The organism is Collinsella aerofaciens, from assembly GCF_019131995.1.
Lineage (GTDB): Bacteria > Actinomycetota > Coriobacteriia > Coriobacteriales > Coriobacteriaceae > Collinsella > Collinsella aerofaciens_S.
This window is the reverse complement of record NZ_JAHONA010000019.1, coordinates 1-42,806: the sequence shown is the minus strand read 5'-3', so window position 1 is coordinate 42,806 and position 42,806 is coordinate 1. Positions and strand designations below refer to the sequence as shown.

Here is a 42,806-nt window from a genome sequence, read left to right as displayed (position 1 = left end):
GGCCGCGCGGCAAGGAGATATATTGCCAGACCGGAGGGGCGCCGTGGGCGGGAATCTGGGCGTACACATTTCCTACACATCTTGGAATCCGACTAACGTTTGCCAGCCGTTACCTACCGCTCGCCGAGCATCTCTTTATATAAGGCAGTCTCATGGTTAGAGCGGATACGTCCCCCTAGCTAAAGCACAGCCAGCATCGAGCAACTCATCACGTTCTTCCACCGAGAACCCCTCGGCGTAGACGCGCACCACTGGTTCGGTCCCGCTAGGACGGACCAGCAGCCACGTGTCATCCTCGAATGCCAAACGCAAGCCATCCATATGACTAACGTTTTGCGGCACCTTGCCACAAATCGACTTGGGGTTTACGCCCGGCAGCAGGGTTCGTAACGTTTCGGCATCTTCGGCCTCAAGGCGCAAATCCCGTCGACCGTAACTCGTCTTACCAAAACTGTCCTCGAGTTGGTCGACCAGAACGCCCAAAGGCGCGTCCGTCTTAGCCATAAGCTCACACAGAATCAGACAGGCGAGGATTCCATCGCGCTCGGGCATATGCGCGGCGATGCCGATACCACCGGCTTCTTCACCGCCTATGAGGACGCCGCCCTTCTTCATCTCCGCCGCTATATATTTGAAACCGACTGGTTTGACGGTCACGCGGCAGCCAAGCGCCTCGGCAATGCGACGCACGAGCGTCGAGCATGAAAGATTGACGACGACGCGCCCCTCCAAATTACGAAATTGAACCAAGTCGCCCAAAACGAGCGCCATGATCTGATGCGGATGTATATATCTGCCGCGCTCGTCAACCGCACCGATACGGTCGGCGTCGCCGTCGGTCACCAGACCAGCGCAAGCTCCGTCATCGATAACCGTGCGCTCGCAAGCGTCCACCCAAGGCTCAACGGGGTCGGGGCAGATATCTTCTTGGTCAGACGCCTGCCCGGCGTGAATCTCGTGCACCTCAACGCCAAGCTCGCGCAGCAAGTCGGCTAGATAACCCTGGGCTGCGCCGCCCATGGGATCGACAACCACGCGCAGGTGCGCGCCGCGGATGGCTTCGGCATCGACAAACGATGCCACCGCCTGCATATAGTCAGGAATGATATCCGCGGTGCGATATTGCCCCTCGATCCCCATTGGCTCGGGAGCCATGGTCTCTTCGAGCTCTTCGATGACATCCTGGTTGGCGGTCGAGCCGTCACCCATGCGAATCTTGAGGCACAGATAACCCTGCGGATGATGGGACCCCGTCACCATGAGCGCGCCGCACGCCTCACCGTCATAAGCCGCCGCCCACGTAAGGGCAGGGGTCGGAACAGGTCGCGAAGCGAGCACGGCGTCCAGCCCGTGCGCTGCTAGCACGCCCGCCGCAAGCTCAGCGAACTCGCTCGCCAGGGGCCGGGTGTCGAACCCTATATATACCGTTTTGCCCGGATTGGTCTTTTGCCACAACTCGCCGACGGCATCGGCGATACGGGCAACGTTATCGGCAGTGAAGTCCTCATCGACGCGAGCGCGCCAACCGTCAGTTCCAAAATGAATTATCGCGCACACGCGCAGACACCTCACAGTGTTTGGATCATGGTACGCGTGAGGTATACCCGCAACACGCACTCAGCAACCTGCCGGCACCAGCATTCACCATTTGGGCAAATGCTGCCGAGGACATGCAAGCAATAAAAAAACCGCCCCGTATGGAGCGGTTTTGCCCTTTATATATCGAGCGCCTCGGCCATCGCTGCCGTAGTGATTGCCGTGGTTCCACAGCAACTGCCCACCATTGCGGCGCCGGCATGTCTCCATTCGATGCATGCGCGCGCGAAAGCTTCGGGATTCTCGTGCCATACGGGGCCATCCTGAGTCTGGACCGGATCGCCTACGTTGGGACGCACCGTAACGGGAGTAGTCGCCGATGCAACCATCCTGGGCACCGCCGCATTCGCGGCCGCAAGCGAACAGCAATTAACACCAACCGAGTTTGCGCCGTGTTTTTCGGCGTACAAAACGGCTGCCTCGATGTTGAGGCCATCGCCCAGCAGGTCGCCTTTATCGTCAACGACAAAACTCACCAGAACAGGCATGCCGTCGGCGGCATCTCGGGCGCCGGCAAGCATGGGCTGCAGATTACGGATAGACGTCACCGTCTCGATCAGCAGACCGTCAACACCAGCATTGAGCAAGGCGTGCGCCTGTTCGCGCGCAATGCCGCGGATTTCACGATACTCGACAGAGTCCTCGGCAAACCACTCAATACCGATCGGGCCCATCGAGCCCAGCAGTAGCTGAGGGTGCGCCTGGCGGGCATCGTCGACGGCCCCGCGATTGACCTCCGCCACGGACGGCGCAATCTGGTCGTGCTTGAGGGCATAGCTCGATGCCTGAAAGGTATTGGTAATGAGCACCTGCGCGCCGGCGGCAACATACAAGCGATGGATACGAGAAACGGTCTGCGGCTCTGCCAGATTCCAAAACGCCGGTGGAATGTCGGCGGCATCGTACTCACTCAACAAAACACTGCCCATGGGGCCCTGCGCCAACAAGGTCTCGCTCGACAAGCGGCGCGTAAGTTCCTCGGCACCAAAGCGGTTGTAATAACTCGTATCCATATATATCCCGCTATTCCTCGACGCTGATTCCCTGCTTTTCGAGATAGGCGAGCCAGCGGCTCATCGTGTCCTCGGATAGCGCATGCTCCATCATGCAGGCCTCGGAATCGGCTCGCTCAAATTCGACACCGAGCTCCTGAACCAAAAACGTGCGGATGAGGCGATGACGGTACCAGATAGCCGTGCCAACCTCGCGGCCGCGATCGGTCAGGATTACCTTGCCGTAGTGCGATTGCTCGACAAGCTCGGATGCCTTGAGCGCCGAAACCGCTTTATTGACCGATGCCTTGGAGACGCCAAGGCGCTGCGCGATGTCGACCGATCGCACGCCGTTGGTTTCCCCCTCTTCGCTTTCAATGCGAACCATGCACTCCAAGTAGTCTTCGTTCGCCACCGTCAGATGTAGTTCGCGCGAGCTATTTGTCGTATCCATGATCTTCCGTCCCTTCTGCATTCAATGGCTGATTCTACCCCATCCAAGCGTCGCGGTATGCCGTGGCATACCGTGCTAGAGTTCTTGTTGCACACGACGACCAAGATTGGAGCGGTCTTTATGGAAAACACCACCACGAACCCCGATGTCCTCGAGCGCTTTTTGCGCTACGTCCAGATCAACACGCAGTCCGAGGATGCAAACTGCGACCAGGTACCCTCGAGCGCCGTTCAGTTTGACCTTGCCAACGTGCTGGCTGAAGAGCTGCGCGAGCTTGGTGCGGAAGATGCCCACGTGACCGAGCACGCCTATGTCTGCGCGCATATCCCCGCAAGTGCGGGCGCTGAGGACAAGCCCGCCCTGGGCCTGATCGCCCATCTCGACACCACCGAAGTTGCACCGGGTGCCGGCGTGAAACCGCACATCGTACACTACGAAGGCGGCGACCTGGTCTGCGGCACGGTTGACGGTAAGCCCGTTGCCATGAGTACCGCCAAGCTTCCCGCCCTGAACGACCTCGCAGGTGAGGACCTGGTCTGCAGCGATGGCACCACGCTGCTGGGCGCGGACGACAAGGCAGGCGTCGCCGAGATCATGTCGCTTGTCGCGCGTATCGCTCAGGACCCTTCTCTGCCCCATCCCGCACTCGGCATTTGCTTCTGCCCTGACGAGGAGATCGGCCACGGAGCCGAGCTGTTGGATATCGATGCCTTTGGCTGCAAGTACGCCTACACGGTCGACGGCGGCCCCATCGGCGAACTGGAGTGGGAATGCTTTAACGCCGCCGAGGCGACCGTCTGCTTTGAGGGCCAGTCCATCCACCCGGGCGACGCTAAGGGCCGTATGGTCAACGCAGGCAATCTGTTCTGCGACTTCAACGCGTTGCTCCCCTACGTACAGCGCCCGGAGTATACGGAAGGCTACGAGGGCTTTTATCACCTTGAGGGTGTATCTGCGACCGTCGATCACGCCACAGCGCGCTATATCGTCCGCGACCATGACGCCGCCAAGTTCCAGCAGAAACTCGACCTTATTGATGCCGCTGCCTCGATGCTCAACCAGCGTCTGGGTGAGGAGCGCGTGACGGTCGAGATTAAGCAGCAGTATCGAAATATGGCCGAGATCGTTCGTGACTATCCCGAGCTTATTGATGTTGCCAAGGAAGCCTACCTTGCCTGCGGCGTTGAGCCCCAAGTGCTGCCAATTCGTGGCGGCACCGACGGCGCCCAGCTGTCGTTCCGCGGTCTGCCCTGCCCCAACCTTTCCACCGGCGGCTATTGCTACCACGGCGTCAACGAGTTCGTCCCGGTCAGTTCGCTCGTCAAGATGACCGACGTCCTGCAGGAACTCGTCGCCCGCTTTGCATAAGCCTGGCTGCATAAGCCCAAAAGACGAATCGCCCCGTCCTCAACCGAGAACGGGGCGATTTTTTTTGCTGCAACGAGAACAGGTTGACGCACGCCAGCCTCTTAACGCAAGGAGTGTCCCAAACTGCCGGCACATAAGGAACGTCCCCAAGTGCCAAGTGCCGCAAGAGTGTCCCCTTTGACTAGTCATTTAAGAACGTCCCCAACGACTACCACTACACAGCATCGCAGGTTGAGCCAACGTCAGCGAGCGTCGCCCAAGGCGGACAAGTTGGCATGAAAAAGGCAGGGCATTGACCTTCTGGTCATGCCCTGCCTTTTGAATGACAAATTGTCGCCTTGGGCGGTGCGCAGCGTCGGCCGGTCCGCCGTTCGGTAGAACGGCGGAACTAGTAGGAGTAGCCGTTACCGTCGCCGGTGGGCTCTTCGTAGTAGTCCGAATCGCTCGAATCGCCTGAGTCATCGGAATCGTCAGAGCTGACCGATGAAGTTGCGGTACCGTTTGCGTAGTCGTCAGACGTGTTGTTGTTCAGGTCGCCAATCGTAGAGCTGGAACCGTCGGAAAGACCCATGGTGTTGGGACCCTTGGGATCCTTGCCGGCATCGACGCGCTCCATCATTTCCTTGAGCTCGTCCTCGTAGACAAAGACGTAGCTCACACCGTCGATCATGGTGCTGTCGTCGGCGTACGAGGGCAGGTTGGCCGAGTAGATACCGTCGACATCCATACCGCGCATGGCGTTGACCGTAGCCACGATATCCTGAACGCTCATATCGGTTACGAGCATATCGGACAGCGAATTAACCAGGCCAAAAATCTTCGTGGCATCGAAGTTATTGAGAATCTGGTTGGCAAGGGCGCCAAGCACCTGACGCTGGTGGCGCATGCGCGTGTAATCGCCGTCGGCATAGGTGTAGCGGCAGCGGGCATAGGTTAGGGCGGTGGCACCGTCCATATGCTGCTGGCCAGCGGTAATCTTAATATCCAGGTGCTCAGGGTCGTCAACATCATCGGTTGCGTTAATGTCGATACCGCCAACCGAATCAATCAGCGCCTGCATACCGTCGAAGCTGACCTCGGCATAGTGGGAAATCTGAACACCGCACAGCTCGTTGACCGCCTCGACCATGGCCTCGGCGCCGCCAACGGTATGGCAGGCGTTGATCTTCATGGTCTCGCCCTTGTACTCGACCTTAGTGTCGCGCGGAACGGAAATGAGCGTCGCCTGCTTTTGCGTGGGGTCGATGCGTGCCAGGATAATCGAGTCGGCACGATACGTATCCTCGCCCGGACGGCCGTCGGTGCCAAGAAGCAGCACGTAGAACGGATCCTTTGCCTCATCGGTGTCAACCAGAACCCGACGCAGATTATCGGTAATGACATTAGAATCGCCGAGCTTGCCCATAATGGTAGCAAACCACAGGCCGGCAGCGGTAGTGGCACTCAGCAGCACACCAAGCACGACAATGAGCGCGACGTGACGAATCGTGTGGCTACGACGACGTTGACGAGCGCGCTCGGAATAGCGAGCCACGTTATCGCGACTGTAGATCTTGGCCTGCGCACCAGTTGAGGGTCTTCGGGCGGTGGTATCCGCGAGGGGCTTTTTATTAAACATAGGCAACCTGTATTAGTAGATGACGGGATCGGGGACGGAAGCATGCTCGACATGCGCGCCGAGCGCCTGCAGCTTTTCGACAAACTGCTCGTAGCCGCGCTTGATGTGATGGATGGCCGAAACCTCGGTCGTCCCGTCGGCGATCAAGCCCGCTACGACGAGGGCCGCTCCGCCACGCAGATCGGGCGAGGTAACCTGTGCACCCGAGAAGCCCTTGACGCCATGAATCATGGCATGATGGCTCTCGATACGAATGTCGGCACCCATGCGCACCAGCTCAGAGGCAAACATAAAGCGATTCTCGAAGATGTTCTCGGTGATAACGGAGCTACCGTCGGCAAGGGCGGAGAGCACCATAATCTGCGCCTGCATGTCCGTCGGGAAGCCGGGGAACGGAAGCGTCTGGATGTCGACCGGCTTGATACGCTCGGCACGGTTTACATGGACGCCATCCTCGACGCGCTCGCAGTCGATACCCATGAGCTCCATCTTCTTGAGCACCATGCCCAAGTGAATGGGGCAAAAGCCCGTGACATCGACACCGCGATCGTCGGCCATCAACGCACCGGCAACGATAAAGGTACCGGCCTCGATGCGGTCGCCCACTACGCGATGGGTAACAGGATGCAGCTCTTCCACGCCCTCGATGGTCACGACGGGCGTACCCGCGCCGACAATCTTGGCGCCCATCTCGTTGAGCATGTTGGCGAGATCGACGATCTCGGGCTCGCGGGCGGCATTGTCGATAACCGTGGTGCCCTGCGCGCGCACGGATGCCATGATGAGGTTCTCGGTCGCACCGACGCTGGCGAACTCGAGCGTGACGGTGGTACCGCGCAGACCTTGGGGCGCATTAGCGTTGATGTAGCCGTGGGCGGTATCGAACTCAACGCCCAGGGCCTCAAGACCAAGAATGTGCATATCGATCTTGCGAGCACCCAGGTTGCAGCCGCCCGGCATGGCGATCTTGGCGCGATGGAAGCGACCCAGCAGGGGTCCCATCACGGCGGTGGAAGCACGCATCTTGGCAACGAGCTCGTAGGGGGCCTCCCAAGAATCGACCTGAGAGGTATCAATCTCGAGCGTGTGCTCGTCAAGGACATCGATTGTGGCGCCCATACCCTTGAGCACCTTGCCCATCACGTGGACATCGGAAATATCGGGCACGTTCTGCAGCGTCGTCTTGCCCGGCGCCAGAAGCGTTGCCGCCATGAGTTTGAGCGCGGAGTTCTTGGCGCCCGAAACGGGCACAGAGCCTCCGATGGCGTGGCCACCCTCAACGCGGATAATATCCAAGGTCTACCCTTTCAAAAAGCATGCCCGGGATGGCTGGGCCATCCCGGGCATGATGTGTTCGCAAATGGTCGAACGTTAAATCGTTTGACTATTGGGCAAGCTTGAGCTTACACCATGCGATTTCATTATAGAGGTAGGCGCGGCGTGCATCATCCTCCGACAAATTACCCAGCTTCTCTTCAAAACCTTGAATATCAGCTTTAAGCTTGTCGGCATCGACGGTCGCCAAATCGCAAGCGCGCTCGGCGAGAACGGTCACGAGATCGTCCGCAACCTGGGCATAGCCGCCGGCCACGGCAAACGTGTGGTCGACAGTGCCCATGGCCTTATCGGAAACGCGAACGTAACCGCGGTCGATCGTGCAGATCTCGCTGGAGTGAGCAGGCAGAACGCCAAACTCGCCATCCGTGGACGGAATCGACACAAACGCAGCGTCGCCCTCATAGGCGCAGCTCACGGGGCACACGATGCGGATACGCATAACCTACTTCTCCCCCATCTTGCGGGCGCGCTCGCGCACGTCCTCAATCGTGGAAGCATAGCGGAAAGCCTGCTCGGGCAGGTCATCGGCCTTGCCGTCGACAATCTCGGCGAAGGAGCGGACGGTATCCTCAACGCGGACGTAGACACCGGGGTTGCCGGTGAACTTCTCGGCGACGTGGAAGGACTGCGAGAGGAACTGCTGGATCTTACGGGCACGGTTGACCGTAAGGCGCTGCTCCTCGGACAGCTCGTCCATACCCAGGATGGCGATGATGTCCTGAAGGTCGGAGTACTCCTGCAGGAGCTCCTGGACCTTGACGGCGACACGGTAGTGCTCCTCGCCGACGATCGAGGGATCGAGAGCGTCGGAGGAAGACGCGAGCGGGTCGATAGCCGGGAACAGGCCGAGCGACGAAATACTACGCGAAAGAACCGTGGTGGCATCGAGGTGCGTAAACGTCGTGGCAGGCGCCGGGTCGGTCAGGTCGTCTGCGGGGACGTAGACAGCCTGGACGGAGGTAATGGAGCCCGTCTTGGTCGAGGTAATGCGCTCCTGGAGGTCGCCCATCTCGGTTGCCAGCGTGGGCTGGTAACCAACGGCGGACGGCATACGGCCCAGCAGTGCGGAAACCTCGGAACCTGCCTGGGAGAAGCGGAAGATGTTGTCAATGAACAGCAGAACGTCCTGGCCACGATCACGGAAATACTCAGCGGTGGTAAGGCCGGCCAGACCGATGCGCAGACGCGCTCCGGGCGGCTCGTTCATCTGACCATATACCAAGCAGGTCTTGTCGATAACGCCAGACTCGCTCATCTCGAGGAACAGGTCGGTGCCCTCGCGGGTACGCTCGCCGACGCCGGTGAACACCGAGGTGCCGCCGTGCTCCTGGGCGAGGTTGTTGATGAGCTCCTGGATCAGAACGGTCTTGCCGACGCCGGCGCCGCCGAACAGACCTGTCTTGCCGCCGCGGATGTAGGGCTCGAGCAGGTCGACGGCCTTGATGCCGGTCTCGAAGATCTCGGTCTTGGTGGTGAGCTCGTCGAAACGGGGCGCTGCATGGTGGATGGGGTAGAACTCCTCCACCTCGGGCATGGGCTTGCCGTCGACGGGCTTGCCCATGACGTTCCAAATGCGGCCGAGCGTCTTGGGACCAACGGGCATCTTCATGGGCTCACCGGTATCGGTGGCGATGAGGCCGCGCTGCAGGCCGTCGGTCGAGGACATGGCGACCGTGCGGACGACGCCGCCCGGAAGCTGGCTCTCGACCTCGAGGATCGTGCTCAGATGACCGATCGGGGTCTCGGCCTCGACCGTGAGCGCGTTGTAGATCGGGGGCACCGCGCCGTCAAACTTGACGTCGACGACAGGGCCGATGATTCGCACGATGCGACCATCACCGGCAGTCGTCTTCTTGGTGGCTTCCTCGACCGCAAGCTTTACGGTGTTATTAGCCATTACTGTTCCTCCAATGCTGAGGCTCCGCCGACGATCTCGTTAATCTCGGTCGTGATCGAAGCCTGGCGCACGCGACTATACGTGCGGGTAAGGGTCGAGATGATCGCGGTGGCGTTTTCCGTCGCGGAGTGCATGGCCTTGCGGCGTGCACCCTGCTCGGCAGCCGCCGAATCGATCAGGGCCTGGTAGATGACCGTCAGGATATAAGACGGCACAAGCTTGCCGAGAACATGCTCGGGAGAGGGCACGAACTCGAACGTGGACGAGATGCGCTTAGGGGCGTCGGTCTCGTTCTTACGCGGACCGTGGGCCATAGCGATCATCTCGGGGTCGAGCGGCAACAGATGCTCGACGCGAAGCTCCTGATCCACGCGGTTCTTGGCGTGGTGGTAGACAAGCTCGACACGGTCAAGCTCACCGGCACGATACGCATCGCAGATATGAGAGGAGATCATGCGGGCCTGATTGAAATCGGGCTCAGAGGAGTTGCCCTCAAAGTGCATGACGACGTTTGTGCGGTCACGGAAATACGTGGCCGGCTTACGCCCGCACGCGATGATCTCGCACTCGATGCCGTCGTTCGCCCAAGAAGCGGCGAGCTTTTCGGCCGTGCGCTCCACCGTCGTATTGAAACCGCCGGCAAGGCCGCGGTCCGAGGCAATAACGACAATCAGGCCATGCTTGACGCTCTCATGCTTCTGCAGCATGGGATCGGTGCCCGAACAGGAGGCGTCGCCGGCGACCGTCAACATGACGTCGGTCAGCGCCTCCTTATAGGGCTCGGCCTGCTTGGAGCGATCGAGAGCACGACGGATCTTGGCCGTAGAGACCATCTCCATCGTGCGCGTGATCTGCTTGGTCGTGGTAACCGAGGAGATTCGCTTCTTAATGTCGCGAAGGTTGGCCATGGGGCTTAGTTCTCCTCTGATCCAGAAACATCCGAATGGTGCTTGGCCATGAACTGCTGCTTGAAGTCGCCGATGACGCGCAAGAGCTCAGCCTTGGTGTCATCATCGATCTTCTTGGCGCGAACCTTGTCGAGCAGCGAGCCAAAGCCATTGTCCATGTACTCGATGAGCTCGGCACGGAAAGGCAGCACGTCGGCAATCTCCAGGTCATCCAGGAAGCCCTCGTTGCCAGCGAACAGCGTAACGATCTGCTCGCCAACCTCAAACGGCTTGTAGCGCGGCTGCTTCAGGAGCTCGGTCATGCGGGCACCATGGGTCAGCTGCTTCTGAGTAGCCTCGTCAAGGTCGGAGCCAAACTGCGTAAAGCCAGCGAGCTCCTGATAGGAAGCGAGGTCCAGACGGAGGTTGCCGGCGACCTGCTTCATGGCCTTGGTCTGCGCATCGCCACCGACGCGGGACACGGAGATACCCACGTCGACTGCCGGGCGCTGACCCTGGAAGAAGAGCTCGGACTGCAGGTAGATCTGACCATCGGTAATGGAAATGACGTTGGTCGGAATGTAGGCCGAGACGTCGCCGTCCTGGGTCTCGATGATCGGAAGAGCCGTCATGGAGCCGTAACCGTTCTTCTTGGACATCTTGACGGCACGCTCGAGCAGACGAGAGTGCAGGTAGAAGATGTCGCCAGGATAGGCCTCGCGTCCGGGCGGACGATGCAGCGTCAGCGACATCTGACGGTAGGCCACAGCCTGCTTGGACAGGTCATCGTAGATGACGAGCACGTGGCCGCCGGGGTTGGTCTCGCTGGCGGGCTTGCCGTCCTCGCCGTTGTACATAAAGAACTCGCCAATAGCGGCACCGGCCATAGGCGCGATGTACTGCATAGGGGCGGAATCGGCAGCGGTGGCCGAAACGATGATGGTGTAGTCGAGCGCACCGTGCTGAGCGAGGGTCTCGCGGATGTTGGCAACCGTGGAGGCCTTCTGGCCGATGGCGACATAGATGCAGACCATGCCCTTGCCGCGCTGGTTGAGGATAGCGTCGATGGCGATGGCGGTCTTACCGGTCTTACGGTCACCGATGATGAGCTCACGCTGACCGCGGCCAATAGGCACCATGGAGTCGATAGCGAGCAGACCGGTCTGAACCGGCTCGCACACCGGGGTACGATCGATGACGCCGGGAGCCTTGAACTCGATGGGGCGACGGTGCGTAGCGACGATGTCGCCCAGGCCGTCGATGGGCTGGCCGAGCGGATTGACGACGCGGCCGAGCATGGCGCGGCTCACAGGGATATCCATAATGCGGCCAGTGGTGCGGCACTCGTCGCCTTCCTTGATGGAGTCGACGGCACCAAACAGAACGGCGCCGACCTCGTCACGGTCAAGGTTCTGGGCAAGGCCGAAGACGGTCTCACCGGTATCGGAGCTCTTGAACTCCAGAAGCTCGCCTGCCATGGCGCTCTTGAGGCCGGAGACGCGCGCGATGCCGTCGCCTACCTCGTCGACCGTTGAAACCTCATGCGTATCGACCGTCGCGGAGAGGCTCGTGAGCTGCTCCTGCAGTTTCTTGGCGATATCCTGGGCATTGAGGGTTTCGGACATTAGGCTTCACCTCCGTACGAATTAGCAGAGTTTGCGAGGGTCTCCTGCGCGATGCGCAGCTGCGTCTTGACGGAAATGTCACGACGCTCGCCGCGGGCCTCGAGCACCAGGCCGCCCACGATAGACGGGTCGACCTGCTCGATAAGGAATACCTTGCGGCCGAAGTCCTGCTCGCATTTCTTAGTGATGGTTTGACGCAGCTCGTCGTCGAGCGGGATCGCCGTGGTGACGGTCACGCCCACTACATCCTCGTCTTCCTCGGCAACATACTTAAAGGCAGCTGCCACCTTGGGAAGAAGGTCGAGCTGGTCGCGCTTGGACATGGTGTCGAGCACGGCGATGATCTCGGGGCTGGCGCTAGCCAGACGCTCGATCATCTCGAGGTCCTCGAACACATGGTTCTCGGCCTTAGCGGCTTCCAGAAGGGAGCGCGCGTAGGTCTCGAGCACCTTGTCCTGATAGCGGCTAGTCGGCATTCAGGCTACCTGCTTCCTGGATGTAGCGCTCGATGAGCTTCTTCTGCTCGGCATCGTCCTCGAGTGCCTCGCCCACGATCTTGGTGGCGACGGCAACGGACAGGTCGGCGATGGAGCTCGCGGCACCGGCGTAGATGGACTTGCGCTCGTCCTCGACGGTCGTATGAGCCTTGGCGATGATCTCCTCGGCCTCCTTGTGAGCAGCCTCGATAATGCGGGCGCGCTCGGACTCGGCGTCCTTACGGGCCTCGAGAACAATGTCGGCAGCCTGACGACGGGCGTCGGTGACGATCGAGTCGGACTCAGCGCGCTTGGCGATAGCCTCCTGCTTGGTCTTCTCGGCCTCGTCGAGGCTCTCCTCGATCTTCTTGCCGCGCTCCTCCATGGTTTTCATGATGCCCGGCAGGGCGACCTTGGCCAGCACGATCCAGATAATCAGGAAGGCGATAAGCGCCGGGATGAACTCCGCCATCTTAGGGATGAGGATGTCCGCACCGGCAGCGCCGTCCTCAGCGAACGCGGAAACCGGCATGAGCAGCGCGGCCGCGGACGCGGAGAGTGCGATCGCGCTCTTCTGGGATGAAAGATTCATACTTGACGCTCCGTGCTATTTAACGATCAGCGCGACAACGAAGCCGATCAGAGCCAGAGCCTCGCCGAAGGCGGAGCCCATGATGAAGACGGTGAACACGCGGCCCTGGACCTCAGGCTGACGGGCCATAGCACCCGTAGCACCCAGAGCAGACAGGCCGATAGCAAGACCAGCGCCGATAACACCGAGACCGTAACCGATAACTCCCACGATTCCTCCTTTGTCGTGCGTGTCTTATTTCACGCAGGATAACCTTTTTATAACTGCCGGGCTCCATGGGTACGGGCACCGGCGGTTTAACGAATTGCCTTACCTTTAAGGCGCGAACGGAAGACTACTCCTCCTCCGCGACCTCCTCTGCCTCGGAGACATACACGGCGGTAAGGACCGTGAAGACGTAAGCCTGGATGGCGCCGACCACAAGCTCGATCGCATAGATCAGGATGAGGATGGCAAGCCAGGCCAGCGAAGGCAGGGCGCCGACGGCGTGGGCCGCGGAAACCTGCTGAAGCAGCGGCTGCATGAACATGCTCGCCATGATGGCGAACGAGCCCATGACCACGTGTCCTGCAAACATGTTGCAGAACAGACGGACGGCGAGTGTGATGAGGCGCAGGAAGGTCGAGAAGAGCTCGACGACCCACACGAGCACGTTCATCGGGAAGCTCACGCCCTGCGGGGCGAGGCTCTTGATGTAGCCGATCACGCCGTGAGCCTTGCATCCGTAGTAGATGAAGTACACGAAGGCGAAGATGGCGAGCGCGGCGGTGGAGCCGATTGCGCCGGTGCCGGGCTTCATTCCCGGGATCAGGCCGATCATGTTGTTGATCAGAATGAACAGGAAAAGCGAGCACAGGAACGGGAAGTGCTTCTTCCAGTTCTCACCCACGACGCCCTTGCCGATATCGTTCTCGACGTACTCGATGATGTACTCGAAACCGTTGACGAAGAAGCCCTTGGGAACCAGGGTCTGCTTCTTCTTGAACACGGCCAGGACGATCAGGAGCACGATCGTGGAGACGATCAGCCAAAACGAGTACTGCGTGATGCCGCAGCTCAGATCGCCCACGACAGGGGTGGAGCTGAACTCGCTAACCAGATGATTAATCTCATCAGGCAGCTTTTCAAAAATTTCCACGACTTACCTTTCGACCTCATGAGGATCTCGCAGCGCCTTGGCGACGCGAACCGTGCAGGCGGCCATAAAGGCCACGAAGCCGATCGCCTCGCCCAGGAGGAACATGCGAAATGCCTCTCCGAACAACACAAACACAACCAAGGTAAAGACGAGCAGGGCGATTGCCGAGACCGCCAGACTCACCATACCCTTGAGCATGTCCGCATTCTGTTTATCGTCAAGAACCGGCTTGAGCGTAAAGACAAAGGGAAGGAAGGCAATTGCGCCCGCGATGGCGCCTGCAACGATAGCGAGCAGATCGGCTATCTGAAACACTGGCGTCCTCACTTTCCTTTTTAACGCTTCACAGAACAGTTCCCGCCAAACATTGGTGACTATTGTACGAGCCAATCGCTAAAGTACAACCGAAAAAGCATCGGTTAATACGCACCTGTTCGTTTTCTTAAGACCTTCTTTATGCCGCAGGTACGGTAATACGTTTTTCTCGAACCCTGCAGGGCAAAACGTCCGTTAACAGGAGTGCGCGCGGTCGCCTTTTGTTCGTCCGCGCGCACCGTTTCTTCGTATTTGCAGCCGCGGCCGTCTTAGCCCAGCGACTAGAGCGTGCCGTAGATGCGGTCGCCGGCGTCGCCGAGGCCGGGAACGATGTAGGCAGCCTCGTTGAGATGGTCGTCGATGGCGCAGGTATAGATATGCACATCAGGGTCCTTCTCAGTCAGCGACTTGAGGCCCTCGGGGGCCGCGACGATGCACAGCATGCGGATGTCCTTGACACCGCGCTCGCGCAGGTAGCTGATGGCCATCTCGGCCGAACCGCCCGTGGCGAGCATGGGGTCGACGACCAGGCAGATGCGCCGGTCGATATCCTTGGGCATCTTGCAGTAATACTCGTGCGGCTCGTGGGTGACCTCGTCGCGCTCCATGCCGATGTGGCCCACGCGAGCGGAGGGCACCAGGTCGAGGATACCGTCGACCATGCCAAGGCCCGCACGCAGGATGGGCACGATGGCGAGTTTCTTGCCGGCAAGCTGTTTGAACGTGGCGGTAGTGATGGGGGTCTCGACCTCGACGTCTTCCATAGGTAGGTCGCGCATGGCCTCGTAGCCGTCAAAAAGCGCGAGTTCGCGCACGAGCTGACGGAACTGGTTGGTGCCGGTGTTTTTGTCGCGCAGGATCGACAGCTTGTGCTGGACGAGCGGATGATCGACAAGCGTCACACGGGACGCATCGTAGGTGACGGTCATGGGTTGATTGCCCCTTTCGTTGCAGCCGCAAAACGGCCTTGCTGACAAGGCGCGCAGCAATGTTGCCGCCGCACGCCATGCATAAGTTTAGCGGTTTGTTGTATCGGGCCGCCCATCGCAGCCCTACTGTGCGGTACTGAGCGAGCGCTTGACTGCATCACGCCAGCCCGCAAGGTTTTGCTCGCGACGCTCGGCGGACATATGGGGAAGGAAGGTCCTAACGATCTGGGCATTTTGCTCCAGCTCTTCAAGGTCTTCCCAATAGCCGACGGCAAGACCCGCCAAGTACGCGGCACCGATTGCCGTGGTCTCCACCGTCTCGCATTGCAGCACGGGGATATCCAGCAGGTCGGCCTGAAATTGCATGATGAACTCGTTGCGTGAGGCGCCGCCATCGACGGACAGGCGCTCAATCGAAAGTCCCACGTCCTGCTCCATGGCGCGCAGCACGTCATAACTCTGGTAGGCCATGGACTCGCAGGCCGCACGCACAATGGTCGCGCGACTCGAGGCACCGGTCAGGCCGCACACGATACCGCGGGCACGCGGGTCCCACCAGGGAGCGCCCAGGCCAGCGAAGGCGGGGACGAAGTAGCAGCCCTCGTTGTCGTTGATCGAAGCGGCGAGTTGCGCGGACTCGCTCACACTCGAGATGATGCCCATGTTGTTGCGCAGCCAGTTCATGGTTGAGCCGGCGGCAAAGATAGAACCCTCGAGCGCATAGCTGATCTTGCCGTCCGCGGCGATACCGATCGTGGAGACCAGACCGTTCTTGGATTCGACGACCTCGTCGCCGGTGTTCATGAGCATAAAGCAACCCGTGCCATAGGTGTTTTTGGTCTGGCCGGGATGGAAGCAGCAGTGGCCGAACAGCGACGCCTGCTGATCGCCCGCCACGCCCATGATGGGCGGCATGTTGGTCATGATGTCGCTCGCGACGCGGCCGTAGTCGCCCGAGCTCCAACGAACCTCGGGCATCATGGAACGTGGAACGTCAAAGAGCGCCAGCAGGTCGTCGTCCCAATCGAGCGTATGGATATTAAAGAGCGCCGTGCGGCTGGCATTGGTGTAGTCGGTGGCAAAGACCTGGCTGCCGGTAAGGTTGTAGATGAGCCAGGTGTCGATGGTGCCGAACATGAGGTCGCCCGCCGCCGCGCTCTCACGCGCACCGTCGACGTTGTCGAGGATCCACTGCACCTTGGAAGCCGAGAAATACGGATCGAGCGTGAGTCCCGTGCGGGAGCGCACCAGCTCTTCTGCGCCCCGCTCGACCAGCTCGTCGATCAGAGGTGCGGTGCGACGGCATTGCCACACGATGGCGTTATAGATGGGTTGGCCGCTTATGCGGTCCCACACCACCGTGGTCTCGCGCTGGTTGGAGATACCGATGGCGGCGATGCGGTCAGAATGGATGCCGCTCTTAAACTGGACCTCCATCATCACACCGATCTGGCTGGCAAGCACCTCCATGGGGTCTTGCTCTATCCAACCGGGACGCGGGAAGCTGGTTTTGACGCTACGACGTGCCTGCGCGACGATGCAGCCGTACTCGTCGACGATGGTCGCAAGTACCGAGGTGGTGCCGCAGTCGAGCGCCATGATGTAGGAACCGCCAAAGTTAAACGAGGCATCTTCCATGCCCAGGCTGCCCAGATTCAACGACATCGCTTACACCTTTCTATTGCATCGGGTCGGACAGGACCCGTTCGATCTCTGATGCGGGAAGTGCGCCTTGGCGCAGGATCTGGAGCCCGCCGTGCTGGAACGACACGATGGTCGAGGCGTCGCGACACGGGGTCTCACCGGCGTCGACGGCAACATCGACCCCCTCCAGGATGCGACCTTCGACGGCGACAAAGCTTGCCGGCGAGGGCGCGCCGTGTGTGTTGGCGCTCGTGCAGGCGAGGGGACTGCCGCAGGCGCGGATGAGCGCTTGCACCACGGGCGAAGCCGAAGCGCGAAGTGCCACCGTGTCGTCGGCGGCGCGCATAAAGGTCGGCACGCAGGGGGCCGCCTTGACCACGATAGTCAGGGCGCCCGGCCAGCATCGTCGGGCAAGCACGCGGGCCTCTTCCGGGATATCCACGCCATAGCGGTCGAGTGCTTCGACGCCATCGACCAGCCAAGCGACGGTTTGCGTGAGCTCACGTTGCTTGAGAGTGAAGATACGGCGATAGCCGGTGCCGAGCGCAGGAACTGCGGCGCCATTGACGGCAGCCTGCGGATCGCGCGGCCACGATGGGAATTCGCTTGTATCTTGGGGCACGGCGTCCGAGAAGGCGTTGACTGCCACGGCGACACCGTAGACGGTCTCGGTCGGAATCAAGGCCAGGCCGCCGCGGCCGAGCACCTCGGCCGTGCGCTCGACGGCAAGCCGATGCGGCTCGCGCGTTCCCTCGTATACCCGATAGACCGTCTGCATGTGTATGCCAGCCCCTTACGCTCCGGTGCAAGTTTGTTTACTGTGGGGCATTCTCGCACGAAACATTCAACCTATTTGCCCAGAGCGCATGTTGGTTTGGTGAGCGGCTCTAGTAGTCGGTGAAAGTGAGGGGGTTAATTGAAGATTTTTAGCGCGCAAGCGTAACGGTACGATCGGGAAACTCGATGCTTGCAACCAGTTTTCCGCCGAGGCTCTCTGCGTACCTGCTCAGCGTGTCGAGCCTCATCGAACCCAACTCCCCACGCTCGAGCTCGGATACACGTTTTTGAGAAACGCCCATCGACTGGGCGACCGACGCCTGTGTTAGATCTTTTAACCTGCGAATCTGAGCAAGCTTATAGGCTTCGATACGATCGCGAGTCCTCTCCTGCTCGGCGGTAATGGAGTCGCGTGTTATCCCGCGAGATTCCATATACTCATGCAGTTCCATCTCGATCGAGCCTCCTTACGTGGCGACGGTATATTTGCTCGGCCCTTGGAATGTTGATCGCATACCAACCGTTCCATTTTGCCCTTGACGATCCCGCTCGCGACTTATCACCCGCCAATAGCAATACCGCCTGGCGTTTGGGGTCAAAGGCGAAGAGGATGCGAATCACCTGCCCACCACACGACGTCACTCTCAGCTCCTTTAAATGATGAAGCTTCGAGCCCTTTACGCGGTCAACCAGCGGACGACCAAGGCTGGGACCTTCCTTCTCGAGCACCAAAAGGTCTGCATAAATCTGCTTCAGCGTAGCTTCATCCTGCTCATCAAGCCAAGGTTCAATGTAATCAAGCACGATACGGTACCGATGCAGCTGATTTGACATACCTTTCTCCTTCTATAGTAGAAGTTTTACGGTATATTGCAAGGACAAACTTGCGCAAATGTCTATTAATTCAGCTTAAATACGCTGTTTGGGCTCGGTGACGATGGCTCGAACGATGCGGGGACGATCGGTGAGGTCGTGGACGATACGCACGTCCGAAAGGCCTGCCTGGCGACAGAGCTCGGCCGCGGCATCGAGGGCGCCCTCGTAGAGCTCGCAGGCAAACAGGCCGCCGGCGCGCAGCATGTAAGGCGCCGCATTGAGCAGGCGGCGGAAGATGTCCAGGCCGTCGGCGCCGCCCTCGAGCGCCAGGTCGGGCTCAAAGTCCTTGACCTCGTGCGGCAGCGAGCGCATGACGTCGGTCGGGATGTAAGGCGGGTTGGAGACGAGCACATCAAAGGTGCCCCACTCTTCGCGGGGAATGGAACTCACCAGGTTGGTGAGGCTAAAGGCAACCTCATCTGCCGTGAGGCCGAGGGCGTCGCGGTTTTTGGTGGCCAGATCGATGGCGCGCGGCTCGATATCGGTGGCGGTGCAGGTAACGTGGCCGCGGCGCTCCCAGGCAAGGGAGAGCGAAATGCAGCCCGTGCCGCAGCCGACCTCGAGAACGCGGGCAGTGCAGGGCTCGGTTGGGGCAGGCGCAGCGGCATCCTGAGCTGAAGCCGTCTCCTGGCCGGCACCCTCGATGGCGATGCCGTATTCGTCGAGCTCGGACTCGGCGTCTTCCGCGGCTTCGGCTTCTGCTGCCTGCGCGGCGGCTTCCTCGGCCTCGCGGTCGGCCAGTTCCTCGGCATAGGCACGGCTGCCCAGTACGTCGCCGCCTAACGCCGCCTCATCGGCAGCCGTCAGGTTAGCGGCACGGCGCTCGGCAGTCGCGCGCTCGTCGGCCAGCGCCGCCTCGGCTTTGCGGGCCTCTTCGACCTCATCGTTCCAAGGCAGCTCAACACGCTGGCGGGCAGCAGCCTCGGGGCTCAGCACCTCGGCATCCAGATAATTGAGGACTTCCTCGACGAGCATCTCGGTCTCGGGGCGCGGAATGAGCACACCGGGGGCGCACGCGACGTCGATCATGCGAAACTGCGTGCTGCCGGTGATGTATTGCAGCGGCTCGCCCTTAGCGCGGCGGACAACGGCCGCATGCATGGTCTCGAGCTGGGCCGCGTTAAGCGTCTCGTCCATACGCATATATAGGTCAATGCGCGCCAGGCCCGTGGCGGCACACAGCAGCCACTCGGCAGAAAGACGGGGGTGCTCCTCGCCGCGCTCGGCCAGGTACTCCTTGGTCCACTCGAGACAACGCTTGATGGTCCAGATCTCGTTTGCCATGGGGCCCTCCCCTCTTAAGCGCCGGACGGCGCGCGAATGTCGGAGCAGATTGTACGCGAGGCCAGCGCTTGGCAAGGGACGATTGAAGGCGATTATCGAGAATCAGCCCAGATTTTTGCTTGGAACCTGCCTGAAGTGCTCATTCGTCGACGTCAAAATCTGCATTCGTCAAGCTTTTGGCAAGGTTGACCCAAAACTGACCAATATCTAACCAAGAACTTGCCAAATCACTTGACGTGCGACGCATCAAAAAATGCACTGCGACTTCTTGAACGATTTTTTGAGCATTATTTTCAATAGCAGATAAATGCCGCTAATTTCTTTGAGCAGGTAGCCGGCTTCATGGCCATCAAAGCCGATTGAATAACATCTCAAAGCAATGTGCCCAACCTAGTCATTTAAGAACGTCCCCAATGACTACCTCTAAGGCGCCGCAGGTTGAGCATACCGCATCCGGAGCAAGGCAGCGCCGCAGGTAGAGGACGGACAGCGAGCGGGTCGCATTTGAGACAAGGTGACGTGAAACGAAAGGGCGCTGACCTTCTGGTCGCGCCCTTGAAGTTGAACGTCAGATTGTCCAAATGCGGCCCGCGCAGCGTCGGCTGGTCCGCCGTTCGGTAGAACGGCGGAACCTACACAGCCTGTGCCAGCTTCTCGGCTCGCTCGGCGGCGGCGAGTGCCTCGATGACGGTGCCGAGCTGATCGCCCAGAAGGACGCCGTTGTAGGTGGAGTTGAAACCGATGCGGTGATCGGTCACGCGGTCCTGGGGCTGGTTGTAGGTACGGATCTTCTCGGAACGGTTGCCGTGGCCGATCTGGCTCTGGCGCTCGGCACCGAGTTCTGCCTGCTGCTTCTCGAGCTCCATCTCGTACAGACGGGCACGCAGCATCTGCATGCAGACCTCGCGGTTCTGGATCTGGGAACGCTGCTCCTGTGACTGCACCACGGTGTTGGTGGGCAGGTGGGTGATGCGCACGGCGGAGTAGGTAGTGTTAACGCACTGACCGCCAGGGCCGGAGGCGCAGTAGGTGTCGATGCGCAGGTCGGACTGGTTGATCTGGACGTCGATCTCCTCGGCCTCGGGAAGTACGGCGACGGTAGCCGTGGAGGTCTGAATGCGGCCCTGGGACTCAGTCTTGGGAACGCGCTGGACGCGGTGCACGCCGGACTCGAACTTCATGACGGAGTAGACGCGGTCGCCCTCGACCTTGAACTCGATGGACTTAAAGCCACCGGCCTCGCTGGGGCTGGAATCGAGCACGGTAGTCTTCCAGCCGCGCGACTCGCAAAAGCGCTGGTACATCTTGTACAGATCGCCGGCGAAGATGGCCGCCTCGTCGCCACCGGCGGCGGAGCGGATCTCGACGATGGTGTTCTTGTCGTCGTTGGGGTCGCTCGGGATGAGCATGTACTTGATGTCTTCCTCGAGCTGGGGAAGCTTGGCCTCGTTTTCGGAGATGTCCATCTGGAGCATCTCCTTCTCATCGGCATCGGTGGTATCGTGCAGCATTTCCTTGGCAGCCTCGATGTCATCGAGCGCGCCGATGTACTCGCGCGAGGCGGCAATGAGGTCGGACTGGTGCGCGTACTCCTTGTTGAGACGCGTGAACTCCTTGATATCGGAGGCGACGGCCGGGTCGGAAAGCTTCTTCTCGAGCTCCTCGTAGGCCTTGATGATCTTTTCGAGCTTGTCGCGCATGACGGACTCCTTTATATGCGTGAAGGCGAAAATCGGCAGAATTGATGGGGCGCGGGGCGCCGCTGCGGGGGTAAGTCCAGCTAGAGCATGTCGATCTTCAGATACATGCGCATCCCTTCGCGTATGGGGTACATAATTGCGGTCTAACCCATACATGATAGCGTGCGCAGGCAAACCTGCATATAACCCGCACGGAATGAGTGGACGTCCCCAACGGCTAACAAAGGGACTATCGCCTTGTCGCATTCTAGAGCGTTTGGAGCAGGGCGATGAGGAAGCGCACGCCCTGGAGGTAGGCGCGGCGGGTGATGCGCTCGTTGGTGCCGTGGACGCCGCGATCACACTCGTCGTCATCAACCACAAAGGCCGAGAAGCGAATGCACTCAGGGCAAATGTGCTGGTAGTTGGCAGCGTCGGTCGCACCGATCACGGTCGAGGGCACAATTGCCACTGGCTCGAATGATCCGTTTTCCTCCGTCCCCTTTGGATCACGGAAATAGTGGGCGGCGATGGCGCGGACGGCCTCGAGCCCCGGCCCGCCGACGCGCGGAGACGGCGAAGGCTCGGAGCTGCCGGGGCCGAGTTCGACCTCCACGCGCCCGGCAAGGCCCGCCGCGGCAACCGCCTCGCGGCAGCGGGTAACGACCTCGGCCACGCTCGTGCCCTCGAGCATGCGGAAGTTGATATTGGCCCACATATCCTGCGGCATCACGTTGGCGCCGGTGCTGCCGCCCTCGATTTGGGTCGGTGCACAGGTGGTGGTCACGAGCGGATAGAGCTTCTTGCTGGCGAGGCACTCGCGCACGATGACGTCCTTGTTGGCGGCAATCTCATCCGCCGTGTAGAGCCCCAGCTCGACGAGCTGTGCGGCAAGCAGGTCCGTGGCGCGCGTCGGCCACTCGATATCGCAGATTGCGGTGATGGAGCGGCTCAGTACCTCGAGCGATGTGCCGCCGTAGGGGTTGGACGAATGCCCGCCCTCACTCTTCGTCTTGAGCACAATATCGGCGTAGCCCTTCTCGGCAAGGTCGACATGCATAAGCCAGCCCTCGCCCGCGCCGTACTCGGCAGCTGGAACGATGCGGTAGTCACCCTCGTCGATCAGGTACTCAAGCTCAATGCCGCGCTCCTCGAGCGCGCGGCCGATGGCGCCTGCGCCGTACTGCGTAGTCTCCTCGTCCTGGCCAAAGGCCAGGAGCAGCGTGCGCTCGTGCTGCCAACCGTGCGCCAGCGCATACTCAACCGCCTCGAGAATGCCTGCGACCTGGTCTTTCATATCGATGGCGCCGCGACCCCAAATGTAGGTGTCGTCTACATGCCCGCTAAAGGGGGCGTACGTCCAGTCGTCCTCGGTACCCGGCACCACGGGGACCACGTCCATGTGACCCATGAGCACAACGGGCTTGAGTGCGGGGTCGGAGCCGGAAAGCGTCACCAGCAACGAATGATCGATGAGCTCGACCTTCCCCGCTGTAAATACGTGCGGCCAGGCCTGCTGCATATAGGCGCGCAGGTCGTCGAACGGCCGCCAGTCCACTGCCTCGGCATCCATGCTCGAAATGGTCGGAAACGACAGCACACGGCCCAGGCGCTCGCATGCGCCGGCCTCGTCTATACCGGCAAAATCATCCTCATGCGCAAAGAAGCGCCAAACCTCGGCCATGACATCCTTTCGATTGTGATGACGAGGGCCGCCCCACCGGAGCGGCCCTGCCACATAAGCGTTTGCGGTCGTTTACTTGTCCTCGAGATAACGTGAGAGGAACTCGCGGGTACGCTGGTGCTTGGGGTTGCCAAAGAGCTCCGCCGGCGCGGCGTCCTCGAGGACCACGCCCTTGTCCATAAAGACCACGCGGTCGGACACCGTGCGGGCAAAGGCCATCTCGTGCGTGACGACGACCATGGTCATGCCGTCGGCAGCGAGCTTGCGCATGACCTCGAGCACCTCTCCCACGATCTCGGGGTCGAGTGCGGAGGTCGGCTCGTCGAACAGCATGATCTGCGGATTCATACATAGGGCACGAGCGATGGCAACGCGCTGCTTTTGGCCGCCGGACAGGCGACCCACGGCGGCGTGCGCGAACTTCTCGAGCCCCACGCTCGTCAGATGCTCCATCGCGACCTTCTCGGCCTCGGCCTTGCTCATCTTTTTGAGCGTGACGGGCGCGAGCGTGCAGTTGTCGAGCACATCCATGTTGTTGAACAGGTTAAAGCCCTGGAACACCATGCCGATGTCCTCGCGCAGCTTGTTGATGTTGCAGCGCTCGGCCGTGAGGTCCTGGCCGTGGAACCAAATGTGGCCCGCGTCCGGAGTCTCGAGCAGGTTGAGGCAGCGCAGGAAGGTCGACTTGCCCGAACCCGAGGCGCCGATGATGGTGACGACCTCGCCGGGATTGACGGACAGGTCGATGCCCTTGAGTACCTCGAGCGAGCCGAAGCTCTTGCGCAGGCCCTCAACGCGGATGAGCGGCTCATTGGTCTGTGCGGCGGCCGCAACGCCGGTAATGGCGGTATCTGCCATGATAATTCTCCTCGTCTTGAGCCTAGTTGGAGCTGGGCAGCGTGACCGGAGCCTCGGCGCCGAGCTTTTTGCCAAAGGCCTCGAGCAGGCGGCTCGCCACGAGCGTCAGGATCAGGTAGACCACGAGCGCCACGCAGTAGACCTCCATCTGGCGGTAGTACACGCCGGCGACGGTGGTGGTGGCGTACATGAGGTCGAACACGCCGATGACCGAGAGCACCGACGAATCCTTGATGTTGATGATGAGCTCGTTGGTGAGCGCCGGAATCGCGTTTTTAATGCCCTGGGGGAACACGACCTTGCGCATAGCCTGCCACTGCGAAAGGCCCAGCGAGCGCGCCGCCTCGGCCTGGCCGGGATCGATGGACTCGATGCCGCCGCGCAGGACCTCCATCATGTAGGCGGTGGAGTTGAGCGAGATGGTAACGAGGCCGGCGGTGAAGGTGCTCCAAATCTGGTTGGCCTGAGCGGTCTCGAAGCCCATGCCGCGCAAAACGGTGAAGCCCGCGTAATAGATGAGCAGGCCCTGGACCATCATGGGCGTGCCGCGCACGATGGTGGAGTAGATGGTCGCAAAGCCGCGGCCGATACTCTTAAAGAAGCGCACCAGGTCGTTATCCACGCGGTCGAAGGTCTGAATACGCAGGAACACAAAGAGCAGTGCCAGGAAGAATGCGATGACGGTGCCGAAGGTGGCAAGCGCGATGGTGATCTCGATACCGCGAATAAAGAAGTCCCCGCTCTTGTAGGTCATGTAGACCAGGCTCGACAAAAAGTCGCTGGGGTTGGAGTCCGAGACAATACTCACCTGCACCAGGTCGATAAACGACATGACGCAGCGGTCGATAAAGAAAACTGCCGCGATGGCGACCACGACGTAGCTGCCCAGGCGTGCGCCACGACGGCAACGCTCGGATGCGAACGGCGACTTTACGCGATAGTCGCTCCAGTGCATAAGCTTGGTGACCAGCGCCGCCGCCGACACGACGAGCCAGGCCCAAAGGATTGCCCAGAGGCAGTCTTGGAACACGCCCGTAGGCGCCAAGAAACTCATCGGCGTGGGGTTGCGTTGGCTAAACGCCAGGCCGAGCGCCGCGATAACACTCGTGCCCAGGTATACATAACGGTGGTCGGCCTTGAAAAAGGAGGCCAGGCGATTAATGGTTTTCATGCTGCCTCCCTATGCCGGCTGACGGTCGAGGCACGCGTCCCACATTTGGTCGCGCTCCTCTTGGCTAATGCCCTTGAGTGTCTTGTCGATGAGCTTAAGCAGCTTGTCCGAGCCCTTGCGGCAGCCGACGTTTGCCGTGACCTCCTGCTTAAAGCCCTCGCCCTCGGCAAATTGAATCGGCACGATACCCGGGTTTTGGGCCATATAGCCCTTCTCGTTCTCGGTATTGTAGGTCACGGCGTCGCAGGTGCCCTGCAGCAGGTTCGAAAACACCGTGGGGACGGAGTCGACCGGGTTCTTGTGCACAACGCCCGGGATCTCGTCGATGACGGTATCGAGCATGGTGTCCTTTTGGCCGAGTACCGTTGCGCCGCTAAAGTCGCTGAGCTTGGTCGCATTTTGGTAGGGCGAGCCCTCTTTTACGAACAGGCCAAAGTAGCCAATGAAGTACGGATCGGAAAAGCCGACGGACTCCTCGCGCTCGGGCGTGGCGCTCATGCCGGCGATGATGAGGTCGATTTGGCCGTTGTTGAGCGAATCGATAAGACCCGAGAAGCTCTGCTTGACGGCAACGGGCTCGCCACCGAGGGCCTTGCAGACGATCTTGGCGATCTGCACGTCGTAACCATCGGCATAGGCGCCCTTCACGTTGTCGATGGGGATGGTGTACTCGCTGGCTTCGGAGACCTGCCAGTTGTACGGGGCGTAGGCCGCCTCCATGCCGATGCGGATCTTGTCCTTGCCGATCACGGAATCGGACAGGTCGTCGCGACCGCCGCCCGTCGTGGGCTGAACCACCTTGAGCGTGGACGGGCGCTGACAGCCGGCGAGCGCGCCGGCGACGACGGAAGCGCTCGCAGCGAGAGCGCTTCCCAAAAAGATGCGACGGCTGCATACCGGCTGTGGATGCGCGTCGCGTTGATGGGGAGAATGCATAATCTGCCTTCCCTGTTGAATCGTATGCTGACGACTTAACAGGATATACGCCAGCGACCAGCAGCGCAGCACAAGCTCGAAAAATTAATAGACACACGGTAGTCATTGGGGACGTCGATGTTTTGGCAATGCCGGCGAGCGACGTCCAGAGCGAACAAGTGGCATGAAAAAGGCAAGGCATGACCAGAAGGTCTATGCCTTGCCTTATGAATGACAAATTATCGCTCTGGACGGCGCGCAGCGTCGACCGGTCCGCCGTTCGTTAGAACGGCGGAACCTCTAGAGCAAGGTGACGCTAAAGCTGCGGACGTCCGTCTCGCCCGGCGCCAGCGTAATGGTGTTGACCTTGTGCTCAAAAACATCGTCCTCGGTGTCCATGGTGGTATGACCGGTCCAGGGCTCGAGCGCCACAAACGGAGCGTCGTTGGCGGCAGACCACACGCCAATGTACTTAAAGCCCTCAAAGTCGATCTTGACGCCGTGGCCCGACTTGCGGCCGCGCAGTGTGAGCGTGGAGCCCGGAGTATCGGTGAACATGATGGCATCGTTATCGAAGCTGCGGTGCGTGATGGGCAGCACGTCCGAGTTATCGGGAGCCTTGTAGCCACCCTCGAACGTCATAAGACCGTCGGGCGTGATGATGGGAGCCTCGTTGGTCCAAGCCTCGGTAAACGCCAACTCGTAATCCTCGAACGCCTCGTCCTCGGCACCGGGGGCCGGTACGTTAAATGCGGGGTGGCCGCCCACCGAGAACGGCAGGTCCACGTCGCCGGTGTTGGTGACGGCGAAGGTCTGCGTGAGGGTGGCGTCGCCGGTCAAGGCATAGGTCATGTTGAGCTTAAAGTGGAACGGGAACGCCTTGAGCGACTCGGGCGTATCGGTGATCTCGTACGTTACCGAGGAGCCGTCCTCCGAAACCTCGACCAGCTTGTGCTCGACAATGCGCGCGAGTCCGTGGCGCGGCATTTCGCAGGTGCCGGCCGCAGACGTTGCCGTGTTGTTGCGCAGCGAGCCCACAATGGGGAACAGGATGGGCGCGTGCTTGCCCCAAAAGGCGGGGTCGCCCTGCCACAGATACTCGTTGCCGTTGAGGGCAAGGCTCGTGAGCTGGGCGCCCATGGAATCGATGGCCGCGGTGAGGCCGCCGCGCTTGATGGTAGTGACGGTAGACATGCTACTTCCTCCAAAAGTAAACAATAGTGTCGAGGGCTATTGTCCCACTCTTGGCGGCGGGACGGGACGGCAGGCGATTATTGAGTAGCCATAGCGGAATGAGCGGCGAGCGCCTACTGGGTATCTACGTAAAGGTCGAACCCACCCTGCGGTGTGGTGTCGACCGTGTCGGGCGCCTGTGAGTTAAAGTTCACGGGGACCATGCGCTTTGAGGCACGGAAGCGCGTGCCGTCGGTGGCGACGGGCGGTTCATCGACGGTGAGCTCGTAGCCGCCGGGCTTGAGCTCGATGCCGTCACCAGCGGAATTGACGTATTGATACTCGTCAATCGTCTGCCCTTTGAGCGTGCGCCCCACGATGTGGATGAGCATTTGGCTGTCGCCGCGCGCGGTGTCCCACGTCGCGCCGTCCTTGACCTCGACCGACACATGTACCGAGCGCGTACGACCGAGCGATTGCTCGACAGACATCTCGACCTTGGCGGCGTCTTTTCGCTGTTGTTCGACATGGCTCCAGACGTTTCCAATTACCGAGCATGCGATAACGCCGGCCATAAAGGCAATAAGGATGGGGCCGAGCGGCGAGCGACGTCCTGCATCTTCCTCGCGAGACAGATTGGGGCGACGTGTGGGTGCGGGCGCCTGAGCGCCCTGCGAGGGCACGTCGAGAATGCTGAAGGATGCCGTGCTGTCGGGATCGATGGTGTGACGCGGCTGTGGGGTCTTTGCCGGCGAGATGGACATGTCGGCTGGCTCGCCGAGCGTGGCCGTAGCGTCGGCCTTGGCCTCGTCTGCCTCGGCCTGGGCCCAAGCTTGTTCGAAGGTCAGGGGCTCGACGGGGTCGAGGGCGGCGTCCGAATCGGCGGCGACGTCGTTGCCGGTCTCGTCCTCGTCGCTCGACACGTCACGCGGCATGGACTCGTCCCGCTCCTCGTCCGGAGCCTCACCCTCGCTATACCACCATTCAAAGTTATCGATATCCATACGGGGCGCCCCTTAGGCCTCGCAAATAAACACTCGCTAGCCTTATACCCCCAGACGGCACCGAAGCTCACCCGCGCCGAACACGAAAACCGTCACAACATTCGACGCTTTTCCTCGATTTCGAGATTTTCATCGAATGTTGTGATGGTTTGGGCGACTGGCCGGCAGCGCAATGTGACAAAGGGACTGCCCCTTTGTCACATTCTGTTAGAGTTGCAGGGATTGAATCCCGCTTATCAATGCGACATTGGAGTGACAACCTTGATCGCCGCAACCACGCCTAAAAGTAAGTCAACCGCCGCCGCGCTCTCCCCTGCGCGCACCAAGCTCTGCCTGGCGCTGCTCGTGCTGTTGGGATTCTCGCTCGGCTGCTCCGAGTTCGTGGTCATCGGCATCGAAAGCGACCTGGCGACGGAACTCGGCGTATCACTTGCCACTGCGGGCCAGCTCATCAGCGTGTTCGCGCTGGTCTACGCCATCGCGACGCCGGTGCTTGCGCTCAGCACGGGGCGATTCCGCCGCTACCAGCTGCTCGTGTGCTACAGCATCGTCTTTGTGCTTGGCAATTTGTTTATGGCACTGGCGCCCAACTTCCAGGTGCTCTTTATCTCGCGCATTGTCCTGGGCTCTGTCTCGGGTGCGCTGCTCGCCGTGGGCGTAACGTACATCCCTGAGCTTCTGTCCCCGCAGCAAACTTCGCTTGCCATCTCGGTAGTATATGGTGCGTTTTCCGTGGCGATGGTCTTTGTGACCTCGATCGGTAAGTTTGTGGCCGACACGCTCGACTGGCACGTTGCCATGTACGGCGCGCTGACCTTTGCCGTTTTGATCTGCGGAGCGCTCGTGGCGTTTATGCCGCGCGCTGGGCAAACCGACGAGCCCGCCACCTTTCGCGAGCAGGCGAGTCTGCTGCGCGAGCCGAGTATCATCACCGGCATGCTTATCTTTTTGTTTGGCGTGGGCTCGGTCTATGTGTTCTACGGCTACGTGACGCCTTATCTTGAGCAGGTGCTGGGCATGGGCACGGTCGAAGCCAGTACCACGCTTATGGCCTACGGCGTGTTCTGCCTGATCTCGAACATCCTGGGCGGATGGATCGATGCGCGCTTTGGCATGAAGGCGCTGCTTGTGACGTTTGTGCTGCAGGCGGCGGCATTGTTTGGGCTGTTTGCCGCAGGCGCTGCCATGCCGCTCGCACTTGTCTTTGTCTTTAGCCTGGCGATGCTCATGTACCTGTTCTCGGTGTCGTGCATCACGCACTTTATGGACGTGGCTCGCAGCCGCCATCCCAAATCGATGGTGCTCGCGAGCTCGGTAGAACCCATGGCGTTTAATGTCGGCATTTCGTTTGGCACCGCGGTGGGCGGCGCCGTGGTAAGCAGCATTGGTATTGCGTACGTGGGCGCAGTGGGCGCCGCATTCTCGCTTGTGGCCTGGGCACTCACGCTGGTGACGATTAAGTTGGCTCGCTGGGAGCGCAAGCGGACGAGGGCGTAGGCGTAGATGCGATACTCGAGCTCGATGAGGACGATCGAAAGGAAACCGCTCATGCAACGCATTCTTTTTATCTGCTATGGGAACATCTGTCGCTCGACGATGGCTGAGTCCGTGTTTACCGAGCTGGTGCGCCGCGCTGGACGCGAGGCGGAGTTTGCCATTGATTCCGCTGCGACCTCGACCGAGGAGATCGGCAATCCGCCGCATCGTGGCACCGTTGCCAAGCTGCGTGAAGTCGGGATTCCTGTCGTTGCCCACCGTGCGCGCCAGGTGCGTCGCGCGGAGTATGGTGACTGGGACCACATTGTCTATATGGATGCCGAGAACGTGCGCGGTCTGCGTCGCATTTTTGGCAGCAATCCCGATAGCAAGATCTCGCGCCTGCTCGATTGGACCGATCGTCCCGGCGACGTGGCCGATCCCTGGTACACCGGCAACTTCGATGCCACCTACCGCGATGTGCTCGCCGGCTGCACGGCCATGCTCGAGCAGTTATAGGCAAGCGAGCACGCGGACGCACGTGCCACGCCATCGGCATAAAACGAGCGTGGATGATCTCCCACTTTGAGCGTTCAAGCGCGCTCTAAACGGGAGAAAATCCACGCTCGTTATCTTTGAGGGAGAAAAACCTCGCTCGATTGATTCGCTCGATTACTCGTCGACGATCTCGGCGAGCCAGACGTTCAACGTATCGACCTCGGGACAGCAGAACTTTGCCGTGCCGGGCTCGTTGCCGGGCACGGTACCGCCATAGCGCAGGATGTCGATATAGGGAAAGCCCACATGGCAGGCCATGGCGCACATCTTGCCGCGGTCGCGGTCGAAGTCGAAGACGTCACCCGGCTTGTGCCCGTGATGGCAGCGGCATGTGCCCAGCTGGTCCACGCAGCTCACGCGGATACGCGGACGCTTGCCACGCGGCGCGCCGAGCGGCTTGTTCTCGCCCGCAGGCTTGACGCCGCCCTCGTCAGCGTTACTCATGGTCGATCACGTCCAGGCAGGCCTCGATGGGCAGGCCGGCCGACTTGTCCTCTTGGTCGGCATTGCGCTCGATAAGCTCAGCCACCACACGCATGGCATCGGACGTCGCACGCTGCAGACTCCAACCTGCCATAACGCGGCCGACGAGCACCGCCGAAAACGTGTCGCCCGTGCCCGGGAAATAGACCGGAATGAGCTCAAAGGGAATCGTGAAGTACTCCCCCACTACATGGTCGTAACCGATAACCGCGTTCGTGCCATTGACCACGGCGCTCGTAATGACCACAGACTTGGCACCCAGCTCGCGCACGGCGTCCACAAGGACGCGGGCCTCATCGGGCGTTATTTGCTCGGCGATAGGCCTATCGGCAAGCAGGCACGCCTCGGTATAGTTGGGTACCGCGTAGTCTGCGCACTCCAGCAGGTGCCGCATAAGGCCAATCGTGGACTCGGGCACGCCCGCATAAAGCTTGCCGTTGTCGCCCATGATGGGGTCGAAGAACACCTTGGTGCCCTTTTGCGCACGGCGGTGGCAAAAGTCCGAGATGATACGCGTCTCTTCCTCGGTCACGATAAAGCCGGTCGAGATGGCGTCGAACTCAAAGCCGAGCTCCTCCCAGATAGCGAGGCTTTGGCGCACGTACTCGGTGGTGTCGTGGATGTAGAACTTGGGGTAGTTGAGCGTGTCGGAAACGAGCGCCGTCGGCAGGTTATGGATACGGTAGCCCATGTGCGACAGCACCGGCAGCATGGCGGAAAGCGCGACCTTGCCGTAGCCGCACATATCGTTAATCAGCAGCAGCTGAGTATTCTTCATGAGGGTCTCCCTTGTTTCGGGCGCGGCGCGGCAGCGCCACAGTGCGACTAAGTGTAACGCAGGGGACGTTGTGAGCGGAGTCGAGCGGCACGAAGGGCAAATTGTTGCGGAAAGGTTTCGGAAACGAGGGGCTAGCTTGCTTCATTGCGGCTCATTTGCCGCCACTTATTCAGTGCCATTTCAAAACTATGCCGGATTACGGGGCTGAACCTGAATGAGCCAACCACACCCCCTATTTTCAAATCATAGCGAGCCTTCTACCTGCGGTTTTCTTTTTACCAATTTCGGCATGGTCGGCAATCCGTCGTTCAGCCCCGTAATCCGGCATAGTTTTTAAGTTAGTCGTTGGGGACGTTCTTAAATGACTAGGCAAACAAGAACGTCCCCAACGACTATCAGCACAAGGAGTGTCCCCAAGTGCCGGCACATAAGGAACGTCCCTAAGTGCCGCTTGAACATAATAAGTTTGGTACCTTGACAATCAATCTATGCGCTCCTAAATTGGTTAGGCACAAAACAATTCCTCTACCTAACTAAAGAAAGGAGCAGCACTAATTCATGTGCGATGAACCTCTTAGCCTTTGTTCGCACGAGCCCGGCGGCGACCCGTCACGGTCGGCGGATGCACCCGAAGCGGTTAGCTCGGAAGACAAGCTTGCCAAGCGCATCCTCAATAATCTGGGCTTTTGCGGCCATTACATGCATTTTCATGGCGGAGGCGTGTCCGGCAAGGCACCCATCATCTGCCTGCTGGCCAAGCAACCCGGCGGCGAGATGTCGCAGCAGGAGCTCGGCATGCACTTTGACCTCAAGCCGGGGTCACTTTCCGAGATCCTGTCCAAGCTCGAGCTCAACGGCCTCATCGAGCGCAGCCGTAACCCCAAGGATCGACGGCAGCTCACCATTCGCCTGACCGAGACCGGCCGGGAAAACGCCCGCATCGACCAGGCAGCCCGCATTCGCTTTAGAGAGCAGGCCTTTAGTGCGCTCACCCACGACGAGCGCGAGGACCTCGCCGAAATGCTCGATAAAATCCGTGTAACCTGGGAGGAACTGGATGATTAAAACCCTCATGGGCAGCATCCGCGACTATATGAAAGTCACCGTTGCCACGCCGTTGCTCGTGCTTGGCGAGGTGCTCTGCGAGATGCTGATTCCATTTATCACCGCCAACCTGATCGACGCCATCAAAGATGGCACCACCGTAGCCGAGATGCTTCCCACCGCGGGCTTTTTGGTGCTCATCGCGCTGACGTCGCTTGCTTTTGGCGCCGCTGCCGGCGTCACCTGCAGCCATGCGAGTTGCGGCTTCGCTAAGAACCTGCGTCACGACCTGTTCTACAAGATCCAGACGTTCAGCTTTGCCAACATCGATGAGTTCTCGAGCTCCTCGCTCGTCACGCGCCTGACCACCGATATCAACAACGTGCAGCAGGCCTTTATGATGATCATCCGTATCGCCGTGCGCGCGCCGCTGGTATTGATCTTCGCCTTTACCATGGCATTTATCATGGGCGGCAGCGTCGCCATGGTCTACCTGGTCATCATTCCGCTGCTGGGCTTTGGGCTGTTCTTTATCATCTTTAAGGTGCGTCCCATCTTCTCGCGCGTGTTCCACAAGTACGACGCCCTTAACGAGTCCGTCGAGGAAAACGTCACCGGCATGCGCGTGGTCAAGAGCTATGTGCGCGAAGACTTTGAGAAGGAGAAGTTCGCGACCGCCGCACGCGACGTCCAGATGGACTTCACCCGCGCCGAGAAGCTGCTCGCCTTTAACAACCCCATGATGAACATCTGCGTCAACGGCGCGTTCGTCGTCATCATCTACCTGGGCTCCAAGCTCATCATCACGAGCCAGGGCACGCTGTTCGACGTGGGCCAGCTCTCCTCGATCTTTACCTATGGCTTCCAAATCCTCATGAGCCTGATGCAGCTATCGATGATCTTTGTCATGGTGACCATGGCCGACGAATCGGCGCACCGCATCACCGAGGTGCTGGCCGCCGAGCCCACGATCGCCGATCCCGCCGAGCCCGTGCTCGAGGTCGCCGATGGCTCCATCGACTTTGACCACGTGAGCTTTAAGTATTCCGCGCATGCGAAGCGCCAGGCGCTCGACGATATCGACCTGCACATTAAGAGCGGCGAGACCATCGGCATCATCGGCGGCACCGGCTCGGCCAAGTCCACGCTTGTAAACCTTATCGCCCGTCTGTACGACACCACCGAGGGCACCGTGCGCGTGGGCGGCGTGGATGTGCGCGACTACGACTTGGACGCCCTGCGCCACCAGGTCGCCATGGTGCTGCAGAAAAACGTGCTGTTTAGCGGCACCATCGCCGAGAATCTGCGCTGGGGCGACCCGAACGCCACCGACGAGGAGGTCCGCGAGGCGGCACATCTGGCCTGCGCCGACGAGTTTGTCGACGGCTTCCCCAAGGGCTATGACACCTGGATCGAACAGGGCGGCTCCAATGTCTCGGGAGGTCAGAAGCAGCGCCTGTGCATTGCGCGCGCCCTGCTGCGTCGCCCCAAGATCTTGATCCTGGACGACTCCACCAGCGCCGTCGACACCAAGACCGACGCCAAGATTCGCGCAGGGCTGGCAAGCTATCTGCCCAACACGACCAAGCTCATCATCGCCCAGCGCATTAGCTCCGTGCAGGACGCAGACCGCATCATCGTCATGGAGGGCGGCCGTATCGCGCAGATCGGTAACCACGACGAGCTGCTCAAGACGAGCGAGATCTACCGCGAGACCTTCACCTCGCAGAACAAGATGTCTGCCGAGGGCGAAGAGGCCGTCGAAGCCGACACCGAGGCATCCGCAACACAAGCTCAGACCAAGGAAGGAGGCGAGGCACATGAGTAAGGCAACGACCGCCGAGCGCGCGCTCAACCGCAAGGGTGGCACCATGTCGCGCCTCATCAAGACGCTCTTTGGCTTCTACCCCGTGCTTTTGCCCCTCGTCGTCGTCGGCGTGGTGCTCTGCGCCATCATCAACTCCATCGGCGCGACCTTCCTTCAGAGCGCCCTGCAGATTATTAGCGAATCGTGGCAGTCGGGCGATTGGACGACCGCACAGCCCAAGATCGCACAGCTCGTGACCACCCTCGCCTGCATCTACGGCATCGGCATCCTGTCTTCGCTCTTCTGGAACCGCGCCATGGCCATCGTCACGCAGGGCTCGCTCGAGAAGCTGCGCGAGAAGATGTTCAACCGTATGCAGGACCTGCCGATTCGCTACTTCGACACGCACCAGCGCGGCGACATCATGAGCCACTACACCAACGACATCGACACGCTGCGCCAGATGATCAGCCAGTCGCTGCCCAACCTGCTCATGACGACCATCGTCATCGTCACGGTATTCTTTATCATGCTGTACTACAGCGTGTGGATGTGCCTGGTCATTGTGGCCGGCGTCGTCTTTATGACCTTTATGACCAAGCTGCTCGGCTCCAACTCCGCGCGCTTCTTCATTGCGCAGCAGACCGAACTCGGCGTGGTCGAGGGCCATATCGAGGAAGTCATGAACGGCCAGAAGGTCGTCAAGGCATTCTGCCACGAGTCTGCCGCCGAGGCCGATTTTGACGAGCGCAACGAAAAGCTCTTCGAGGTCTCGCAGAAGGCCAACATGTACGCCAACATCCTCATGCCTATCCTTATGAACCTGGGCAACCTGCTCTACGTGCTGGTCGCACTGGCAGGCGGCATTTTCCTGGCGCTGGGCGTGCCCAATCTGAGCATCTCGGGCATGGCGCTGTCCATCGCCGTCGTGGTGCCGTTCCTCAACATGACCAAGCAGTTCTGCGGACAGATCGGCCAGATCTCGCAGCAGATCAACGCCGTGGTCATGGGCCTCGCCGGCGCCGACCGCATCTTTGAGCTCATCGACGAGAAGCCCGAGACCGACGAAGGCTATGTGACGCTCGTCAACGCGCAGGTCAACCCCGATACCTGGCAGCTCGAGGAGGCCGACCACCACACCGGCATGTGGGCGTGGAAACATCCGCACCGCGCAACCGGCGAGATCGAGTACGTACCGCTGCGCGGCGACCTGGTCATGGACAACGTCGACTTTGGCTACACGCCCGACCACGAGGTGCTGCACGGCGTGTCCGTGTTTGCCAAGCCGGGCCAGAAGGTCGCGTTTGTCGGCGCCACCGGTGCCGGCAAGACGACCATCACCAACCTCATCAACCGCTTCTATGACATCGCCGATGGCAAGATCCGCTACGACGGCATCAACGTCAACAAGATTCGCAAGGCCGATCTGCGCCACTCGCTGGGCGTCGTGCTGCAGGACGTGAACCTGTTCACCGGCTCCGTGATGGATAACATCCGCTACGGCAACCTGGACGCTACCGACGAGGAGTGCATCGCGGCGGCCAAGCTCGCGGGCGCGGACGACTTTATCACCCGCCTGCCTGACGGCTACGACACCATGCTCACCGGCAACGGCGCCCAGCTGTCGCAGGGGCAGCGCCAGCTGATTTCGATCGCACGCGCCGCTGTTGCCGATCCGCCGGCGATGATCCTGGACGAGGCCACATCGAGCATCGACACCCGCACCGAGGCTATCGTGCAGGCCGGCATGGACAAGCTCATGGAAGGCCGCACGACGTTTGTCATCGCGCACCGCCTGTCCACCGTGCGCAACTCCGACGCGATCATCTGCCTGGACCACGGCCGCATTATCGAGCGCGGCAACCACGACGAGCTGATCGCCAAGCGCGGGTATTACTACCAGCTGTACACCGGAGCGTTTGAGCTGGAGTAGTTCGGCCCGCCGAGATGGCCGATTTGCCGCTCATTTGTCGGGCATGACCCTAAGGTCAATGCCCTCCTCTTTCGGGGCAAATCGACTCATCTCAACGACCCAAACACAATGCTTCGCAACGAATAAAGCCTCCGCAGCCACACGAGCTGCGGAGGCTTTTTTCATGCCGGCCGGAAACCGTATCCCACTTTTCGGACCCAGAATGGGATGCCGTTTCCCGCTGGACCCCCTCCGGGAAACGGCATCCCATTTCAAGGGGGTAAACCGGGATGTAGTTTCCCCTAACGGCACCTTTGGGAAGCCGCATCCCACTCTAGACGCACAAAACGGGATGAGCTTTCCCATGGTGATCCAAGACCAGAAGCATGTCCGATAGCGCAGCCAGGTCAAGAACAACAAGGCAGGCGTCACGCCAATTTGGACGAGTGTCTGCTGCAGTTTGAGGCTGCTGGCCTATATGGTAGAGTTAACCACCCATGAATTTCAGCACGCTATGCGCCACCTGCGCTTTTGCCATTTGAGGAAGTGAACTTGTGAATACTTCTGTCGCCAAGAAGGCCAGCCAGGCGGTGCGCCTGCTCATGATGGTGCTCACGGCAGTTCTCATCTTCTTCTTCATCAATGTTATGCTGCTCGTCTCCGATATCCAGGGCACGGCGCGCGTGGTCAACTACGCCGGTCTGGTGCGCGGTACCACGCAGCGAATCGTTAAGCTCGAGGATGCGGGCCAGCCTCAAGATGACCTGCTCAAAGCCGTGGATTCATACATCAACGGTTTGCGTTACGGAAGTGACGACCTCAACCTCGTCCGTCTCGACGACGATGAGTATCAGGCAAAGATGACCGAGCTTGCAAACTATTTTGATGAGCTTTGCGCCGAGATTGCCCGCGTGCGCGAAGTCGGCTACGAGAACACTGACATCATCTCGATGAGTGAGGAGTTCTTTGGCATTTGCGACGATGCTACGCGACTCGCAGAGGACTATTCCCAGGAAAAGGCGTCGGCGCTCAACTATCTCGAGGGCTTGGTGATCATCGACATCGTGGGCTTGGTGGCGACCTTTGCGGTCGAAGTTGTTCGCGCGGTGCGCACTGCCGCACTCAATCGCGAGCTGCAGAACAAAGTCTATCTCGACGAAGCCACAGGACTGCCCAACAAGAACAAGTGCGAGGAGATCTTGGGGCAGGAGCAGCCTGTCTCCGCGGAGGAGCCCGTTGCGGTGTGCGTCTTCGATCTTAACAATCTGCATACGGTCAATAACACCTTTGGCCACGAGAAGGGCGACGAATACATCCGTTCTTTTGCCCAGCAGCTGGGGCGCGTGGCGTCCGGGACGTGCTTTGTGGGCCGCGACGGCGGCGATGAGTTTATCGCGGTGCTGCGGGATGCCGATCGGGCTGCCGTGGAGTCCTGTCTCGCTCGGATTCGCGCGAACGTGAACGAGTATTCCGGGGCTCACCCCGACATGCCTATCAGCTATGCGGTGGGCTACGCGCTTTCCAGTGATTTTGATGAACCGCCTACGATGCGTGAGCTCTTTTCTCAGGCCGACAAAAGCATGTACATCGACAAGAACCGCGTAAAGACAGCCGAGGCAGCCGGGCCGCAACGCGAGGACCGCTAAACCCATAGCAAAGGGTAGCTAATTTGGGACGGGACTCTTTTGGCTACTTGAGAAGTTGTGCCATGGCGTTGACGAATTTTTGTACTTGGAGGGTTGGTTCGAGCGGGTAATGCAGAAAGACCGGTACCTCGCGGCCGCACAGGAACGGCACGCCCACAAAGGCTGGGTGCACCCCCGACCACGCTCCACAGGTGAGCACCGCGTCGCCCTTTTCCTCGGCTTCGTTAAAGAGCGCAAAGTCAAAGCTGTCCACATCGATCACGTCCACGCCGCCGTCGGCCAAAAGGTCGATGCGCAGGCTGTCCATGGCGTCGTTGCCGTGGCGCAGTATGCGCAGACGCATACCCTCCAGGTCGGCGACCGTAATGCGATTCTTGCGCGCCAGCGGGCTCGTGCGCGGCAGGTCGATATAAAACGGCACGTTAACGATGCGGAGCTTTTGGCAGGCGTCGCCCCAGCGTGGGGTAGAAAAACTCGACTGCACCACATCGACCTCGCGGCCCAAGCTGCGCATAACGGTCTCGCACTCGTCATAGAGGTCGCTTACCGGCACGATCTCAAATCGCAGCGACGGTTCCAGCTCGCGTACGCCCGACCACATCGACAGCGTTTGGCGCCCCGGGCACATCATCGACACGCCCAGGCGCACGGCCCTGCCATCGCCCGCTGCGCGTCGGGCACGGCGCAGCGCGTCCTCGGACTGCCGCATGATCGAACGCGCGTCGTCTACCAGTAACGCACCCGCCGGCGTCACTTTGACGCCCGAATGCGAGCGCTCGAACAGCGTAATACCGAACTCGGCCTCGAAGCCCGACACCTGCTTGACGAGCGCCGGGGTCGACACGCGCAATTTTGCCGCCGCACGCGAGAAGCTTCCCAGCTCCGCGGCGGCCGATATGGCCTCGAGTCGTCGATCGTACACGTCAATCTCCCGTTTTCGCGCCCATGGCCACATGGTGCCACAGGGGGTTGTTTTCGCAGGTCACACACTCAATCAAGGACACATCGTCTTGCGAGCTATAAACCTACGGTTAACGCCATTCTAACAAATATGCAATTCACCTGCGCAAATGCAAAGCATACGATAACCAGCGAAAACCACGTGGGTCGGTTAATGGGAGCGACCCACCGGGAGGCACAAGAAGGGAAGTTCCTATGAGCAATTGGCTTAAGCTCGAGGGCGATGTCTGCGCCGTAACCGGCGCACTCGGCGGTATGGGCGTCGAGATTTGCCGCGAGTTCGCCCGCAATGGCGCCAACGTCGTCATGCTCGACCTGGACGAGGAGAAGGTCAAGGCCGCTGCCGCCGATCTCGCTGCCGAGTTTGGCATCCACGCCGAGGGTTACAAGATGAACGCCACCGACGAGGCCGAGGTTCAGGCCGCCGTCGATGCCACCATCGCCGACTTCGGCCGCGTCGACGTCCTTGTCAACACCGCCGGCATCCTGCGCTTTGCCGCTATGGAAGACCTGCCGCTGAGCGACTGGGAGCAGGTGCTCAACGTCAACCTCACCGGCTACTTCATCACCTCGCAGCGCTTTGGTCGCGAAATGATCAAGGCCGGCCAGGGTCGCCTGGTGCACATCTCGACCGTTGCCAGCCACTCCCCCGAGACGTTCTCGGGCGTGTACAGCTCCACCAAGGCGGGCGTCAACATGATGTCCAAGATGCTCGCCGCCGAATGGGGTCCCTACGGCGTGCGCTCCAACTGCGTCGAGCCCTGCTTCGTTAAGACCCCGATGTCGGCCAACTTCTACGCCAACCCCGAGGTCGAAAAGAGCCGCAGCCGTCTGATCGCCACGCGTCGCATCGGCGAGGTCAGTGATATCGCCAACGCCGTCATGTTCCTGGCGTCCAAGCGCTCGGACTTTACCACCGGCGACGCCATCAAGGTCGACGGCGGCTTCTCCAACATGATGGGCGACCTCACCGCCAAGCCCGGCGGCCGTCGCGCCTATGCCGACAACTACCTCAAGAACAAGGGTGTCGAGCTTTGGTCCGATGAGTCCGGCGTCGCCAAGCCGACTGACCAGTAAACCAACCTAACAGGGAGGCCCGCGGACACGCCCGCTCCTCCCCCGCATCGATTAGAAAGAGTCCAATGGCTTCCACCAACTCCAACAAGGGTCGCGCCGTCGTGCTTTCCGCCGCGTGCGTCACCATGTTCTTCATCAGCTCCATCGCGCTGTATTCCGTCGTGAGCAAGAACCTACTCGCCGTCTACCCCGAGTGGTCGAGCGCTCTTACCTGGGCCTTCCCGGTCTTTCAGACCATCATGGCCGTGACGGGCATCTTCGCCGGCCGCATCTCCGACAAGATCGGCCCGCGCAACGTCGTGATCGCCGCCGCCGTGTGCTACGGCGTGGGCTGGTTCATGTCCGGCACCGTCACCGAGCCGTGGCAGTTCTACCTGTGGTTCTCGCTCGTCGCCGCTATCGGCAACGGCCTGGGCTACAACCCCGCGCTCACCACCGGCCAAAAGTGGTTCATCGACAAGAAGGGTCTCGCCTCCGGCATCACCCTGGCCGCTTCGACCGCCGGTCCCGCCGTGCTGTCCCCGGTGCTCGCCTCGCTGCTCATCCCGAGCCTGGGCATCTTTGGCGCCCTTAAGGCGCTCGGCGTCATCTTCTTTGTGACGATCGCCGCCTCCGCCCTGTTCCTGAAGGCCCCCGAGGCCGGCTGGCTGCCCGAGGGCTTCGAGGCCCCCAAGGGCGGCGCGCATGCCGGCACCTTCGGCGACCTCACCCCGGGCGAGATGGTCAAGACCCCGCGCTTCTGGGTCCTCATCGTCACCTTCGCCTTTGCCGCCACCGCGGGCACCCTGCTCGTGGGCAAGGTTGCCTCCATCGCCGCCGTCCAGCTCTTCACCGACCCCACGAGCGCCGCAGCCGTCGCCCTCGGCGGCGTGGTGGTCTCCGTCAACACCTGCGCCAACCTGGTCGGCCGCCTGTCCTTTGGCCAGATCATCGATAAGCTCGGCGCCTACAAGTCGCTGCTCATCAGCCTTGTCGTCACCATCGTCGCGCTCGTCATCATGTCGATGAGCTTTACGCAGAGCATGTTCTTTGTCGCACTCGCCCTGCTTGGCTTTAGCTTTGGCGCCCTGCTCGTCATCTACCCGCCGCTCACCGGTGGCGCCTTTGGCACCAGCAACATCGGCGTCAACTACGGCATCATGTTTTTGGGCTACGCCGCCTCCACCTGGATCAGCCAGCCCATCACCGCCGTGCTGTATCACGCCGAGGCTGGCAGCGCCGCCTACCAGCAGTCCTTCTACGGCGCCATCGTGATCGCCGCCATCGCCGTCGTGCTCACCGTCTACATGATGGTCTCCGACAGCAAGAAGAAGTCCGCTTAGCAATTGCCAATGTGACAAAGGGACTGTCCCTTTGTCACACTCCATCGCCACCACCATTAAGGAGTCGAAATGTCTGAGCTCAACCCCGTCCGCATTGCCGTTATCGGCGCCGGCGCCATGGGCCGCAACCACATCCGCTTTGTCACCGAGGAGCCCGAGGCCGAGCTCGTCGCCATCGCCGACGCCTTCGAGGGCGCCCGCGCCACGGCCGAGGCCGCCGGCGTGCCGTTCTTCACCGATCCCGCCCAGATGATGGACGAGATCAAGCCCGAGGCCGTCATCATCGCCACCCCCAACGACCTGCACCTGGGCGTTGCCCGCGAGGCCGTGAAGCGTAACATCGTGCCGCTGGTCGAAAAGCCGATCTCCAACGACCTGGAGGATGCCCAGGCCTTCGCCGCCGAGGCCGAAACCGCCGGCGTGCCCGTGCTCGTGGGTCAGCACCGTCGCCACAACCCCTTCGTCAACAAGGCCAAGGAGATCATCGAGTCCGGCGAGCTGGGCAAGCTCACCGTGTCGAGCTTCCACTACATGATCTATAAGAACGACGAGTATTTCGATGTCGAGTGGCGCCGCAAGAAGGGCGCCGGCCCGATCCTGGTCAACCTGGTTCACGACGTCGATCTACTCCGCTATCTGCTGGGCGAGCCCGTTGCCGTCCAGGGTATGCAGTCCAGCGCCGCCCGCGGTTTTGAGACCGAGGACTCCGCCGTGGTCAACGTCCGTTTTGCCGATGGCGCACTTGCGAGCATGACCATCTCCGACGCCACCGCCAGCCCCTGGAACTGGGAGGCAACCGCTCGCGAGGATCCGCAGTACCGCCCCTTCGACGCCGACGCCTACTTTATCGGCGGCACTAAGGGCGCCCTGTCGCTGCCCCGCCTGCACCAGTTCTCCTACGACGGCGCCTCTAACTGGCACAAGCCGCTGCAGATGGAGATCCCGGCTGTGGACCCGGCGCTGCCGCACAAGATGCAGCTCAAGCACTTTGTGAAGGTCGTCCGCCGCGAGGTCGAGCCCGTCGTGACCCCCGCCGATAACGTCAAGACGCTCACGCTTCTCAACGCCATCAAGGAGGCCGCCGAGACCGGCCAGCTCGTCGAGCTGTAATGCCTTAAGAGCGGGTCGCGGCAAACTCCCCGCCGAGCGCCTTGGCCCGCCGCCAACAAGCCCCTCTTCTTTGCCCCGCGAGCAGCCTCCTGCCCGCGGGGCCTTTTGCTACCTTGCCGACGATTTTTCTGGAGCGGGGGCTATTTTGCACCTCAGTCTGATTCGTTCGCCACGAAATGGGCCTATCTACTACGTTTAACCGATCACCCTCAAGCATGCCGAATTTCGAGAAATAAAAACCGACGCTCCTATAAGTTGTCAAGAGGCAGTTTGCGGGAGCGCTCTCTCCAATTCGCACAGGAGCTCGTAATACCTCCTCTCCAGTTTCGTCGACCGCCGTTTC

General features: G+C 60.6%; 40 protein-coding genes. 10 read left to right on the top strand and 30 right to left on the bottom strand.

Annotated features, from left to right (window positions below; all coding sequences use genetic code 11):
* Positions 1-156: 156 nt before the first annotated feature.
* The 3 genes from KSY82_RS07110 to KSY82_RS07100 form a co-directional block, all read right to left on the bottom strand.
* Entirely contained in the window at positions 157-1,557 is a 1,401-nt protein-coding gene (locus tag KSY82_RS07110) for a phosphoglucomutase/phosphomannomutase family protein (protein ID WP_195247276.1), read from the bottom strand.
* Positions 1,558-1,715: 158 nt separating this feature from the next.
* Positions 1,716-2,609, bottom strand: a complete 894-nt coding sequence (locus KSY82_RS07105; RefSeq protein WP_006235725.1) for a homocysteine S-methyltransferase family protein — start codon at positions 2,607-2,609, stop codon at positions 1,716-1,718.
* Positions 2,610-2,619: 10 nt separating this feature from the next.
* Positions 2,620-3,042, bottom strand: a complete 423-nt coding sequence (locus tag KSY82_RS07100) for a metal-dependent transcriptional regulator (RefSeq protein WP_040359600.1) — start codon at positions 3,040-3,042, stop codon at positions 2,620-2,622.
* A gap of 120 nt (positions 3,043-3,162) precedes the next feature.
* On the opposite strand from KSY82_RS07100, the gene pepT reads away from it, so the two are divergent.
* Positions 3,163-4,410 carry a peptidase T gene (gene pepT, locus KSY82_RS07095; RefSeq protein ID WP_217750683.1) on the top strand — a complete coding sequence of 416 codons (1,248 nt, stop codon included), beginning with the start codon at positions 3,163-3,165 and terminating at the stop codon, positions 4,408-4,410.
* 388 nt (positions 4,411-4,798) lie between these two features.
* Here pepT and KSY82_RS07090 read toward each other — a convergent pair whose 3' ends face one another.
* From KSY82_RS07090 to KSY82_RS06975, 24 genes are all read right to left on the bottom strand, one after another.
* A complete protein-coding gene (locus KSY82_RS07090) occupies positions 4,799-6,028 on the bottom strand; it encodes an LCP family protein (protein ID WP_217750682.1) in 1,230 nt (409 codons plus the stop codon).
* 12 nt (positions 6,029-6,040) lie between these two features.
* Complete coding sequence (gene murA, locus KSY82_RS07085) at positions 6,041-7,324, bottom strand: UDP-N-acetylglucosamine 1-carboxyvinyltransferase (protein WP_195363613.1); 1,284 nt, start codon at positions 7,322-7,324, stop codon at positions 6,041-6,043.
* Between the two features lie 88 nt (positions 7,325-7,412).
* On the bottom strand, positions 7,413-7,805 hold the full coding sequence (atpC, locus tag KSY82_RS07080) for an ATP synthase F1 subunit epsilon (RefSeq protein WP_217750681.1): 393 nt from the start codon (positions 7,803-7,805) through the stop codon (positions 7,413-7,415).
* A gap of 3 nt (positions 7,806-7,808) precedes the next feature.
* Positions 7,809-9,263, bottom strand: coding sequence for a F0F1 ATP synthase subunit beta (gene atpD, locus KSY82_RS07075; protein ID WP_006235717.1), 1,455 nt, complete (start codon positions 9,261-9,263; stop codon positions 7,809-7,811).
* Complete coding sequence (gene atpG / locus KSY82_RS07070) at positions 9,263-10,171, bottom strand: ATP synthase F1 subunit gamma (protein ID WP_217750680.1); 909 nt, start codon at positions 10,169-10,171, stop codon at positions 9,263-9,265. Before atpG ends, atpD begins: the two co-directional genes overlap by 1 nt.
* Before the next feature lie 5 nt (positions 10,172-10,176).
* Positions 10,177-11,775 carry a F0F1 ATP synthase subunit alpha gene (gene atpA, locus KSY82_RS07065; protein ID WP_035138794.1) on the bottom strand — a complete coding sequence of 533 codons (1,599 nt, stop codon included), beginning with the start codon at positions 11,773-11,775 and terminating at the stop codon, positions 10,177-10,179.
* On the bottom strand, positions 11,775-12,251 hold the full coding sequence (locus KSY82_RS07060) for a F0F1 ATP synthase subunit delta (RefSeq protein ID WP_006235713.1): 477 nt from the start codon (positions 12,249-12,251) through the stop codon (positions 11,775-11,777). The genes atpA and KSY82_RS07060 overlap by 1 nt, the downstream gene beginning before the upstream one ends.
* On the bottom strand, positions 12,241-12,843 hold the full coding sequence (atpF, locus tag KSY82_RS07055) for a F0F1 ATP synthase subunit B (protein WP_006235712.1): 603 nt from the start codon (positions 12,841-12,843) through the stop codon (positions 12,241-12,243). The genes KSY82_RS07060 and atpF overlap by 11 nt, the downstream gene beginning before the upstream one ends.
* Positions 12,844-12,858: 15 nt before the next feature.
* On the bottom strand, positions 12,859-13,053 hold the full coding sequence (locus KSY82_RS07050; protein ID WP_022094262.1) for an ATP synthase subunit C-like protein: 195 nt from the start codon (positions 13,051-13,053) through the stop codon (positions 12,859-12,861).
* Between the two features lie 124 nt (positions 13,054-13,177).
* Entirely contained in the window at positions 13,178-13,981 is an 804-nt protein-coding gene (atpB, locus tag KSY82_RS07045) for a F0F1 ATP synthase subunit A (RefSeq protein ID WP_022094263.1), read from the bottom strand.
* Positions 13,982-13,984: 3 nt separating this feature from the next.
* Positions 13,985-14,296 carry a hypothetical protein gene (locus tag KSY82_RS07040; protein WP_022094264.1) on the bottom strand — a complete coding sequence of 104 codons (312 nt, stop codon included), beginning with the start codon at positions 14,294-14,296 and terminating at the stop codon, positions 13,985-13,987.
* Between the two features lie 281 nt (positions 14,297-14,577).
* A complete protein-coding gene (gene upp, locus KSY82_RS07035) occupies positions 14,578-15,225 on the bottom strand; it encodes a uracil phosphoribosyltransferase (protein ID WP_195544539.1) in 648 nt (215 codons plus the stop codon).
* 123 nt (positions 15,226-15,348) lie between these two features.
* The gene (gene glpK / locus KSY82_RS07030; protein ID WP_217750679.1) at positions 15,349-16,890 is read right to left on the bottom strand and encodes a glycerol kinase GlpK; all 1,542 of its coding nucleotides are present in this window, start codon (positions 16,888-16,890) and stop codon (positions 15,349-15,351) included.
* 13 nt (positions 16,891-16,903) lie between these two features.
* Positions 16,904-17,647 (bottom strand): L-threonylcarbamoyladenylate synthase, encoded by a 744-nt coding sequence (locus KSY82_RS07025; RefSeq protein WP_217750677.1) that lies wholly within the window; start codon positions 17,645-17,647, stop codon positions 16,904-16,906.
* 148 nt (positions 17,648-17,795) lie between these two features.
* A complete protein-coding gene (locus KSY82_RS07020; RefSeq protein WP_006235701.1) occupies positions 17,796-18,098 on the bottom strand; it encodes a helix-turn-helix domain-containing protein in 303 nt (100 codons plus the stop codon).
* A complete protein-coding gene (locus KSY82_RS07015; RefSeq protein WP_022094268.1) occupies positions 18,085-18,480 on the bottom strand; it encodes a type II toxin-antitoxin system RelE/ParE family toxin in 396 nt (131 codons plus the stop codon). The genes KSY82_RS07020 and KSY82_RS07015 overlap by 14 nt, the downstream gene beginning before the upstream one ends.
* Before the next feature lie 75 nt (positions 18,481-18,555).
* The gene (locus tag KSY82_RS07010; RefSeq protein WP_217750675.1) at positions 18,556-19,806 is read right to left on the bottom strand and encodes a N5-glutamine methyltransferase family protein; all 1,251 of its coding nucleotides are present in this window, start codon (positions 19,804-19,806) and stop codon (positions 18,556-18,558) included.
* Between the two features lie 632 nt (positions 19,807-20,438).
* The gene (gene prfA, locus KSY82_RS07005; RefSeq protein ID WP_055252487.1) at positions 20,439-21,506 is read right to left on the bottom strand and encodes a peptide chain release factor 1; all 1,068 of its coding nucleotides are present in this window, start codon (positions 21,504-21,506) and stop codon (positions 20,439-20,441) included.
* Between the two features lie 247 nt (positions 21,507-21,753).
* On the bottom strand, positions 21,754-23,169 hold the full coding sequence (locus KSY82_RS07000; RefSeq protein ID WP_217750674.1) for a M20/M25/M40 family metallo-hydrolase: 1,416 nt from the start codon (positions 23,167-23,169) through the stop codon (positions 21,754-21,756).
* Between the two features lie 72 nt (positions 23,170-23,241).
* Entirely contained in the window at positions 23,242-24,027 is a 786-nt protein-coding gene (locus KSY82_RS06995) for an amino acid ABC transporter ATP-binding protein (RefSeq protein ID WP_196033597.1), read from the bottom strand.
* Between the two features lie 22 nt (positions 24,028-24,049).
* A complete protein-coding gene (locus tag KSY82_RS06990) occupies positions 24,050-25,198 on the bottom strand; it encodes an amino acid ABC transporter permease (RefSeq protein WP_217750673.1) in 1,149 nt (382 codons plus the stop codon).
* A 9-nt stretch (positions 25,199-25,207) separates the two neighbouring features.
* On the bottom strand, positions 25,208-26,134 hold the full coding sequence (locus KSY82_RS06985) for a transporter substrate-binding domain-containing protein (protein WP_217750672.1): 927 nt from the start codon (positions 26,132-26,134) through the stop codon (positions 25,208-25,210).
* A 279-nt stretch (positions 26,135-26,413) separates the two neighbouring features.
* Positions 26,414-27,307 carry an aldose 1-epimerase family protein gene (locus KSY82_RS06980; protein ID WP_217750671.1) on the bottom strand — a complete coding sequence of 298 codons (894 nt, stop codon included), beginning with the start codon at positions 27,305-27,307 and terminating at the stop codon, positions 26,414-26,416.
* Positions 27,308-27,420: 113 nt separating this feature from the next.
* On the bottom strand, positions 27,421-28,290 hold the full coding sequence (locus tag KSY82_RS06975; protein WP_217750670.1) for a hypothetical protein: 870 nt from the start codon (positions 28,288-28,290) through the stop codon (positions 27,421-27,423).
* 252 nt (positions 28,291-28,542) lie between these two features.
* Between KSY82_RS06975 and KSY82_RS06970 the strand changes: the two genes are divergently transcribed.
* Together KSY82_RS06970 and KSY82_RS06965 are read left to right on the top strand one after the other, a co-directional pair.
* Entirely contained in the window at positions 28,543-29,787 is a 1,245-nt protein-coding gene (locus KSY82_RS06970) for an MFS transporter (RefSeq protein ID WP_368042045.1), read from the top strand.
* Between the two features lie 51 nt (positions 29,788-29,838).
* A complete protein-coding gene (locus tag KSY82_RS06965; protein ID WP_217750669.1) occupies positions 29,839-30,285 on the top strand; it encodes a low molecular weight protein-tyrosine-phosphatase in 447 nt (148 codons plus the stop codon).
* Between the two features lie 153 nt (positions 30,286-30,438).
* Here the strand turns inward: KSY82_RS06965 and KSY82_RS06960 are convergent, their stop codons facing one another.
* Together KSY82_RS06960 and KSY82_RS06955 are read right to left on the bottom strand one after the other, a co-directional pair.
* Entirely contained in the window at positions 30,439-30,768 is a 330-nt protein-coding gene (locus KSY82_RS06960) for a TIGR04076 family protein (RefSeq protein WP_217750668.1), read from the bottom strand.
* Complete coding sequence (locus tag KSY82_RS06955; protein WP_217750666.1) at positions 30,761-31,585, bottom strand: PfkB family carbohydrate kinase; 825 nt, start codon at positions 31,583-31,585, stop codon at positions 30,761-30,763. Before KSY82_RS06955 ends, KSY82_RS06960 begins: the two co-directional genes overlap by 8 nt.
* 558 nt (positions 31,586-32,143) lie before the next feature.
* Here KSY82_RS06955 and KSY82_RS06950 point away from each other — a divergent pair.
* The 4 genes from KSY82_RS06950 (at position 32,144) to KSY82_RS10560 (ending at position 37,994) form a co-directional block, all read left to right on the top strand.
* Positions 32,144-32,650, top strand: coding sequence for a MarR family winged helix-turn-helix transcriptional regulator (locus tag KSY82_RS06950; RefSeq protein ID WP_217750664.1), 507 nt, complete (start codon positions 32,144-32,146; stop codon positions 32,648-32,650).
* Positions 32,643-34,457, top strand: coding sequence for an ABC transporter ATP-binding protein (locus KSY82_RS06945; protein WP_217750663.1), 1,815 nt, complete (start codon positions 32,643-32,645; stop codon positions 34,455-34,457). Before KSY82_RS06950 ends, KSY82_RS06945 begins: the two co-directional genes overlap by 8 nt.
* The gene (locus KSY82_RS06940) at positions 34,450-36,369 is read left to right on the top strand and encodes an ABC transporter ATP-binding protein (protein WP_217750661.1); all 1,920 of its coding nucleotides are present in this window, start codon (positions 34,450-34,452) and stop codon (positions 36,367-36,369) included. The genes KSY82_RS06945 and KSY82_RS06940 overlap by 8 nt, the downstream gene beginning before the upstream one ends.
* 533 nt (positions 36,370-36,902) lie before the next feature.
* Entirely contained in the window at positions 36,903-37,994 is a 1,092-nt protein-coding gene (locus KSY82_RS10560) for a GGDEF domain-containing protein (RefSeq protein WP_217750659.1), read from the top strand.
* A gap of 43 nt (positions 37,995-38,037) precedes the next feature.
* Here the strand turns inward: KSY82_RS10560 and KSY82_RS06930 are convergent, their stop codons facing one another.
* Complete coding sequence (locus tag KSY82_RS06930) at positions 38,038-38,916, bottom strand: LysR family transcriptional regulator (protein ID WP_368042044.1); 879 nt, start codon at positions 38,914-38,916, stop codon at positions 38,038-38,040.
* A gap of 233 nt (positions 38,917-39,149) precedes the next feature.
* Between KSY82_RS06930 and KSY82_RS06925 the strand changes: the two genes are divergently transcribed.
* The 3 genes from KSY82_RS06925 (at position 39,150) to KSY82_RS06915 (ending at position 42,463) form a co-directional block, all read left to right on the top strand.
* Positions 39,150-40,031, top strand: coding sequence for an SDR family NAD(P)-dependent oxidoreductase (locus tag KSY82_RS06925; RefSeq protein ID WP_217750655.1), 882 nt, complete (start codon positions 39,150-39,152; stop codon positions 40,029-40,031).
* A 65-nt stretch (positions 40,032-40,096) separates the two neighbouring features.
* Positions 40,097-41,353: an MFS transporter gene (locus tag KSY82_RS06920; RefSeq protein WP_217750653.1), complete on the top strand. Its 1,257-nt coding sequence runs from the start codon at positions 40,097-40,099 to the stop codon at positions 41,351-41,353.
* A gap of 69 nt (positions 41,354-41,422) precedes the next feature.
* Positions 41,423-42,463 carry a Gfo/Idh/MocA family protein gene (locus KSY82_RS06915; RefSeq protein WP_217750651.1) on the top strand — a complete coding sequence of 347 codons (1,041 nt, stop codon included), beginning with the start codon at positions 41,423-41,425 and terminating at the stop codon, positions 42,461-42,463.
* The last annotated feature ends 343 nt before the right edge of the window (positions 42,464-42,806 follow it).

Coding starts and splice junctions, on each gene's coding strand:
- KSY82_RS07090 (WP_217750682.1), bottom strand. CDS start 6,028: ATGTTTAATAAAAAGCCCCTCGCGGATACCACCGCCCGAAGACCCTCA.
- KSY82_RS06975 (WP_217750670.1), bottom strand. CDS start 28,290: ATGGATATCGATAACTTTGAATGGTGGTATAGCGAGGGTGAGGCTCCG.
- KSY82_RS06915 (WP_217750651.1), top strand. CDS start 41,423: ATGTCTGAGCTCAACCCCGTCCGCATTGCCGTTATCGGCGCCGGCGCC.
- KSY82_RS06985 (WP_217750672.1), bottom strand. CDS start 26,134: ATGCATTCTCCCCATCAACGCGACGCGCATCCACAGCCGGTATGCAGC.
- atpF (WP_006235712.1), bottom strand. CDS start 12,843: ATGAATCTTTCATCCCAGAAGAGCGCGATCGCACTCTCCGCGTCCGCG.
- KSY82_RS06950 (WP_217750664.1), top strand. CDS start 32,144: ATGTGCGATGAACCTCTTAGCCTTTGTTCGCACGAGCCCGGCGGCGAC.
- atpD (WP_006235717.1), bottom strand. CDS start 9,263: ATGGCTAATAACACCGTAAAGCTTGCGGTCGAGGAAGCCACCAAGAAG.
- KSY82_RS06995 (WP_196033597.1), bottom strand. CDS start 24,027: ATGGCAGATACCGCCATTACCGGCGTTGCGGCCGCCGCACAGACCAAT.
- atpG (WP_217750680.1), bottom strand. CDS start 10,171: ATGGCCAACCTTCGCGACATTAAGAAGCGAATCTCCTCGGTTACCACG.
- glpK (WP_217750679.1), bottom strand. CDS start 16,890: ATGTCGTTGAATCTGGGCAGCCTGGGCATGGAAGATGCCTCGTTTAAC.
- KSY82_RS06990 (WP_217750673.1), bottom strand. CDS start 25,198: ATGAAAACCATTAATCGCCTGGCCTCCTTTTTCAAGGCCGACCACCGT.
- KSY82_RS07100 (WP_040359600.1), bottom strand. CDS start 3,042: ATGGATACGACAAATAGCTCGCGCGAACTACATCTGACGGTGGCGAAC.
- upp (WP_195544539.1), bottom strand. CDS start 15,225: ATGACCGTCACCTACGATGCGTCCCGTGTGACGCTTGTCGATCATCCG.
- KSY82_RS07060 (WP_006235713.1), bottom strand. CDS start 12,251: ATGCCGACTAGCCGCTATCAGGACAAGGTGCTCGAGACCTACGCGCGC.
- KSY82_RS07000 (WP_217750674.1), bottom strand. CDS start 23,169: ATGGCCGAGGTTTGGCGCTTCTTTGCGCATGAGGATGATTTTGCCGGT.
- KSY82_RS06945 (WP_217750663.1), top strand. CDS start 32,643: ATGATTAAAACCCTCATGGGCAGCATCCGCGACTATATGAAAGTCACC.
- KSY82_RS07105 (WP_006235725.1), bottom strand. CDS start 2,609: ATGGATACGAGTTATTACAACCGCTTTGGTGCCGAGGAACTTACGCGC.
- KSY82_RS06925 (WP_217750655.1), top strand. CDS start 39,150: ATGAGCAATTGGCTTAAGCTCGAGGGCGATGTCTGCGCCGTAACCGGC.
- KSY82_RS06980 (WP_217750671.1), bottom strand. CDS start 27,307: ATGTCTACCGTCACTACCATCAAGCGCGGCGGCCTCACCGCGGCCATC.
- KSY82_RS06940 (WP_217750661.1), top strand. CDS start 34,450: ATGAGTAAGGCAACGACCGCCGAGCGCGCGCTCAACCGCAAGGGTGGC.
- KSY82_RS07015 (WP_022094268.1), bottom strand. CDS start 18,480: ATGTCAAATCAGCTGCATCGGTACCGTATCGTGCTTGATTACATTGAA.
- KSY82_RS06960 (WP_217750668.1), bottom strand. CDS start 30,768: ATGAGTAACGCTGACGAGGGCGGCGTCAAGCCTGCGGGCGAGAACAAG.
- prfA (WP_055252487.1), bottom strand. CDS start 21,506: ATGCGCGACAAGCTCGAAAAGATCATCAAGGCCTACGAGGAGCTCGAG.
- atpA (WP_035138794.1), bottom strand. CDS start 11,775: ATGTCCGAAACCCTCAATGCCCAGGATATCGCCAAGAAACTGCAGGAG.
- KSY82_RS07020 (WP_006235701.1), bottom strand. CDS start 18,098: ATGGAACTGCATGAGTATATGGAATCTCGCGGGATAACACGCGACTCC.
- KSY82_RS06965 (WP_217750669.1), top strand. CDS start 29,839: ATGCAACGCATTCTTTTTATCTGCTATGGGAACATCTGTCGCTCGACG.
- pepT (WP_217750683.1), top strand. CDS start 3,163: ATGGAAAACACCACCACGAACCCCGATGTCCTCGAGCGCTTTTTGCGC.
- KSY82_RS07025 (WP_217750677.1), bottom strand. CDS start 17,647: ATGCAGACGGTCTATCGGGTATACGAGGGAACGCGCGAGCCGCATCGG.
- KSY82_RS06955 (WP_217750666.1), bottom strand. CDS start 31,585: ATGAAGAATACTCAGCTGCTGCTGATTAACGATATGTGCGGCTACGGC.
- KSY82_RS06920 (WP_217750653.1), top strand. CDS start 40,097: ATGGCTTCCACCAACTCCAACAAGGGTCGCGCCGTCGTGCTTTCCGCC.
- KSY82_RS07010 (WP_217750675.1), bottom strand. CDS start 19,806: ATGGCAAACGAGATCTGGACCATCAAGCGTTGTCTCGAGTGGACCAAG.
- atpC (WP_217750681.1), bottom strand. CDS start 7,805: ATGCGTATCCGCATCGTGTGCCCCGTGAGCTGCGCCTATGAGGGCGAC.